Consider the following 42116-nt stretch of genomic DNA (forward strand, 5'->3'; position numbering starts at 1 on the left):
GGGGGGGGGGGGGGGGTTCGCTGGTCTCCCGGGGGCCTGGCGCTTAACAACACCGGGGCCGGCCGGGTACATGGGGCTGGCCACGCGGGGCGCTGTTTGGGGGGGGGGCCCACTCCCGCCCCACCCGGCGGCGCTCCGCAGGGGGTTGACCTGCGGAGCGCCGGGTTGACCCGACCGTGTCCCGGTGCGGGCGGGGCGCGTTGGGTGGGTGTGAGTGGATTCGGGTGGCTGCCGGTGCCGGAACGGCAGCCGAGTGAGGAAACGATCCTGCGCGGCATTCCGGACAGGCCGCCGGAACCGTCGTCGCCACCCGCGACGACGGAGCCGCGGGTGCCGACGGAACCGCCGGTGCGGGAGCAGTGGGTGACGGAACGGCCGGTGGCGGAACCCGGCCCGGAAGCGCCCATCTACGCCGAGCTGGCCCGGCGCTGGCAGGCCGAGGGGCGGGCCGTCCCCGGGCTGCCCGATCCCGTCTGGGAGTCGCTGGCCGCACCGGCGGCCCGGGACCGGCCGGCGGTGCCCGGCCCGGGCCGGAGCCCTGAGCGGAGCCCCGAGCGGGGCCCGGGGTGGAACCCGGCTGCGGGCCCGGAGTGGAGTCCGGGGCCGGGCCCGGGGCACTGATCCACTCGGCCGGATCGCCGACACGCGCGGATACCCCGACGGGGGGACCCGTGCGGTGGTCGGACTATCCCAGGAGAGTGGTCCTCAGCCAGGGGACGATCAGCGCCATCGCCTCGTCGAACCTCGAAATGGCGCAGTGCCCGGTGTCCGGGATCAGTTCGACCCGGGTGTCGCGGCGGCCGGCGAACACCAGGGTGTCGTGCTGCGGGACGTGGACGTCGTCGGCGCCGTTGAGCACCAGCATCGGCGCCTGGTCGTCCCGGTCCAGCAGCGGGCGCAGGCCGAAGGAGCCGAAGGCCCGGCCCAGGGCCGCCCGGTCCGGTGCCGCGTCGAAGCCCAGGGCGTTGCCCACGATGCCGTCCATGCCGAAGTCGAAGCCGCGGTCCGGGTCGAAGGAGTGCTCGACCGGGCCGCCGAGCACCACCGCCGCGTCCACGGCACCGGTCAGCCCGGTGCGTGCGGAGTAGTAGCCGCCCATCGAGATGCCGAAGTGGCCGACCCGGCCGTCGCCGAGCGTACGGGCGAAGGCGATCAGGCCCTCGATCACCTCGGTGCCGCCGTCCGGGGTCATCGGCAGGTGGGAGGTCTCGCCGGTGCCCGCGAGGTCGAACAGCAGCAGCCGGACCGGCAGGGCGAGCGCGAGCTGCTCCCACATGCCGTGCAGGTCGGTCTTCCAGGAGTCCACCCCGCCGCTGGCCAGCACCACCGGGGCGGCGGCGGGCAGGCCGGGCGCGGCCATCAGGTGGACCGGGACCGCGGCCTCGCCGCCGCGGTGGGGGACGGTGAGCGCGCGGCGCTCGACGTCGACCGGGAAGCCGGGCGAGGCGAGCAGGTACTGCTCGACCTGGCGGGCCAGCGCGGTGCGCTTCGGGGCGTCGGCGAGCGAGGGGAACTTGGCCCAGCCGTACGCCTGGGCGGCCTGGCGGTGGCGCCCGGCGCCGGCGTGCCGGGCGGCGAGGGCGGACCACTCGTACACCCAGCCGCCGGGCCGGTCGGCCCACATGTCGGTGACGGCCGCGCGGACCGCGTCCACCTCGGCGGCGGGCAGGCCGAGGGTCATCTGCGGGTAGCGCTCGACGAACAGGTCCTGCGGGTCCAGGGGCCAGGTGAAGGACATGGCGATGCCTCCTGTCGCTCTTAAAGCCGGAACTCTTGCATTAGTGACTATGCGCCGGGGGATCGCTTAATGCAAGTGCTCCTGCGTTAAGGTGGTGGCGAGGTGATCGACACATGACCGAGGAAGAGCCGGACCCGATCCGCCGCCGTCCGGGCGGCCGGGCCGCCCGGGTGCGCCGGGACGTCCTGGCGGCCGCCATGGAGGCGCTGGCCGAAGGGGGCGTCGCCCGGCTCACCATCGCCGATGTCGCGGCCCGGGCCGGCGTCAACGAGACCACCGTGTACCGGCGGTGGGGCAGCCGGGAGAAGCTGGTGCTGGACGCCATGCTGACCGCCAGCGACGAGGGCATCCCGGTCCCCGACACCGGGGCCGTCCGCACCGACCTGACCGCCTTCGCCCGCGCGCTCGCCGCGTACCTGGCCACCCCGCTCGGCCGGGCCGTGGCCCGCGCGGCCGCCCTCGGCTCCGAGGACCCGGCCCTCGCCGAGGCCTGGCAGGTCTTCTGGGACTCCCGCCTCGCCCAGGCCGGCGCCGTCGTCCGGCGCGCCGTCGACCGCGGCGAACTCCCGGCCGGCACGGACGCCGACCTCGCCCTGGAACTGCTCAGCGCACCCCTCCAGGCCCGCGCCCTGCTCGGCCACCGCGAGATCGGCCCCGAACTCCCGGAGCGCCTCGCGGACCTGATCCTGGACGGCCTGCGGGCCCGGGACCGGCACGCGCGGGACGACGGCTAGCGCGCACGGCACGGCGGCCGGCGTACACGTGACAGCCGGCTGGTGCACACGGCACGGCGGCGCCCCCGGCCGGGGAGGCGGGGGGCGCCGCGGAGGGTGCGGGGGTCGGCCGGGTCAGCCGACGTCCCGGGCGGTGGAGCCCGGCGACTCCAGGTTCCAGGTGATGATCCGCCGGGGGTGCACCCGGATGACGTCCCGGCTGAACCGGTCGGGCGCAACCGGCGGGACGTCCACGGCGAGCACCTCCGCCCGGCCGCGGATCTCCACGCCGCGCCCCCAGCCGCCCGCGACCGGATCGTCGGCGGGCGCCAGGTCGTCGATCAGGACGGAGACCTCGGGGCGGTCCCGGGCGTTGCGGTACTTGCGGCTGCGGGCGTTGTCCGGCCCGCCGATGTCGATGGTGCCGTCGTCGTTGAGCCGGAAGCCCACCGGCCGGACCTGCGGGGAGCCGTCCGGGCCGAGGGTGGCCGGACGGGCCAGCGGTTGGCCGGTGAGACAGCCGCGCTCGCGTTCGGTGAAGTAGCCCATGCGGCCGAGGCCAGGACCTCAAGCGCCCTTCAGGTCAAGGACGTTCGGCGGCACGCCCGCGCTCCTGCCAGGACCGCTTCAGCTCCGCCCAGCGGGCCGCCTGCTCGGGCGTCAGGGTGCCGCGGAGCTCGGCGAGCTTGAGGAGCTGGGCCTCGGCCTCGGCGCCCAGGGGCTGGGCCTCGGCCCGGTAGTGGTCGGTGAGCAGGGCGTCCAGTTCGGGGCGGGTGAGGGCGGGGTCGAGGCGCTGGGCGAGCTTGGCCATGTTGCGGTAGGAGCCCTGGAGCAGGAAGGGGGGCTCGGTGCGGGTCCGGTCGTCCTGGGCGGCGGAGGCCAGGTAGGCGCGGTTGACGGCCAGGACGGTGGAGCGCAGGTGGAGCAGACCGGCCAGGACGGCGGTCATCCGCTCGACCTCGGCGGCGGGCCAGGCACCGGCCAGGGTGCCGCCGGGCACGCCGCCGGCGCGGGCGAGCAGGGTGTCGAGGTCGGCGCGCTCGGCGGTGGCGAGCGGGGCCAGGTGGGGGCCGGCCGGCAGGGCGTTCTCGACGAAGCTGAGCGCGAAGAGGTCCTCGCGCCCGGCGACGGCGTCGCCGAGGTTCCACACGTCGGCGCGGTTGGCGAGCATGTCGGGCAGCCGGAAGAGGCGGCCCGACTCGGTGTACGGGTTGGCGGCCATGACCACGGCGAAGCGCTTGCCGCGCAGGTCCCACTCGCGGGCCTCGCCGTCCCACACGCCGTCGATCCGGCGCTGGGCGTCGCACAGCGGGATGAAGCGCTGGAGGAACTCGGGCGAGGTGTGCTGGACGTCGTCCAGGTAGAGCAGCACGTTGTCGCCCGCGTGCAGGGCGAAGTTGAGCTTCTCGACCTCGCGCCGGGAGGTGGCGTCGGGGGCCTCCGCCGGGTCCAGCGAGGTGACCCGGTGGCCGAGCGCGGGGCCGCTGACGGAGACCAGCAGCAGCCCGAGCCGCTCGGCGAGGTACTCGACCAGGGTGGTCTTGCCGTAGCCGGGCGGGGAGACCAGCAGCAGCAGGCCGCTGCGGTCGACCGGCCCGCCGGCGGCGGCCGTGCCGAGCTGCTTGGCGAGGTTGTCGCCGACCAGCGGCAGGTACACCTGGTCGATCAGCCGGTTGCGGACGAAGCCGTTGAGCGGGGCGGGCCGGTACTGGTCCAGCCGCAGCCGGGCGTGCTCGGCGGCCAGCAGTTCGCCCCGCAGTCGCTGGTAGGCCCGGTGGCCGGGCACCTCGACCTGCTCGAAATCCCTTACCCTGGCGAGCAGTTCGTCCAGCCGTAGGTCGAGCGCCCCGCCCGCGAGCCGCGGGTGGTCGCCGAGCAGTCCGGTGATCCGGGCGCCCACGGCCCCCTCGGCGGGCCGGCGCGGCAGCGACGGGCAGAGCAGGACGGCGGCCGCTTCGGCGAGGTCGCCCGGGTCGGCGTCGGCCGCTCCCGACTCCAGCCAGGCGGTGGCCAGTTGGCGCCGTACCGGCAGCAGCCCGGGCTCCTCGGGCAGCGCGGCCAGCGCCTCGGTGAGGCCGGCCGACTCGGGTGCCGCGCGGAACTTGTCGACCAGCGCGGAGGCGCCCGGGGAATGGGCGAAACTGGGTGCGGCGGCGGCCAGTTCGGCCACCAGGTAGGGGCCGGAGGGTTCCTCCCCCGGAACGAACTCCGAGACGGCCGCGGAGAGTTCGGCCTCCAGCGCGGTCAGCGCCGCCAGCGCGGCCGGTGCCGGGGCGCCGCCGAAGGCGTCCCGGGCGAGGCCCAGCGAGCGGGCCCGGGTGTGCCAGAGCAGCCGCTGCCGCTCGTCGGCGCCGTGCGCCCAGTACAGCTGGGCGGCCGCCCGGGCGCCCGCCGGGTGGCGCAACAGCCCGGCCCCGGTGCCGAGCCGGAGCAGGGCGCGGAGCAGCAGCGCGGCGTCGTGGTCGTGCACGCCGCGCTGGTAGCCCTCGTCCGGGCGCTGCTCGGCGGCCCGCCGGACGTACTCCAGCAGCTCGCCGTCGGTGCGCGGCGCCCCCGCCTCGGCGGCCGGCAGCAGGCTCGCCGCCAGGTACTCGGCGCGGTACAGCTGGGGGGTCTCCGAGGGCAGCGGGCGGTCCCAGTACCGCTCGGTGGCGGCGAAGGCCGGGTCGGTGACGGGGGAGCGGTAGTCGGTGCCGGTGAGCGTGAAGGCGGGGCGTCCGCGCCAGGGGACCAGGGCGAGTTCGGGCCGCCGGGTGGTGACGGCGAACAGGTGGCGGCCCAGCCGCAGGGTGCCGGGGCCGTCCCCGGCGAGTTCGGCGCGGTCGCGCAGGGCCCGCTGGGCGCGGCCGCGCGCCGCGCGCAGCCGTCCGGTCAGCTCCTCGGCCCGGACCCGGTCGCCGAGCTCGGTCAACTGCCCCGCCAGGTCGCGGAGTTTGACGGCGGTCGGGTCGGCGGCGAAGGCCGCCTCGATCTCCTCGGCGGTGTCCAGCGCGGCCAGCCGGCGGTGCAGGGTGTCGAGGATGCGCCCGGCGGAGGCGACCAGCCGGTCGGCGCGCCGGGCCCGCTCCTCCAGCAGGTGCTGGCGGCGGGCGGTGAGCGCGTCGTGGATCTCGGCGCGCCGGGCGGTGAGCTGCTCGCCGAGGGCCGGGTCGGCGTCGGCGAAACGGGTCTCCAACTGCTCGATCCGCAGCAGCAGCCGACCGAGCTGCTCGTCGCAGGCCTCGGGGGTGTCGGCGGCGGCGAGCGCGGCGGTGGTGGCCTGGCCGAGCAGGGCGGTCTCGGCGGCGAACTCGGCGGCGGCCTCGCGGGTGCGCAGCTCCCGGCGGCGCACGGTCAGCGCGGACCGGGCCCGGTTGAGCAGCCCGAGCACGTCGGCGAGCCGGTCGAGGATGGCGGTGCGGGTGGTGGCGTCGGCCAGGTCGAGGGTGCCGACCAGCTCCGAGACGGTCTGCAGGGCCTCGCTCTGGGCGGCCAGTTCGAGACCCAGCGGTTCGGCCCCGGCGGCGGTGGCGATCGCGGCGCAACGCTCGGCCAGCTCGCCGGCCCGCTGCCGGTGCGGCTCGAAGGCGGTCGGCTCGGCGAGCTGGACGACGGCGCGGTCGGCGGCCCGGGCCAAGCCCTCGGCGAGGTGCGCGGCGAGCGCGTCGATCCGCCCGGCGTCGGCGCGCGGCAGGTCGCGCAGCGCCTCGACGCGGCCCTGGGCGCGGCGCAGCCCGGCCAGCCGGTCGACCCACTCGGCGGCGTCGGCCAGGGTCTCGCCGCGAGCGGTGCGCAGCAGGCCCTCGATGTGCTCGGCGGTCTCGTCGGCCCGCCGGGCGGCGTGCGCGGTGAGCTGGGCGACGGCCTCGTACTCGGCGACGACCTGCCGGGCCGTGTCGCGGATCTCGGCGAGCGGCGCGGCGAGGTCGCCGAGGCCGCTCTGGCCGAGCCAGTGGTGCCGGTCGGCGGTGCGGGTGCAGGCGGCGAGGACGGCCCGGTGGCCGGCCGGGGTGTCGGCGCCGGCCGCGGCCAGCCGGGCCAGGGCCAGGCAGTCGGCCAGGCCGCGGACCAGGTCGGCGTTGCCGATCCGGGCCAACGGCCCGCTGCCGGGCGGCTGTTCGGCGGCGAAGCGCTCGCTGGTGAACGGGCTCTGCCAGAGCTGGACGGGGTGCAGCCGGGTCGGCCCGTCCTCGGCCGGGCGCAGCGCGATCAGAGTGCCGTCGGCGAGCAGCGCGTAGCCCTGACAGGGCAGCGGGGCAGCGGCCTCCTGGCGCACGCTGTTGTACGGCTGGAGCAGGGCGCGGCCGTCGGCGGGGGAGCGGAACTCGTACAGCACGTCCTCGCCGTTGGGCGACAGGACGGTGCGCTCGTGCACCAGGCCGTCGACCGGCTGGTCGAAGACGCGCACGGTGCCGTCCACCAGGTGGCAGCCGCCGGGGAAGGCCACGCCCTGGTCGGCGGGCAGCCGCAGGCAGGCCTGGCCGAGCGCGTCGATCCGGGTGACGGTGCCGGTGGGCAGGTGGACCACCAGGTGCCGGTCGGTCTCCTCCTGGTACGGGCGCACCCGCACCAGCAGCAGGGTGCCGAGCCGGGCGTGGGCGATCCGGGCGTCGGCGAGGGTCTGCAGGGCCTCGGCCAGCGGTTCGCGGTGCAGCTCCCGGCCGTCCGGGGCGGTGATGGTCAGCCGGCCGCCGTCGACGCCGATCAGCAGTTCGCCGGCCAGGTCCGCGCGGGGCGGGCGGCCGGGGCCGGCGGGCAGCTGGTCGTCCCGGGTGACGGCGGTCCAGGGCAGCTGCTGCCCGTCGGCGGGGACGTGGTCGCGCTCGCCCCGCCCGTCCAGGTAGGACGGCTGGGCGTCGTCGGCGGAGCCGCCGTCCAGGCGCCAGCGCAGCACCCGGACGTCGGTGGCGGCGGGGCCGGTGCGGAAGACGGCGAGCAGCCGGCCGTCGACCGCGCGCAGCCGCTCCAACCGGGCGTCGCGGAAGTAGCGCCGCAGATCGGCGAGGTCCTGGCGCAGTCGCGGGTCGTCCAGCAGGGTGCCCTCGGCGGGCGCGGGGGAGAGGTCGGGGTGGTGCAGGCCGAGGACGTCGGTGAAGTCCCCGGCGCCGTCGGCGGATTCGGTCGGCCGGGTGGCGAGCAGCAGCAGCCCGCCGGCGGTGGTGAGGTCCTGCGGCAGGCAGGCCCGGTCGGTGGTGAGCCGCCCGGTGCCGGCCAGCCGCAGCTCCCCGCCGCCGAACTCGTCGACCCGGCGGGCGTTCAACGCCTGGGCCCGGTCGGCGAGTTCGGCGGCGGCTCGGGCGAGCCGGTCGCGCAGGACCTCGTAGGTGCCGGCGTCGAGCCGGGCGTCGAGGGCGTCCACGGTCACGGTCACGTTCCTCGGTCTGGTCGGTCTGGTCGGTCTGATCGGTCTGATCGGGCGGTTCCGGCGGTTCCGGCGGTTCCGGCGGTTCGGGCGGGCCGGGCGGTCCGGCGGTTCGGGCGGCGGGCCGGAACGCCCGGTCGCTCAGCGGGTCACTTGGAGCCGTTGGCCGAGGCGAGGCCGCCGGCCAGGACCCCGAGCGGGGTCTCCGCGACGCCCAGCTGCCGCGCCGACTCCAGCAGCCGGCGCAGCTGCCCGGCCTGGTCGCCGGCGCCCGAACCGATCAGCTTCATCAACAGGGCGGAGACCGTCAGGTTCTGCACGTCCGCCGTGGAGACCGAGGAGAGCACCCGGGTGAGGTCCTCGGTGAAGCTGGCCCGCCCGTCCAGCCAGGGCCCGGCCAGGGTCTGCGCGGTCTGCGAGTGGCCGACGAAGGCGTCCAGGCTCTTGCCGGCCGACACCGACTGCACCAGCCTGTCGAAGAAGACCGAGTCCCCGCCGACGATGTCGATCTTCGCCTTCTCCAGCCCGGCCGCGACCAGCGCCGCCTGGGCCTCGGCGATCTGCCGCTGGGCGTCCAGCCCGGCCAGCCGGACGTCCTTCTCGGCGGCCAGCCGCAGACGGTACTCCTCGTGCCCGCGCGAGGCCTCGTCCAGCTTGGCCATCGCCGCCGCCTTCTCGGTCAGGCCCTCGGCCTCGGCCTTCAGCCTGCCCCCGACCTCCAGCGCGGCGGCCTTGGCCTTCTCGACCTGGACGACGGCCTCGGCACGGCCGACCTTCTCCACCGCCGCGGCCTCCTGCTCGCGGACCTGGACCCGGGCCAGGCCCTCGGCGGCGGCCTCCGCCCGGATGCCCTCGGCCATCCGGATCTTGGCGGCCGCGTCCAGCTCGGCGGCCCGCTGCCGGGCCTCGGCCAGCACCAGCGCCTCGCGGGCCTTGTGCGAGGCGGCCTGCTCGGCGGCCTCGGCGGCCTTGATGTCCTTGACGAGCTTCTCCTGCGCCTCGGCCTCGGCCTGGATCACGACGGCCTTGCGGACCCGCTCGGCCTCCTCGGTGGCGCGCAGCGTCTTGACGGCCTCCTCCTGCTCGGCGACGGTGCGGTCCACCGCGACCCGCTCGCGGACCACGTCGGCGACCTCGCGCTTGGCGGACTCGACCTCCTTCTCCTTGGCGATCGTGGCGAGCTGGGTCTCCCGCTCGCGGCCGACGACCTCCAGCAGGCGGTCCTTCTCGATCCGCTCGTTCTCCACCGCGATCACCCGCTCGCGGTTCTTCTGCGCCACCGCGACCTCGCGGGCCTGGTTCTCCCGCTGCACCCCGAGCAGCTCCTCGGTGCGCAGGAAGGCGGTCTGGGCGTTGAGCCGCTCCTCCTCCTGCACCCGGGCGATCACCGCGTCCTCCTTGGCCCGCAGGGTCTCGATCTCGCGGCGCTGGCGGATCTCGGCGTCGGCCTGCCGGCGCTCCAGCTCCAGGACGGCCTCCCGGGCGTCCACGTTCTGCCGGGTGATCTCCTTCTGCTCGTTGCGCTGGTACTCGTTGGTGCGCACGTGCTCGATCGCCGTCAGCTCGGTGATCTTGCGGATGCCCTGGGCGTCCAGGATGTTGTCGGAGTCCAGCTGGCTCATCGGGGTCTGTTCCAGGTGGTCGATGGCCGCGTCCTCAAGGGTGTAGCCGTTGAGGTCGGTGCCGATGACCGCGATGATCTGGTCCCGGAACTCGTGCCGGTGGGTGTACAGGTCGGTGAAGTCCAGCTGCTTGCCGACGGTCTTGAGCGCCTCGGCGAACTTGACGGCGAAGAACTCCTGGATCGCCTGCGGGTCGCTGGCCCGGGCGGTGCCGATCGACTGCGCGACCTTGATGACGTCCTCGACGGTCTTGTTGACCCGGACGAAGAACGAGATCCGGATGTCCGCGCGGATGTTGTCCCGGCAGATCAGGCCGTCCCGGCCGGCCCGGTGGATCTCCACCGTCTTCGCGGTGATGTCCATCAACTCGGCCTTGTGGAGCACCGGGAGGACGATCGCGCCGGTGAAGGTCACATCCACCTTCTTCGTCCGGGAGACGATCAGTGCCTTGCCCTGCTCGACCTTCTGGAACAGACGGCCCACGAACAGCAGCATGGCGAGCACGATGAGCAGCACGACGGCGACGAGCACGCCGAAACCCACGGCGATGGTGTCCATCACGGAGTCCTTTGACGATGGCGAGTTGGTGCGAAGGGAAGTGCGGTGGGGGTGGGCGAGAATGCGTGACGCAGCGTCAGTGGACAGGCGTCAGTGGGCAGGCGTCAGTGAACGGGCGGCGGGTCGAAGGGCGCCACCAGGAAGTGCTCGCCCTCGGCGTCGTAGTCGAAGATCAGGGCGGTCCGCCCGGCGGTCAGGGCCGGTTCGGGCGTCGCCGTACGGACCTGGACGGTCGCGGTGGAGCCGTCCTCCGCGGTGACCTCGGCCTGCCCGAAGTCGGCCGTCACCCGGCCGGTCCGGATCACGCAGACCCGGCCGACGAAGTCCCCCCGGGTGACCGGCCGGTCCTGCGGGAACAGCCGCGACAGCGGCCGGACGAGCACCCGGGTGCCCGCCCAGGAGGCGACCAGCGCGACGGCGAACACGCCGCCGCGCGCCGGTGCCCCCGACGTGAGGACGGTGCCGGCCAGGCTGACGAACCAGGCGAGCGCGACCAGCAGCGACACCGCCACCGTCACGGGCACCCCGCCCAGCCCCAGCGCGTCCAGCACGCCCGTGTGGTGGCCGGTGCCCTGCCGGCCGGACCCGTCGTCGGCGCCGTGCCCCCCGGCACTGTGCCCCCCGTGTCCGAGGTGCCCGGCGTGCCCCCCGTGCCCGGCACCCAGGTGGTGCCCCGCGTGTCCGACGTCCACCTGGTGCCCGCCGCCGTGCCCCCCGTGCACGGCGCCCGGAACCAGGCCGCCGAACAGCATCAGCAACCAGTACCCGACCACCACCACCAGCGCGAAGCTGAACAGCGCCGTCGGGAAGGCCAGCGCGGCCGCGAAGAATCCCCCCATCCCGGCCACGCCCCCCCGCCTTCCCGCCGGCGCCGCGCTTCGGCGCCGGGGAGATCATGACAGTGCCGCGGCCTCCCGCACATTGCCAGGATCCGGCAATCTTTACGCCCTCTTGACACCCTGGTACGCACGGCCCGCGTGACACTGCAACAGCTCGGCAACAGGACGGCCGCCGGACGGTTCCGGCGGCGCCCCGCGGGTTTGGGGCGGCGGGACTACCGTGGCGGGACTGTGGCGGTCGTATCGCGCACTACAGCTGTGGTTCCGCGTGCTGCAGCCGTCGTGCCGCGTACCGCAGCGGTGGCGCGGTGCACTGCAGCCGTGGTGCCGCGCACTACAGCCGTCGTACCGCGTACTACAGCGGTTGTTCCGGCCAGTTCAGCAGCCGCGCACCCATCGCCGCCGTTTCCAGGGTGAAGCGCTGGAGCGCGTCCGCCGGGTCGTACCCGGTGAGCACCTTGATCCGCTCCAGCCGGTAGCCCAACGTGCGCACGCTCAGGCCCAGCCGGCGCGCCGCCTCCGCGTTCACGTACGCGGCCTCCGCCTGCACCGCGATGGTGTCCAGCAGCGGACGGGCGCCGCCGCGCGCCTCGGTCAGCGGGCCGAGCACGCTGCGCACCAGGTCGGCCATGGCGGCCCGGTCGCGCATCAGCACCGGGAAGACCAACAGCTCCTCGGCCCGCAGCTGCCGGGCCGGCAGGTCCAGCCGCTGCGCGTAGTCCAGCGCGTCCAACGCCTCCTCGTAGCTGCGCAGCACCCCGCTCGGCCCCGAGTGCCGGCGGCCGGTGGCCACCCGCCGCACCGGGCGGTAGCCGGGGCCGGGGCGCAGCGTCAGCTCGGAGAAGGCCTCCAGCACGGCCCGTTCGGAGTCCGGGGCGATGCACACCAGCCGGCCGTCCTTGCTGGCCAGCAGCACGTCCCGCTCGCCGAACCGCCCGGCCAGCTCCCGCTCCACCCGGTGCACCAGCGGATGGACGTCCGCGAACGGCTCTTCGCCCACCGCGACCGCCACCGTGTACGAGCCCGCCAGCCGCAGCCCGAACCGCTCAGCGCGCTCGGCCAGCAGCCCGAGGTCGCTGCGGCCGAACAGCAGGTCGTCGATGAACTCCCGGCGGGCCGCCTCCTCCTGGCGGACGGCCAGGCGCTGGGCCCGCTCATGGCCCTCGCCCAGCGCGCCCAGCGCGGCGTCGGTGGCGGCGAGCACCGCGTCGCCCGTGCGGCGCAGCTCGGTGACGCTGCTCGCGGCGGCCGTCCCGGGCAGGGTCTGCCAGGCCCGCCGGGCCGCGGCCAGACACTGCGTCACCACCTCGCGCAGCCCGTACCCGGCCTCGGCGCAGTGCTCGCCGAGCTTGCGCAGGCGCTCCAGCTCCTCGCGGCGCGGCAGCCGGCCGGTGCGGGAGACGTCGGCGAGCAGGACGAGGTAGACCTCGGCCAGCTCGCCGGGTATGTCGTAGTCGATCTCCTCGATCACCGTGCTCTGCCCGCCCCCGTACGGCCTGGTGTTTCGGCGCTGAATTTATCAGGGGCGCTCCGGCCGGGGGCGGGCGAGGCGGCCCTCGCTACCGGTCGCGGAAGTGCAGGACGAAGCGCGCGCTGCTGCCGTCGATCCGCCGCCGCACGTACAGCACCGGGGCGCCGTCCGGGGTGCAGCTGACGCCCTCGCGCACCAGCAGCGCGGTGCCCGGCGGGACGCCCAGTAGCTCGGCGTCGGCGAGGTCCGCGCCGACGGCGCCGAAGGCCCGCCAGTCGTACTCCAGCTCCACCCCGGCGGCCCGCGCCAGGTCCGGCACCAGGTTCCCGGAGCGGCCCGGCCGGACCAGCTCGGCGGGCAGCGGGCCGAACGGCACCCAGTAGCTGCACGCCGCCCGGGCCCGCCCGCCCAGCCGGATCACCGAGTCCACCCGGGACAGCTCCGCCGGGCTGCGGCCCAGCTGCCGGGCCGCCTCCGCGTCCTGCGGCGAGCCCGTGACGGGCGGAGCGGCCACCACGAACTCGCCGTCGGTGCGCTCCTCGTTCGGCAGTGCGGTGGGCACGCTGCCGAGGTCGAAGCGCTGGCTGCGCGGGTCCACGGCGATCGACACCCGGACGGCCGGCGGGCGGACGAAGGTGCCCACGCCCCGGCGGATCTCCACCACGGCCGCCCGCTCCAGCTCCGCCACCGCCTGCCGCACGGTCAGCCGGTTCACGCCGAACTCGGCGCTCAGCTCGGACTCGCTGGGCAGCCGGGTGCCGGCCGGGTAGGCGCCGGCGTCGACGCGCTCCTGGATCCGGCGGGCCAGGCGGCGGTACACCGGGGTGTTCGGGGAGCTCGGGGGGTTCGTCGCCACGGGCCCGATCCTACGGAGCCCGCCCGCGCCGCCGGGGTCGGTCCGCGCCGCCCGCGCCCCGCCCGGGCTCGCTTCCGCCGCCCGTGCCCCGCCCGGGCTCGCTTCCGCCGCCCGTGCCCCGCCCGGGCTCGCTTCCGCCGCCCGTGCCCCGCCCGGGCCCGCTTCCGCCGCCCGAGTCGCCGTGGCCCACCGCCCGGGTCGCCGTGCCCCGCCGAGGGGAGTGGGATGGAGGGATGCACCGATCGAGGCTTGCCCGGCGACCCCGGAACGGGTTACACATCTAGACGTCTAGATGTCTCCGCTCCGGATCTTCCCCGTCCCGTCCCGGGTACGGCTCCACCGAAAGGCCTCCTGCATGTCCCTGGTGAACTTCCGTGACGCCGCCGTCCTCGGCGACCCCGAGGGCCGGCGGGTCCGTCCCGGTGTGCTGTACCGCTCCGCCCAGCCGTTCCCGGCCGCCGACGAGGCCACCGTCGCCCAGCTGCGCGCCTGCGACATCCGCACCATCGTGGATCTGCGGGACCCGCGCGAGACCGACCCCGAGGACTGGGCCGCCGCCGCGGCCGCTGGGATATCCGTCGTCGCCGCCCCGGTGAACCCCGCCACCGACGCCCTCACCGCGCGGATGAGCACCATGGCCACGGCCGCCGACCTGGGCGACTTCTACGTCCTGCTGGCCGAGTCCGCGCCCGAGGCGGTGGCCGCCGCCGTCGACGCCACCGTCCGCCCCGGCGCCGTCCTGCTGCACTGCGCCGCCGGCAAGGACCGCACCGGCCTGCTGACCGCCCTCCTGCTGGACCTCCTCGACGTCCCCGCCGAGCACATCGTCGCCGACTACACCCGCACCGCCGACGCCCTCCCGCAGATCTTCGCCGGCCTCGCCGAACGCCACCGCACCGCCCTCAACGACCGCACCACCTCCCGCGTCACCGACTCCCGGGGCCACAACCTCACGATTCCCGCGCCCCTCCTGGAGGCCCCGGCCGAGGCCATGTCCGTCTTCCTCGACCGCGTCCGCGCCCACCACGGCGGCGCGGCCTCCTTCCTCCCCGGCTGCGGCGTCCCGGCCGCCACCCTCGGCGCCTTCCGCGCCAAGGCCGCCGCGGCCTGAGGGAGGTCGCACGGCCCGAGCCGGGTGTCACGGGGCCACGGTCCGAGGAGGCCACGGTCCGAGGAGGCCGCGGCCCCGTCCGGTAATCCCGTTGCGCCGGACGGGCCCGCGCTGGCAGCGTGCCGGGGAGTGCCGGGGGCGAGGAGCGTGCCGGGGGCGGAGGGGACGCCGGGGGCGAAGGGGGTGCCGCGGGATGACCGCACTGCGCGAGATCCGCGCCGACCATGACGCGCGGACGATCGTGCTCTACCAGGCGTACCCGCCGGCCGTCGCCGACGCGGCGCTGGCGGCGGGCCGGTTCACGGCGCCCTTCGGCTTCCACCGGATGACGTGGATCAAGCCCTCGTTCCGCTGGCTGATGCACCGCAGCAACTGGGCGCAGAAGGCCGGACAGACCAGGGTGCTGGCGGTCCGGATCACCCGGGAGGGCTGGGAGGAGGCGCTCGCCCGCGCCGTCCTGACCACCGCGCACCCGGACGAGGTGGCCCGCGCCGAGGTCCACGTGCAGTGGGACCCGGAGCGGTCGCTGCGCGGGGCGGCGCTGAACCACTACAGCATCCAGGTGGGCATCGGCCGCTCGCTGATCCGCAGCTACGCCGAGGAGTGGGTCGTCGGACTCACCGACCTCACCCCGCAGGTGCGGCGGATCGCCGCGCTGGTCCGCGACGGGCAGCCGGCGAAGGCGCAGCGGCTGCTGCCGCCCGAGCGCCCGTACCGGCTGCCCGCCGCGACCGCGCGGCGCCTCGGCCTGGGATAGCGCGGGACCTCACACGTCCCGGCGTCGCACCACGAGCATCGTCGCCACCAGCGCGGCCAGGCCCCACAGCCCCATGGTGATCCACGAGTCGAGCACGCTCGGCGCGTACTTCCCCATCGTGGTCGTGGAGTGCGGGGTGATGGTGAGCCGCTGCACGGTGGCCAGGGGCAGGTGGGTGCCGATCTCCTTCAGCCACCGGTAGCGGTCCCCGCCGAACATCATCGGCAGGATGAACATCAGCATCACCAGCGAGACGATCGAGGCGGTGGCGTGCCGCAGCAGCGCGCCCAGCGCCATCCCGATCAGCGCGCAGACCGGCACGATCGCCGCGTAGCCGAGCACGGCCCGCAGGCAGCCCTCGTCGGTGAGGGAGAGCCCGACGTGCCGGGAGGCCAGCATCGCGTTGACGGTGCAGAAGGAGACCGCCGACACCACGAGCCCGGCGAGCGCGGTGATCCCGCCGATCAGCAGCACCTTGGCCGCGATCACGCCCCGGCGGTCCGGCACGGCGGCGAAGGTAGTGCGGATCAGTCCGGTGGTGTACTCGCCGAACACGGTGATCGCCCCGAGGCTGCCGGCCGCGACCGCCATCAGGTCGCTCGCGATGCTGCCGAGGCCGTGGAACAGCGGGTCGTAGGTGTACGGCGACTGGCCGGGCATCCGCGGCGGCGGGTGGTCGATGTACGGCAGGTCGGTGTGGACGGCGTTCACGTTGACCGCGATCGCCACCAGCGAGGCCAGCGCCAGCACCCAGTAGGTGGAGCGCAGCGAGCGCAGTTTGATCCACTCGGCGGCGAGCAGGTCCAGGAACCGGGGTGCGGGTTCGACGGTGGAACCCAGGGTCGCGGTGGTCATCGGGCCTCTCCAGCCGGGTACTCGACACTGTCGGCGGTCAGGGACATGAACGCCGACTCCAGCGACGACGTCCGGGCGGCCAGTTCGTGCAGCACCACGCCGTGGCGCAGCGCGAGTTCGCTGATCCGCGCGGCCGGCATCCCCGTGACGATCCCGAGCTGCGGCTCCGCCAGTCGCACCTCGGCCCCCTCGGCGCGCAGGGCCTCGGCCAGCGCGGAGAGTTCGGGCGCCCGGACGGCCACCGAGGAGACCGCGTTGCGGGCCGAGAACTCGGCGAGGCTCTCGTCCGCGATCAGCCGCCCGCGCCCGATCACCACCAGCCGGTCCGCGGTGTGCTCCATCTCCGCCATCATGTGGCTGGAGACGAACACCGTGCGGCCCTCGTCCGCGAGCCGCCGGAACAGCCCGCGCACCCAGAGCACGCCCTCCGGGTCCAGCCCGTTCAGCGGCTCGTCGAACAGCAGTACCGGCGGGTCGCCGAGCAGCGCGCCGGCGATGCCCAGACGCTGCTTCATGCCCAGCGAGTAGCCGCCGATCCGCCGCCCGGCCGCCTTGCCGAGGCCGACCTCCGCCAGCACCTCGTCCACCCGCCCGAGCGGGATGCGGTTGCTGCGGGCCAGCGCCGACAGGTGGGCCCGGGCGCTGCGCCCGCCGTGCACGTCGCCCGCGTCCAGCAGCGCGCCGACGTGCCGCAGTCCGCGCGGCCGGCCGGCGAAGGGCACGCCGGCCACGGTGGCGGTGCCCGCGGTGGGGGTGTTGAGGCCCAGGATCATCCGCAGCGTGGTGGACTTGCCCGCGCCGTTGGGCCCGAGGAAGCCGGTCACGGTGCCCGGCCGGACGGTGAAGGTCAGTTGGTCGACGGCCGTGGTGGCGCCGTACCGCTTGGTCAGTCGCTCGATCTCGATCACGGGGACAACGCTGCCGGTCGGCCCCCGTCCCGGGCATCGGGCGGCGGGCCACAACCGCGGGTCGCCGTACTGGCCCCGGGGATTACGCCCCCGGGCCAATGCGCCGCCGGCCGGGCCGCCGATACCATCGCGCCATGATCACCGAACCTCGTCCGCCGCTGCTCAGGCGTCTGCCCGCGGGCGTGTGGGTCGCGGCGCTGTGGACGGCCCTGGTGGGGTTCCGGTTCCTCACCCGCGAGGACGAGCTGCGCCACCTGTTGAACTACCACGGCAACCCCGAGGACATGCCGATGGTGGTCACCGCGGTGGTCACCACCCTGGTCGCGGCGCTGCTGGTCCGGTTGCCGCTGCTCGCCGTCGTGGTGGCGCTCGGGGGCGGGATGTTCGCGCTCGGGATGTGGGGCGTCCCGGAGGCGGCGCCGCTCCAGTTCCTGATCGCCGACGCGGTGGTCGGCTACTGTGCGGCCACCCGCTCCCGCCGGGTCTCGCTCACCGCGCTGGCGTTGCCGCTCGCCACGCTCGCCGGGCTGCTGATCTGGGGCGCCGTCAACGACTACCCCGTCAACCCGCTCGCCTACGGGGGCTTCGCCGCCACCGTGCTGATCGCCTGGCTGATCGGCAACACCGTGCACCAGGGCCGCGTCCACACCGAGGCGCTGCGCGGCCGGGCCTCCGAGCAGGCCATCACCGCCGAACGGCTGAGGATCGCCCGCGAGCTGCACGACATGGTCGCCCACAGCATCGGCATCATCGCGATCCAGGCCGGCATGGGCAGCCGGGTCATGGACACCCAGCCCGCCGAGACCCGCAAGGCGCTGGAGGCGATCGAGGCCACCAGCCGGGAGACCCTGGCCGGCCTGCGCCGGATGCTCGGCGCGCTGCGGCAGAGCGAGGGCGAGTCCGCCCCGCTCGAAGTGGCGCCCGGGCTGGGCGAGTTGGACCGACTGGTGGAGAAGGCGGCGGGCGCCGGGGTGCGGGTGGCGCTCACCCGACACGGTACGGTCGGTCCGCTGCAGCCCGAGGTCGACCTCGCCGCCTACCGGATCGTCCAGGAGGCGGTCACCAACGTGGTCAAGCACTCCGGCACCCGGGACTGCCACGTCACCGTCGCGTACGGTCCGCGGGAACTCGCCGTCACGGTGGTCGACCTGGGCGCCGGAGCGGCGGGCGGCGCCCCCGGCACCGGCTACGGCCTGGCCGGCATGCGGGAGCGGGTCGCCCTGCTGCACGGCGAGTTCAGCGCAGGCCCGCGCCCCGAGGGCGGCTTCCTGGTCGCCGCCCGACTGCCGCTCCCCGAGGAGCCCCCCGGCGAGACCCCTGTCGAGCCCGCCGTCGGGACGCCCGTCGGGACCCCTGCCGGGACCGCCGTCAGGACCGCCGTCGAGACCCCCGTGGAGGTGGGACCGTGATCCGCGTCGTCCTGGTCGACGACCAGCCGCTCATCCGCACCGGCCTGCGAGTGCTGATCGCCGACGCCCCCGACCTGGAGGTGGTCGGCGAGGCCGGCGACGGCGCCGAGGCCGTCGAGCTGGTCGCCCGGCTGCGCCCCGACGTCGCCGTGATGGACATCCGGATGCCCGGCACGGACGGCATCGAGGCCACCCGCCGGATCACCGCCGACCCGGACCTGCCCACCCACGTCCTCGTCCTCACCACCTTCGACGACGACGACTACGTCTACGGCGCGCTGCGGGCCGGGGCCAGCGGCTTCCTGGTCAAGGACCTCGCCCTGGAGACCATCCTGGACGGCATCCGGGTGGTCGCCGCCGGGGACGCCCTGCTCGCCCCCGGCATCACCCGCCGGCTGATCGGCGAGTTCGCCGCCCGCCCGGACGCGGAGGCCGCCGCGGCCCGGCCCCGCCGGCCCGTCGCCGAGGCCGTCACCGAGCGCGAGCGCGAGGTGCTCGTCCTGGTCGGCCGGGGCCTGTCCAACGCCGAGATCGCCGCGGAGCTCACCATCAGCGTGGCCACCGCCAAGGCGCACGTCGCCCGGCTGTTCACCAAGCTCGACGCCCGCGACCGGGTCCACCTGGTCATCCAGGCCTACGAGTTCGGGCTGGTCGCACCGTAGCCCCGCAGCCCTGTGACCCGCAGCCCCGTGAGCCCCGTGACCCCGTCCCCGTGGCCCCGGCACGCGGAAGTGCGCCGGAGCGGGCCCGCACGGCCCGCTCCGGCGCTGGGCGAGGTCCCACCCCCGCCCGGTCGTCAGTGCACGATCGCGTGCGAGACCTGGCAGCCGTTGACCCCGTTCGACCAGGTGCCCTGCATCGCGAAGGAACCCGTCGCGAAGCTCACGTTCTGCGCGCCGCCCGTACCGCCGACGCCGTTCCAGGAGCACTTGTCGGCGTTCTCGTACCCGGTCGAGTCGGTCCAGCCGCCCGCCGGGTTCTGGTCGGTGATGGTCTCCGAGTACTCGTGGCCGTAGACGATGGTCACGCCGTCCAGGGTGCCCGCGCTGCCGCTGTTGACGTAGTTCTGGCCGCAGGAGCTGCCCATGTCGGTCACGTACGGGTCGTTGGTGAACGCCACGTCACCGTAGGGGGAGGAGGCGGCGCCACCGGTCAGGGTGGTGTCGCCGTTCCAGTCGTGCCAGGCGCAGAAGCCTCCGTTCGGGGTGTTGAAGCCGTCCGGGTGGGTGCCGGTCGGCGACAGCACCACGTACTGCACGTTGCGGTTGGAGGCGGCGGTGGTGTTGCCGAAGTGGCCGGCGGCCTTGACCGCCTCGGCGGCCAGCTGGTGGCCGGTGGCCTGGCCGGGGGCGGCGGCGGACTCGTCGACCCAGACGCCGGCCAGCGCGCCGCCGGTCGGGTAGCCGACGTGCGCGGAGCCGGACGGGCAGCTGGTCGCGCCCGCGGCGACGCCCTCGCAGTACTGCGTCATGACGCCGGACCAGGTCTCGCTGTTGGTGCCGAGGCCCTTGAACAGCTGCTGCGCCCGGACGGCCTCGCCCTTCGGGTCGCCGGTCAGGGTGGTGTAGCCGCTGGAGTTGGTGCCCTGGGTGCCCCACTGGGTGCCCCAGAAGACCAGGTAGACCTTCGGCGCGCCGGTGGTGACGCCGATGCCGTCGACACCGCCGCCGTAGCTCAGGTTGTTGCTCGCCGGCTTGGCCGCGTTCCCGGCCTCCTTGGTCGGGTGCGCGCCGTGCCGGTAGGGGTGGGGCTGTCCGGCGAACTCGCCGGCCGGCCGGTTGTCCTGGGCGGCCTGGGCCGCCGGGGCGGCGGCGAAGCCGGCGGCGGCCAGCGCCAGGGCGCTGAGCCCGGTCAGGGCCCGCAGCCGCATCCGGCGGGAGGTGGGGGAGATGCCCATCGTGAGGGTTCCTCTCTGGTGCCGGGCGCGCCCGGGTACGGCGCGGCGGCACTGTGGGGGACAAATGGGGGCGGCGGCAGCGCGGAGGTGCCGACGGTTCGCCATGAACCGTCGGTGGTGCGGGGATCGGGATCCGGTTACCGCCGACGGCCGGAAGCAAAGCACCGCCGCCGAAACCGGGTCAACGACGGAGAAGGTAAGACCCGTCCCAAGGAAGGCCCCCACGGACGTAGCGAACGTCAAAAGCCCCCAGCGGACGGCCGGTCGATGCGCGTAGCACAGCCGAATGCCAACAGTTGAGAGCCGTTCTTACACCGTATGCGCGCGCCGGGCAGCCGCCGGGCAGCCGCCGGGCAGCTGCCGAGCGGACGTCAGCGGACGTCAGCGGACGTCAGCGAACGTCAGCGGACGTCAGGGGCCCGTCAGGGGCCGTCGACCTCGCCGATCCGCATGATCCGGCCGTGGGAGTCCAGCACCACGTCGTAGGCATTGCCGTGGCAGCCGTACGGGTCGGCCGGCTCGCGCTCGGCCAGGCAGTCGTCGATGTGGGCGATCAGCTCGTCGAGGGGGACGGTCCGGGTCGGGTCGTCGTGCGGGCCGTCGACCAGGGTCGCGGCCACGCCGGCGCCCGCGAAGCCGTAGTGGACGGGGCTGCCGGCCGGCTCGTAGCGGGCGGAGCCGCAGCTGAACCGGGCGGGCCGGGCGGTGAGTTCGGCCGGGCCGGCGGCGACGACGAGGAAGATCTCGTGACCGGGGCGCGCGATGGGGGTGGCGCACCCGGGGCCGGCCGAGGGCTCGGCGGGAGGCCCGGCGAAGGGCTCCACGGAAGGCTCGACGGAGGCGGAGGCGGAAGCCGCGGCGGAAACGGAGGCTTCGGCGGTGACGGAGGGCACGGACGGGTCGTCCGTGGCGGAGTAGGACTCCTCGTCCTCCTCGTAGAAGAGGTCGTCCTCCTCCAGCAGGTCGTCCGGGCCCTCGTCGGCCAGGGCGGCGGCCGAGGCGGCGGCCACCGTGGAGCCGGAGTCGGCGGGGGTGCAGCCGGTGAGGGCGGCGGCGGCGCCGCAGGCCAGCAAGGCGGCGGCGAGGAGCGTGCGGGGCGTGGCCATGGCACCAGTCTCCCCGGGAGGCGGCGGTGGTCGGTACCCGCTTGACACGAACGGAGCCCGGCCCATGGTTCCCGTCGACGCCGTCCGCCGGTTTCCCTCCCCCGCCGGACGTGCGGATCCGGCGGGGGAGGGGGCTGTTGAGCGACGGTCAGGCCGCGACCGGCCGGCCGGCCTCGTACGCCTCGCGCACCCGGGCCTGCGCCCGCTCGCCCGCCGCCAGGTGGTCGAGGCCGAGCAGCGCCGCGCCGAGCACCGGCGGGGCGACGACGACGCGCGGCTCGGCCAGCGGCGCGGCCGCGGCGAGCCGGGCGGTCAGGTTGTCCAGCAGCAGCGGGTGGCGGGAGGCGAGCACGCCGCCGCCCAGGACCACCGGGGTCGGGGTGTCCAGCAGGTCCAGGCGTCGGAGGGCGACCACCGCGAGCCGGACGATCTCGTCGGCCTGGCGGTCGATCAGCTCCAGCGCCACCGGGTCGCCCTCGGCCCCGACGGCGAACAGCACCCGGGCGATCTCGTGCAGCCGGTCGTTCGACAGGTGTCCGAGGTGGACGGCCTCGGCGACGGCTCCGGCGCTGGGCAGGCCGAAGTGCTCGGCGATGGCCCGGGCGAGCCCGGTCGGGCCGCCGCGTCCGTCCTCCGCGCGGACGGCGTGCCACATGCTGGCGACGGCCAGCCCGGAGCCGCCGCCCCAGTCGCCGGTGAGCTCGCCGAGGGCGGGGAAGCGGGCGGTGCGGCCGTCCGGCAGCAGGCCGACGCAGTTGATCCCGGCGCCGCAGACCACCGCGACGCCGCGCGGGCCGTCGGTGCCGGCCCGCAGCAGGCCGAAGGTGTCGTTGACGACGGTGTTGCCGGCCCCCCAGGGGTGGGACTCCAGCGCCACCCGCAGGGCCTCCTCCTCGACCGGCAGGTCGGCGTTGGCCAGGCAGGCGCTGACGTGGCTGGTGAGTACGCCGTTCCAGGACGGGTGCCCGGCCTCGGCGGCGGCCTGCTCGACCAGCGGGGCGAGGCCGGCGACCGCGGCCGCGCCGCCGATCTTCTGCGGCGCGAAGCCGCCGCCGCGTGCGGTCCCGAGGATGCTGCCGTCGGTGCCGATCAGGGCGACGTCGGTCTTGGAGTTCCCCGCGTCGATGGCGAGGACGCCGGGCAGGAGTGGTTCGGGCTGGTGGGTCATCAGGTCCCCGCGGCTCGTACGTGGCCCGGGCCGTGGTCGTCGGCCGGGTGCCCGGCCGTGGTCCCGGCCGGGGTGCCCGGCCGACAGGTCCCCGGCCGGGGGTGGACGGTCTCCTCGCGGAGCCCGCCCGGCGACCTCCTCCGGTCGCCGGGCGGGCGCGTCGCGGGCCGGATCAGGTCCAGGCGAGGTGCTCGCGGTTGTGGGCGAGCAGCCGGTCCGTGAGCTGGTCGGCGAGCTCGATCTGGCCGACCAGCGGGTGGGCGAGCAGGGCGTCGAAGACCCGGTCGCGGCCGCCGTGCAGGGCGGCGTCGAGGGCGAGGTGCTCGTACGAGGTGACGGCGGCGATCAGACCGGCGTACAGCGGCTCGACGGGCCGCTGCGGCAGCGGGCGCACGCCCCGCGCGTCCACCTCGGCCGGCACCTCGATGACGGCGTCGTCCGGCAGGAAGGGCAGCACGCCGTCGTTGCGGGTGTTCACCACCTGCACGGACGTCCCGCCGCCGGTGCCGAGCAGGGCGGCGATCAGCTGGACGGCCGCCTCCGAGTAGAAGGCGCCGCCGCGCTTGCCGAGCAGCTCGGGCTTGGTGTCCAGGGCCGGGTCGGCGTACAGCTCCAGCAGCTGCCGCTCGATCTCGGCCACCTGGGCGGCCCGCGAGCCCTGCTCCTTCAGTTCCGCCACCACCGCGTCGTGCTGGTAGAAGTACCGCAGGTAGTAGGACGGCACCACGCCGAGGCGCTCGATGACGGCCTGCGGCAGGTGGAGGTCCTCGGCGATCTCCTTGCCGTGCGAGGACAGCAGCTCCGGGAGCACCTCGCGCCCGGTCGCGGCGCCCGGGGCGTCGAGCAGGGTCACTCCGCGCTCCCAGCTCAGGTGGTTGAGCCCGACGTGGTCGAGCCGGACCAGTTCCGGGTCCACGCCCAGGTGTCCGGCGAACTTGCGCTGGAAGCCGATCGCGACGTTGCACAGCCCGACGGCCTTGTGGCCGGCGCCCTGCAGGGCCCGGGTGACGATGCCGACCGGGTTGGTGAAGTCCACGATCCAGGCGTCCGGGTTGGTCCGGCGCACCTGTTCGGCGATGTCCAGCACCACCGGGACGGTGCGCAGCGCCTTGGCGAGGCCGCCGGCGCCGGTGGTCTCCTGGCCGACGCAGCCGCACTCCAGCGGCCAGGTCTCGTCCCGGTCGCGCGCCGCCTGTCCGCCGACGCGCAGCTGGAGCAGGACGGCGTCGGCGTCCGCGACGCCCGCCACCAGGTCGGTGGTCACCGTGACGACCGCGGCGTGGCCCTGCCGGGCGAAGATCCGCCGGGCGAGGCCGCCGATCAGTTCCAGGCGTTCGGCGGCCGGGTCGATCAGCACCAGTTCGCCGATCGGCAGGGTGTCGCGCAGCCGGGCGAAGCCGTCGATCAGCTCCGGGGTGTACGTCGAACCGCCGCCGACGATTGCCAACTTCAGTGCGGACATCAGCCCTTGACCCCTGTCAGTGTCACGCCTTCGATGAAGGCCTTCTGAGCGAAGAAGAAGAGGACGATCACCGGGGCCATCACCAGCAGGGTGGCGGCCATGGTGAGGTTCCAGTTGGTGTGGTGGGCGGCCTTGAAGGACTCCAGTCCGTAACTGAGCGTCCAGGCGTCGTGGTTGTTGCTGGCGTAGATCTGCGGGCCGAAGTAGTCGTTCCAGCAGTAGAAGAACTGGAACAGCGCGACCGCCGCGATGGCCGGCTTGGCCATCGGCAGGACCACCCGCAGCAGGGTGCGCAGGTCTCCGCAGCCGTCGATCCGGGCGGCCTCGATGTACTCCTTGGGGATGGTCATCAGGAACTGGCGCAGCAGGAAGATGGAGAACGCGTCGCCGAAGGCCATCGGGATGATCAGTGGCCAGAGCGAGCTGCCCAGGCCCATCTGCTTGGTCCAGAACAGGTACATCGGGATGACGGTGACCTGCGGCGGCAGCATCATCATCGCGATGACGGCCATCAGGGCCAGGTTGCGGCCGCGGAAGCGGAACTTGGCGAGCGCGTAGGCCACCGGGAGGCTGGAGACGACGGTCAGCAGGGTGCCGAGCCCGGCGTACAGCAGGGTGTTGCGCCACCAGCTGAGGAAGCCGGGGACGGCCCAGACCTTGCCGAAGTTGCCCCATTCCCAGCTGGTCGGCCAGTAGTCGGTGGTGAGTGCCTGCCGGTCCGACATCACCGAGGTGAGGAGGACGAAGACGAAGGGCAGCAGGAAGAACAGCGCGGCGGCGATGGCCAGCGCGTGCACGGCCACCCAGTGGAGCACCGCGCGGCGCCGGGCGGCCCGGGCGGCGGGGCTGCCGGACCGGGAGGACCGGGAGCGGCGGGAGGGGCCGGTCGCGGCCGGCGCCTCGGTGAGTGTGGTGCCAAGAGTCATGATCGGGTCCTCACGGGCCGCTAGTCGTCGCTCGCCATGAAGCCGGACCGGCGGCGGAGCAGGATCGAGGTGACGGCCATCGAGATGGCGAACAGCACCACGGCGACGACGCAGGCCGCGCCGTAGTTGAAGCTCTGGAAGCCGAGCTTGTAGACCATCTGCGGCAGGGTCCAGGTGGAGCCGCCCGGGTAGCCGGGCTCGAAGGGCTGGCCGGAGCCGCCCGCGATGCCGCTGGCGACCTTCCCGGCGACGATCGCCTGGGTGTAGTACTGCATGGTCTGGATCACCCCGGTGACCACCGCGAACATGATGATCGGCGAGATGTTCGGCAGGGTGACGTACCGGAACCGCTGGAACGGGCCGGCGCCGTCCAGCTCGGCCGCCTCGTACTGGTCCCGGGGGACGTCCAGCAGCGCGGCCATGAAGATGACCATCAGGTCGCCGACGCCCCACATGGCGAGCAGGGTGAGCGCGGGCTTGGACCAGTCCTCGGAGGCGAACCAGCCGGGCTGCGGCAGGCCGAGCTCGCCGAGCAGGTGGTTGACCGGGCCGGTGCCGGGGTTGAACAGGAAGGCGAAGGCGACCGTGGCGGCCACCGGCGGGGCCAGGTACGGCAGGTAGAAGGCGGTGCGGAAGAAGCCGGCGCCGGTCTTGACCTTGGTGATGAGCATCCCGATGCCCAGGCCGAAGGCGACCCGAAGGCTCACCATGACGACGACCAGCCACAGGGTGTTGCGCAGGCCCTGCCAGAAGCTCGGCAGCTGGTTGAAGACGTAGTCCCAGTTCTTCAGGCCGCTGAAGGTCGGGCTGCCGAAGCCGTTGTAGGAGGTGAAGGAGAAGTAGACGGTGGAGATCAGCGGGTAGGCGAAGAAGACGCCGAAGCCGATCAGCCAGGGGGAGAGGAAGGCGAGGGTGCGGGCCGCCTCCCGGCGGCGCTTGCGACGCAGCAGGTGCTGCGTGCCGGGCGCCGCCGGGCCGGTCGGTCCCGCGTCGGCCTCGTCGTTCCCCTTGCGGGTGCCGAACGCGAGTGACATGGGAACTCCGTGGACCGTTCCCGGGCTACTTGGCCTGGGCGATGTCGGTGTCGATCTGCTTGGCCGTGGCGGCCAGGCCCGCCTGGAGGTCGGTCTGCTTGCCGGACTCGTAGTCGTAGCCGAGGTTCTGCAGGGTGGTGATGTAGCTGCCGCCGTTGACGGCCGGCGGGGTGGTGCCGGAGTGGGGGTTCTTGGCGACGTTCAGGAAGGTCTTGAAGTTGTCGTCGCTCACCAGCTTCGGCGAGTCGAGCGCCTCGATGGTGCTCGGCACGTTGTGGATCGCGTTGGCGAAGCCGACCACCGCGTCGGTGTCCGTGGTCAGGTACTTGACGAACTCCCAGGCGGCGGCCTGCTTCTTGCTGGTGCTGGCGATGCCGACGATGGTGCCGGTCTGGTAGCCGCGGCCGTAGGTGTCGGCCTGGTCGTCCGGGACGGGGAAGGCGGCGGTGGCCCACTCGAAGTCGGGCTTGTCCTTGGCGAGCGAGGCGGTGCGCCACTCGCCGTCGAGGATCATCGCGAGCTGACCGGTGTGGAAGGGGTTCTTGGCGCTGAACTCCTCGCCGAAGGTCGCACGGTACTTCTCCAGCTTGGCGTAGCCGCCGAGCTGGTCGACCAGGCCCTTCTGCCACTTGAGCATCGCGGCGACCTTCGGGTCGCCGGCGATGTTCGATTTGCCGTCGGCGCCGAAGTAGGTGGGGCCGTACTGGCCGAGGTAGTGCTCGGTGGTGGACTCGTAGCCGTGGTACAGCGGCATGAAGCCGAGCTGCTTGTACGAGTCGCCGTCGGGGAGGGTCAGCTTGGCCACGTCCTCGGCGAACTCGCTGAAGGTCTTCGGCGGGTTGGCGATGCCGGCGTCGGCGAAGGCCTTCTTGTTGTAGTAGAGGCCGTACGCGTCGCCGAGCAGCGGCAGCGAGCACTGGTTGCCCTGGAACTGGGTGTAGTTGAGCATCGTGGCCGGGAAGGTCTTGGCCGGGTCGATGCCGCTCTTCTGGAGCATCGGCTTGAGGTCGACGAAGGCCTTGGTCGAGCAGAACATGCCGACGTTGTTGGTGGTGAAGGAGGAGACCACGTCCGGCGCGTCGGCGCCGCCGGCCCGCAGGGCCTGGTTGACCTTGTCGTCCGCGAGGCTGTCCACGGCCTTCACGTGGATGGTGGGGTGGGTCTTCTCGAAGGCGGCGATGTTGTCGTTGATCGCCTTGATCTCGTTGTCCTGGCTCCAGCCGTGCCAGAAGGTGATGGTGACGTCCTTGCCGCCGGCCGATTCGTCGGAGCCGCCCGTGTCGCTGGAACCGGTGCAGGCGGAGGCGAGCAGCGCCAGGACGGCGCTGCCGGCGACGGCGGCGACGGTGCGGCGGCCTCTGCGGGAGGTGGTGGCGTGCACTTCGGGATCCTCCTGGGGGTGCGCGGGCAGGCCTCGTTGCCTCGGGTCCCGCGTTCGGGGGTTGGGGAGAGGTGGGTGCAGGTGGCGAGGTGACAGGGGGAGCGTCAGTGGGTGGAGAAGACCGCCTCGCGGGCGTCGGACAGGGCACGTTGCAGGGCGCCGAGCAGGACCGGTGAGCCGGACAGGGCACTGCTGCGGACCTCCGGCCGGGCGATGGAGATCCGCGCCAGTTCGTCCTCGACGAGAGCGCGCAGCCGCTCGCCGCCGGCGCTCGGCACCACGCCGGAGAGGACCACCAGTTGGGGGTCGACGACGGCGACGATCACCGCCAGCCCGACGGCGAGCCGCCCGGCCAGCGCGGCGAGGAAGGCGTCGCCGGCGCCCGGGAGGGCCAGCGCCTTGGCGATGGACTCCTGCGCGGTGGCCGCGCCGAGCCCGTGCTCACGGGCCAGGGCCCGGACGGCGGGAGTGCCGACCAGGGCCTGGAACCCGCCGAACTTGCGGCGGCGGGCGTCCCACTCGACCGGCGAGTCGGGCAGCGGCATGTAGCCGACCTCCCCGGCGCCGCCGGTGAAGCCGCGGTGCAGCCGCCCGGCGATCACGATCGCCGCGCCGACCCCCGCCCCGGCCCAGAGCAGGACGAAGTCCTCGAAACCGGCCGCGGCGCCCGAGGAGCGCTCGGCGACGGCGGCCAGGTTCACGTCGTTCTCGATCGACACCGGCGCGCCGATCGCCTCGGTCAGCTCCTCGACGAGTCTCGGCGAGTGCCAGCCCGGCAGGTGGGAGGCGTAGCGCAGCTTGCCGGTGACCGGGTCGGGGGCGCCGCCGACGCCGATCGCGGCGGTGCGCAGGACGCCCTCGGGCAGGCCGGCGGCCCGGACGGCCTCGGCCACCGCGGTGGCGACGGCCGGGACGGTCCCGGCGGCCGGGACGCCCTTGGTGGGCACGGTGTGCTCGGCCAGCGTGGTGCCGGTGATGTCGGCGACGGCGACCCGGATCTCGCTGTTGGTGACGTCCAGTCCGGCGACGTACCCGGCGGCCGGATTCACCTGGTACAGCCGGGCGTTGGGGCCGGGGCCGCCCGCCGTGGTGCCGACCGGCAGGACCAGTCCGGCCGCCTCCAGCCGGGCCAGCAGCTGGGAGGCGGTGGGCTTGGACAGCCCGGTGAGGGCGCCGATCTGGGTGCGCGAGAGCGGCCCGTTCTCCAGCAGGAGTTCGAGGGCGGCACGGTCGTTGATGGCGCGCAGCAGGCTGGGGGTGCCGGCGAGGGGGGCCCTGGCGGTGTTCTTGGTCATGCCCGGAATCCTCCCCTTTCGGCTGGTCGGGACGGTCCGCGGGTGTCCCCGGAGCGGGGAGCGGGCGGGCTTCGGACGAACTGTTAGGAAACTTTCCAGTCGCTTGGGAAGGACCGTAAGGGCCGTTTCGGCGGAGTGTCAATGGTGGGTGGAGCGGAGGATGCCGAAGCGTTACCGGACAGCACGAAGCCCCGCTCCCGGTACCTGCGCCGGGAGCGGGGCTTGCGTCGTGTCCGTACGGTCGCCGGGCTACGGCTTCGCCGGGTCGTCCGCCCCCTTCGCGGCCGGGATCGGCTCGGCCGCCCGGTAGCGCGGCGAGGCCGGGTCGGCCAGCGCGGACGGCGCGGCCTGCTCGGCGGCCGGTACCGGCGACGGCGCGATCACCACGCCGGTCGCCCCGGCGGCGGCCGCCGGGACCTCTTCCTTGACCTTGATCCCGGCCCGGTCGAAGGCCGCCTTCAGCCGCTGGCGCAGCGCCCGGGAGACGGCGGCCGCCTTGCCCGGGGCGGTCCGGGCCTCGATCCGCAGCACCACCGAGTCCGAGGCGACCGACTCCACGCCCAGGATCGACACCGGCGCCCAGACCAGCTCGTCGTACGGGGCCTCCTTGGCCATCTCCTCGGCCGTGGCCAGGATCAGGTCCTCGACCCGGAGCAGGTCCTCCTTGTACCCGACCTGCACGTCCACCGAGGCGGTCGCCCAGCCCTGGCTCATGTTGGCGATCCGCTTCACCTCGCCGTTGCGGATGTACCAGATCTCGCCGTTCGCCCCGCGCAGCTTGGTGACCCGCAGGCCGACCTCCAGCACGGTGCCGGTGGCCACCCCGGTGTCGATCTCGTCGCCGACGCCGTACTGGTCCTCCATGATCATGAAGACCCCGGAGAGGAAGTCCGTGACCAGGTTGCGGGCGCCGAAACCGATCGCCACACCGGCCACACCGGCGCTCGCCAGCAGCGGCGCCAGGTTGACCCCCAGCGCGGACAGCACCATCAGCGCCGCCGTGCCCAGGATCGTGAAGGAGGCGACGCTGCGCAGCACCGAGCCGATCGCCTCCGAACGCTGCTGGCGCCGCTCCGTGTTCACCACCCCGGTGTTGGCCAGCAGCCCGCCCAGCCGGCTCTCCTCCTGGTGCTCGGAGGTGCGCGCCATCCGCCCTATCAGCTGGGTGATGAGCTTGCGCACCACGGCCCGCAGCACCAGGGACAGCACGATGATGAAGACGATCCGCAGCCCGGAGGCCAGCCAGCCCTGCCAGTGGGTGTCGAACCAGCTGGCGGCCTGCCGGGTCGTCTCGGAGACCTCCTGCGCGCTGGTCGGGATCCGCAGGTCGAGCTCGGGCAGCTGCGCGGTGGGGCTTGGGGCCGGCGTCGGAGTGGTGAGCGTCGAGGACGCGTCGGACGGACCGGTGGCACCGGAGCTGAACACGTGCAGGCCTTCCTTGCCGGGTGAGTGGCGGGCCCGCACCGCCGAGGAGCGGCCCGCGGACCGTGAGCGTCAGCCTATCCGCCGCCGCATGCCCGCCCGGACCGGCCGGGAACCTCCCGCGAGCGTGCCCGAGGGCGTACGGAGCGTCCCGAACGCCCGGCCGACGCTCCTGCGCAACTCTTGCACGCCCCCCAGCTGCTTGAACTACCGTCTGTGTTGTGAAGATCGCTGTGCGTGTGAAGCTGGATCCGTCCGCCTATCAGGCGGACGTCCTCGCCGCCACGTTGCGTGCGTGCAACCGGGCGGCGAACCACGTCTCCCGAGTCGCCTTCCACTCGGGTGAGAAGCGACGCAACGGTCTCCAGCCGAAGGTGTACCGGCAGATCAAGGATGAATTCGACCTGTCGGCGCAGCCTGCCTGCAGAGTGGTGAAGAAGGTCTGCGACGCCTATGCGGCGCTGAATGCGGCCATCAAGGCAGGGAGTCTCGGTCCAAAGGGCGACAAGCGGAGAAACCGGGCGGGGTCAAAGCCGATCTCCTTTCGTGAGGATGCGGCCCAGGCATTCGATGACCGCTGCCTGTCGTGGAATACCGATCACCGCACCGTCAGCATCTGGACGGTGGCCGGTCGCCTGAGGGGGATTCGGTTCACCTGTTCGGACGGGGCGGCGAGAATGCTGGCCGAGCACCGACAGGGTGAGTCGGACCTGGTCCGCCGAGATGGCCGGTGGTATCTGGTCGCCACTTGTGAGGTTCCGGTTCCGGCCGCTTACCAGCCCTCGGATTGGCTCGGCGTGGACCTCGGAATAGTCAACGTCGCCACCACCTCGGACGGTGACGTCCTGTCCGGCAGGCGCCTGGAGCGCTACCGGAAGCGTATGGCTCACCTGCGTGCCAAACTTCAGCCCAAGAAGACCAAGAGTGCGAAACGTCGACTCAAGGCCCTGCGCCGACGTGAACAGCGTTTCGCCACGGATGTCAACCACGTCATCTCAAAAACCATCGTCACGACCGCTGAACGCACCTCGCGCGGAATTGCCCTGGAGGACCTCACAGGCATTCGCGAGAGGGTCAAGGCCAAGCACGACCAGCGGTATCGCCTGCACTCCTGGGCCTTCGCCCAGCTCGGGGCATTCGTGGACTACAAGGCCAAACGCGTCGGCGTGCCGGTGGTGCACGTCAGCCCGGCCTACACCTCCCGGCAGTGCTCCGCCTGCTGGCACACCCACAGACACAACCGAGTGAACCAGGCCACATTCGCGTGCCGCGCCTGCGGGACCACCATGCACGCGGACGTGAACGGCTCCCGCAACATTCGCCACCGTGCGGCTGATGCGTGGACGCGGGGCGCTGTCGACCGTCCCGCCGGCGCGTAGGGCGCCGGTCAGACGCGGACGCCACCGGCGGGGCGACTCGTCGGACGCAGGGTGAACCGCAAACCCGAACCCCTCGGGCCGGGTCGTCGACGTCAGGTCCGTTACACAGGAGTGGTGGCGCCGTACGAAGGCGTAAGGCGACACTGGGGGAGATCGCGCACGCCGTGGCGCGATCCAACCGCTCGTCCCGGCGCGAGCCACGCGCCGCAGGCGTCCAAGGAGGCATCCGTGCCGCATGTCCTGGTCCTCAACGCGTCCTACGAGCCACTCGGCGTCGTATCGATGCGCCGCGCACTCATCCTGGTCCTCAACCACAAGGCGGTCAGCCTGGAGGACTCGGGAGTCACTCTGCACAGCGCCACCAGCGCCCTTCCGGCGCCGTCCGTCGTCCGTCTGACCCGCTTCGTGCGGGTCCCCTTCTGCGGGCCCGTCCCGCTCACCCGCCGGGCGCTGTTCGCCCGCGACCACGGCCGCTGCGTCTACTGCGGGGCCGCCGCCACCAGCGTCGACCACGTCATCCCGCGCAGCCGCGGTGGCCAGCACCGGTGGGACAACGTCGTGGCGGCCTGCCGCCGCTGCAACCACACCAAGGCCGACCGCCACCTCACCGAACTCGGCTGGCGGATGAAACGACCACCCGCGCCGCCCAGCGGCCTGGCCTGGCGCATCATCGGCACCGGGATCAAGGACCCGCGGTGGCGGCCCTACCTGGAGCCCTACGGCGGCGGCGACCAACTGCGCGCCCCGCAGTGGGGCGAGCACGAGCACCGCGACCGTACCGAGCAGCCGGTCCACCCCGTCCCGCTCGGCCGGGCGCACCCCGGCCACCCCGCCCCCGTCCGCCGCGGCGAGCAGCCCGAACCGCTCTCCGCCTGACCCCAGCTCCACAAGGGCCCGCCCGTCACACCGTCGGTACGCGCCTCATGGGCCGCCGAGCCCCCCGCACCGGGGAGCCGGCGGCCCGCCGCGTTCCTGGGGCCGCCTCCTTCCGGGGCCGCTGATTCCGAGGCCCCTACCGCCGGGCCCGGCCCGGCCGCTACGGCTTGGTGGCCGCCGGGGGCGCCGCCGGGACGCCCGGCACGCCGCCGGGCTGGACGGGCTGGGCGGGCTGCCCCGCCGGGGGCTGCGGCGCGGCCGGCGGGGTCACGGCGTACAGCTCGACACCCCACAGCGAGTAGCCGTACTTGGTCGCCCGCGCCACGCCCTGCACCCGGACGTACCGGACCCCGGGCGCGTCGAAGCGCACCGTCTCGTCGCCGCCCTTGCCGTTGTCCACCGTCGCGGCGTCCGTCCAGGAGTTCCCGTCCGCCGAGACCTGGATCCGGTACGAGGCGGCGTACGCGGCCTGCCAGTGCAGCACCGCCGCGCCCAGCCGGGTCGCCTGCGGCAGCTCCAGCCGCACCCAGGCGTCGTCCTTGGGCGGCGAGGACCAGCGGGTCTTCGGATCGCCGTCGGTGACCGCCGAGGCCGGGAAGTTCGCCGTCTCGTCGCCCGAGGAGGTGGCCTTCGCGCCGGCCGCCAGGTCCGGACCGCCGGTGGGCGGCACCACGTGCACCTGGAGCACCTGCCGGACGGTGGTGGTGCCGGCCACGAACTGCACCGGCACCCGGTACGTCCCGGACGGCGTCTCCGCGGTGGCGCTCACCAGCAGCGGCACGCCCACCCGGCCGCCGCGCGGCACGGTCACCGGGCCGGCCGGGGTCACGGTCAGGCCCTTCGCGGCGGCCGGCACCTCGGTGCGCAGCTCGCCCGTGGTGCCCTCGGGGCGGCCGGCCTCCACGGTGGCCCGGGTCGTCACCGGCGCGGAGGCGCCGGTGACCACGTCCAGGGCCGGGTCGGAGAGGCTCAGCCGGGCCGCCGGGGCGTCCGAGTACCACGGGATCACCTGGTTGACCACCGGCGGGTCGCCGCCGGGCTTCCAGGTCAGCCGGAACGCGTCGGCCGGCTGCCCGCCGGCCGGCAGCTCGTTGTAGCCGGGCTGCACGGTGCCGATATCGGCCCAGGTGCCGTCGGCCCGGCGCACCGCGACGGTGGCGGTGGCGCGCACCGCCGGGTCGGTCAGCACGGTGAGCCGGTCCAGCGGGCGGGCCGCGCCGAGCTCGACGACCAGCGGCTCGTCCATCGCGGTCGGCGCCTTGGCGGCCCGGTACGCGGTGTCCGGGTTGCCGTCCAGCACGGCGGCGGCGGAGGAACCGGGCGCCGCGTCGGGACCGCCGCTGACGCTGGCCGGGGACTCGTCCGGGGCGGTGACGGTGAACTCGCGCACCGCGACGGCGGTCTTCTGCGCGGCGGTGGCCCGCAGCCGCACAGCCCGCACCACGGTGCCCGGCGGCAGTTGGGCGCTGACCGTCCTCTGGTTCCTGACGGTGGCGAGCTGCTTCCAGCCGCCCTCGCCGGTCGAGTACTCCAGCACGCCGTCGCGGATGTAGTCGTCCGCGGCGGACCGGGCGTCCGGGCCGGCGCCCCAGCCGCCCATCAGCACGGTCACGCCGCTGACCGGGCGGCCCGCGCCGAGGTCCAGGCCGACCGCGTCACCGGGCTGCGGGGGAGCGGAGCTCCAGTAGAACGTGTCGGCCACGCCGTCGGTCATCAGCGCGGGCAGGTGGTCCTGCGCGGTGCCCATGGTGGTGGTCGGGGTGAGCCCGCCGCCGCCCACGCCCGCCCAGTTGTCGGCGGCGCGCACGGCGCGGTCCAGGAACGGGCCGAGCACCCCGGCACCGACGGTGGCCGGGGCCCGGTCCAGCTGCTCGCGCAGCCGGTTGAGCTCGACCCGGGCCTTCCAGGCCGCGGCGCCGTCGCCGCCGTGCTGCGCCAGCACCATGTCGAGGGCGGCCTGCCCGGCCAGCCCGTAGTCGCGCAGCGGGCCCAGCCAGGGCGCGGCCTCGCCGGCCAGCTGGGCGGTGGCCGGGGTGCCGGCCAGGGTCTGCTGGGCGGTGGCCATGGCGGCGAGGGCCTCCCGCAGCGGGGCGGCGGCCTCGATCAGCCGGGCGAGGTCGGGAGTGGCGCCGGAGGTGGGCTCGGCGGCCGCCCAGAACCGGTCCAGCAGCGGCGTCAGATAGCCGGACTCCTGCTTGGACAGCGGCGAGGAAGTGCTGTTGCCGGCCAGCGCGAGGACCGCGGACAGCGCCGTCCCGGCGGGCGTCGGGGCGGCGCCGGTCGGCCCGGCCAGCGAGCGCACGGCGGCCTGCCAGGACTCCTCCGGCTTGTACCCGGCCGGATTCCAGGCGAAGTCGCCGGCCGTCGAGACGGCGATCCGGGAGGCCACCGGCTGCTGCATCGCGCCGGTCAGCAGCACCGCCGAGCGGGTGGCCACCTCCGGGTCGCGCCCGGTGTAGGCGCCGAGGAAGAGCCGGTCCGGGGTGGCGTCGTTGACCGGGTAGTTGTCCATGGTGAGCAGCGGGCGCCCGTACAGCCCGGCGGTGTCCGAGGCCTGGGCACCGGTGATCTTCTCCGGGATCACCCCGACCCCGCTCCAGGCCACCTGCACACCCTCCGGCAGCGCCGCCGCCAGCGCCTTGCGGTACGGGGTGGAGCCCTGCTGGTGGTACTCGGTGGGGACGACGGACAGCGGCGCCAGGCCCGGGTTCCGCGCGATCAGCCGGTCCTGCACCTTCCGCACCAGCGCGGCCTGCGCCTTGGCGGCCGCGGCGGGCCCGGTGCCGTACTCGTCGCGGTCGTCGTCGCAGTGCCACTCGTCGTAGCTGACGTCCAGGAACTGCAGCTGGAAGGCGGTGAAACCGAGCCCCCGCAGCCCGTCCAGCTTCTTCACCAGCGCGTCCACGTCCTTGCCGGAGCTGAAGCAGAAGGACTGCCCCGGGTCGATCGCGTAACCGAGTACCACGTGGTTCTGCCGCGCCCGGAAGCCCAGTTCGCGCAGCTCCTCGGCCTGGGCGGCGGAGTAGGCGTTGCGCCAGCGGGAAAGTCGGTACGGGTCGTCACCGGGGGCGTAGAGGTAGAAGTTCTGCTTGGAGCGGCCCAGGAAATCGACCTGCTCCAGGCGCTGCTGGGCGGTCCACGGGGTGCCGTAGAAGGCCTCCGCGGTGCCGCGCACCGGCGCGCCGGTCGGCCAGTCCCGCAGCGTGATCCCGGGCAGGCCGAGCCCGGCCGCACCGGGCGCCTGCCCCTGCCCGGCCGGTACGGCGGCGAGCAGCTGACGCAGGCTCTGCGCGGCGTAGAAGGTGCCGGTGGCGTCCACGCCGGCCAGCACCACGGCGCCGTACGTGCCGCCGCCCTGGGCGGGCAGCTGACCGGCCGACAGCACGTACCCGCCGGCCGGCATCCCCGCGGTCGTCGGCCCGGTGCCGTCCTTGCCGCCGGCCGCCGCGGACAGCTGCCGCAGCACCCGGTCCACCTCGCCGCCGGCGCCCTCGGCGGGCCCGCCGACGTACACCACCAGCGAACCGGCGGCCGGCGTCCCGCCGTCCGGCTGCGGCGTCACATCGCGCGCCCCGGCGACCTCCAGCACCTCGTGCACGGCCCGCACCGCACCCTGGTCCACCTTGGGCGCGGTCACCAGCGTCACGGCCGACGGCACCGTGACGGGCTTGCCCGCCACCGTCTGCTGCTGCGGCTTCGGGAACACCCTCGGGTCGGTCACGCTGCCCAGCGGCGTCTGCGGCGCGGCACTCACCACGTCCGGCGCCGAGACCGCCGAAGCCGCCGCGTACGCCGTCGACGGCAACGAACCGGCCAGCAGCCCGCCGACCACCGCCGCGGCCGCGACCCCGGCCGCGATCTGCATCGTCCGCCGCCCCGGCCGGCCCGTGGCCCGCCCGGCCCGCTCCTCGCGCACCGAGGCCAGCAGCGGCTCCGTGCCCTTGAGGTCGGCGATCAGCCGGTCCGCCGTCCGCGGCGCCAGCTGACGGCACGTCCGCGCCGTCGCCCGCCGCGCCACCACCGCCGCGGGGTGCTGCAGCACCTCCCGCAACGCCGGACTCTGCTCCAACTGCGACCGCAGCCGCCGCCCGGCCGCAACGGACACTCGGGCTTGCACAGGAGCCTCCTCGCCAGGCCGGAACCACATCCCGGCAACCCCACCAGCTGGCCAATCCGGTGTCAATGTCACCGACAGCTACGCCTGGATTGCCCTGCTTCATTCCCTTGTGGAGACCAGGGCCGACCCCTGGTGCGGAGCGGCCGCGACCAGCAGAATCGGCGTCACTGTACGACACCGTGTCAATCGTGGCCGGGGGGAAGGGAACAGCGGATGGTTCCACCATCACCGCGCCGGTGGCTGCCGGCCCTGATCGCGGTCGGCCTGCTTACGGCCACCGGCTGCTCCCGGCGCCCGAGCCGACCGGAACGAGCTACGGAACCGGCACCGCGATGGCCGCCGACACCAGGGGCACCGACTTCGGCTCCACACTCGCCGACCTGGAGAAGCTGAAGGGCGACGAGGTCCTCACCCTCAAGAAGGGCGGCGGCACGACCCGGCTGAAGGCCCACGAGTTCCGCGCCAACGCTCTCACGTTCTGCTGACCCGTCGCCGATCCCCCGGCCGTTCCGTCCGGTACCGTCGTGTCGCGCTGGGTGATCGTGGTGTCACGCGGGTAGGACTGTGGCTGTCCCGACCGGGCGTTGCCGAGACATCGCAGGAGCCGCGAGTGGCCGCTTACCACGACAGTGACGGAGCCGAGCAGGTGCCGGCGCAGGACGCTCCGCCGCCGCCCGCCGAACTGGTGGCGCTGGCGCAGGCGTACGGGGTGGACACCGGGTACCCGGGGGGCGGCGGGCAGACGGTGGGGGCGCGGACACTGGTCGCGGTGCTGGGGGCGATGGGGGTGGCGGCCGGGACGCCGCCGGAGGTGCGGGAGGCGCTGGAGCGTCACCGGGCCGGGCAGCGGGCCCGGTTGCTGCCGCCGTGCGTGGTGGTGCGGCAGGGGAGGCGGGCGGCGCTGGACGTGCCGGCGGACGCCCGGCTGCGGGTGGAGCTGGAGGACGGGGGCAGCTGGGAGCTGCCGCGGGGGCACTCGCACTGGGTGCCGGGGGACCTGCCGCTGGGGCGTCACGTGCTCACGGCGCGGAGCGGCGAACGGACGGCGAGGGCCGCGCTGATCGTCGTCCCCGAGCGGCTGCCGCAACTGCCCGGCCGCAGCTGGGGCTTCCTCGCCCAGCTGTACTCGGTGCTGTCCGAGCGCTCCTGGGGCATGGGCGACCTCGGCGACCTCGTCGAGCTGGCCCGGTGGGCGGGGGCGGGCCTCGGCGCGGGCTTCGTGCAGATCAATCCGCTGCACCAGGCGCTGCCCGGCGCCCCCTCCGACCCGTCCCCGTACCGCCCGTCCTCGCGCCGTTTCGCCGACCCGGTGCACCTGCGGGTCGAGGACGTCCCCGAGTACGCGTACCTGACCGCGGACCAACGACAAAGGGCCGAGGAGCCGGCCGGGCGCGCCGCCCGGCTGCGCGAGGAGGTCCTCGGCCACGACGCGCTGATCGACCGGGACGCCGTCTGGCAGCTCAAGCGCGAGGCCCTGGAGCTGCTGCACGAGGTGCCGCGCGGCCCCGGCCGCCAGGCCGAGTACGAGGCGTACCTGCGCCGTGAGGGCGAGTGGCTGCGCCGGCACGCCCTGTGGAACGCCCTCGCCGAGGAGCACGGCCCGGACCGGCAGCACTGGCCGAAGGGCCTGCGTCACCCGGACGGCCCACAGGTCGAGCAGGCGGAGAAGGAGCTCGCGGAGCGGGTCGAGTTCCACCGCTGGCTCGCCTGGCAGGTCGACCAGCAGCTCGCCCACGCCCAGCGGGCCGCCCGTGAGGCCGGCATGCCGGTCGGTCTGATCCACGACCTGGCCGTGGGCGTCCATCCGGACGGCGCGGACGCCTGGGCGCTGCAGGACGTGCTGGCCGACGGCATCTCGGTCGGCGCCCCGCCGGACGCCTTCAACGCCCACGGCCAGGACTGGGGCCTGCCGCCCTGGCGCCCGGACGCGCTCGCCGAGGCCGGCTACGCCCCGTTCGCGGAGCTGCTGCGGGCCACCGCCCGGCACGCCGGGGCGCTGCGGATCGACCATGTCATGGGCCTGTTCCGGCTCTGGTGGGTGCCGAAGGGCCATCCGCCGACCGAGGGCGCGTACGTGCGCTACGACGCGGAGGCGATGCTCGGGGTGCTGGCGCTGGAGGCGCACCGGGCCGGTACGGCGGTGATCGGCGAGGACCTCGGCACGGTGGAGCCGGGTGTGCGGGAGGAGCTGGCGGAGCGCGGGGTGCTGGGCACGTCCGTGCTCTGGTTCGAGCGGGACTGGCAGGCCGGCGGCGCGATCCTCGGCCCGGACCGCTGGCGGCCGGGCTGCCTGGCCACCCTCACCACCCACGACCTGCCCAGCACCGCGGCCCGGCTCTCCGGCGAGCACGTCGAGCTGCGGCACCGGCTGGGCCTGCTGGCCCGGCCGCTGGGGGAGGAGCAGGAGCAGGCGGCGGCGGAGCTGGCGGACTGGCGGGCCGAGCTGGCCGGGCTGGGGCTGCTGGGCCCGGACGAGCCGCTGACGATGCCCGTGCTGTACCGCTTCCTGCGGGCCACCCCGGCGGAGCTGGTCGGGGTCTGGCTGCCGGACCTGGTCGGCGACCCGCGCCCGCAGAACCTGCCCGGCACCTGGGACCAGTATCCGAACTGGCGCCTGCCGGTCGCCGACGGCTCCGGCGGGCCGGTCACCCTGGAACGCCTCGCCACCGCCCCCGCCGCCGGGCTGCTGGCCCAGCTCCTCGCCCTACCCGACTTCCTGCCCGACTTCCCGCCCGACTCCGTCAGGCGGACCCCGACGCGCGCCGTCCCGTAAGCGGCGGGTAAGTTGGAAACGTGGACAAGAGGAACGCTTTGCGAGCCGGCGCGGTCTGCGCAACGGTCACGCTGATGATGCTGCTGTCGTCGCCCGCCATGGCCTTCTCCAGGGACGACGGTGACGACCCGGGTACCGGCCTGAGTGTCGGTGAGACCATCGGCCTGTACGTGGTGGTCCCGCTCGTCGCCTTCGCGATCATCGCCGCTCTGGCCGGTATGCCGTACGGCAGCAAGGGCAAGAAGAAGTAGCTCCTCGTAGAGGCGAGCGCCGCGTCCACCAGGACCCGCACGACGTCCACCAGGACCCGCACGACCCCGAAGGGGCGCCGGACGATCCCGTCCGGCGCCCCTTCGGCTGTTCGCGCACCGTCAGCGGGCCCCCGCCGCACGGTCGGCGTCCTGGGCCCTGAGGGCGCGCTCGACGCCCGCCCGCGCCTCGACGACCTGGCGCCGCAGCGCCGGCGCCGGCTCGGCCGAGGCCAGCCACGCGTCCGTGGCCTCCAGGGTCGCGGCCGTCACCTGCAGGGCCGGGTACAGCCCGACGATGATCTGCTGCGAGATCTCGTGGCTGCGGGTCTCCCAGACGCCCTTGACCGCCGCGAAGTACTTCGCCGCGTACGGCGCGAGCAGCTCGCGCTGGTCGGACTGCTGGAAGCCGGCGATGACGGCCTCCTGCACATAGTTCGTCAGCTTGTCGGACTCCACCACCGACGCCCAGGCCTGCGCCTTGGCCTCGGCGGTCGGCCGGGCGGCGCGGCAGGTGGCCGCGTGCTCCTGGCCGGCCGCGGTGTTGTCCCGCTGCAGCTCGGCGGCGATGGCGGCCTCGTCGGCCCGGCCGGTGGCGGCGAGGCGCACCAGCAGGGTCCAGCGCAGCTCGGTGTCGACCGCGAGGCCCTTGATCTCGGCCGAGCCGTCCAGCAGCCCGGCGAGCAGGCCCAGCTGACCGTCCGTACGGGCGACCGAGGCGAGGGCGCGGGCCCAGGCCAGCTGGTGGTCGCTGCCGGGCTCGGCGGCGCGCAGGTGCTCCTCCGCGGCGGCGGCCCAGCGGTCGAGGCCCTGCTCGCGCCACTGCGGGTCGGCGTAGGCGTCGAGGGCGAGCTTGACCTGGCGGTGCACGGACTGCACCACGCCGATGTCGCTCTCGCGCCCGATGCCGGACAGCGCCAGCGCCAGGTAGTCGCGGGCGGCCAGCTCGCCGTCGCGGGTCATGTCCCAGGCGGAGGCCCAGCACAGCGCGCGCGGCAGCGAGTCGGCGAAGCCGCCGAGGTGCTCGGTGACGACGGCCAGCGAGTCCTCGTCGAGCCGGATCTTGGCGTACGAGAGGTCGTCGTCGTTCAGCAGCACGACGGCCGGGCGGTGGCGGCCGACCAGCTCCGGCACCTCGGTGCGCGGGCCGTCGACGTCCAGCTCGATCCGGTCGGTGCGCACCAGCGCGTCGCCGTTCAGCTCGTACAGGCCGATCGCGATGCGGTGCGGCCGCAGCACGGCCTCGCCCTTGGCGCCGGCGGGCAGCGCGGGGGCCTCCTGGAGCACCGCGAAGGACTCGATGTCGCCATCGGTGTTCACCGTGATCGAGGGCCGCAGCACGTTGATGCCGGCGGTCTCCAGCCAGGCCTTGGACCAGGCCTTGAGGTCGCGGCCGCTGGCCTCCTCCAGGGCGCCGAGCAGGTCGCTGAGCCGGGTGTTGCCCCAGGCGTGGCGCTTGAAGTACGCCCGCACGCCCTGGAAGAACGCGTCCTGGCCGACGTACGCCACCAGCTGCTTGAGCACCGAGGCGCCCTTGGCGTAGGTGATGCCGTCGAAGTTGACCTGGACGTCCTCCAGGTCGTTGATCTCCGCCATGATCGGGTGGGTGGACGGCAGCTGGTCCTGCCGGTACGCCCAGGTTTTCATCTGGTTGGCGAAGGTGGTCCAGGAGTGCGGCCACTTGGAGCCGGGGGCCTCGGCCTGGCAGACCGCCTCGGCGTAGGTCGCGAAGGACTCGTTCAGCCAGAGGTCGTTCCACCACTCCATGGTGACGAGGTCGCCGAACCACATGTGGGCGAGCTCGTGCAGGATCGTCGCGGCGCGGGCCTCGTAGGCGGCGTCGGTGACCTTGGAGCGGAACACGTACTGGTCGCGCAGGGTGACGGCGCCCGCGTTCTCCATCGCGCCGGCGTTGAACTCCGGGACGAAGAGCTGGTCGTACTTGGCGAACGGGTACGGGAAGTCGAACTTCTCCTGGAAGTAGTCGAAGCCCTGCTTGGTGACCTCGAAGACGGCCTCCGGGTCCAGGAACTCGCGCAGCGAGGGCCGGCAGTAGACGCCCAGCGGCACCTTCTGCTCGCCGTTCTCGTAGGTGTCGAAGACCCCGACGTACGGGCCGGCGACGAGCGCGGTGATGTAGCTGGAGATCCGGCCGGTGGGCTCGAAGGTCCAGACCCGGGTGTCGCCCTCGCCGACCGGTTCCGGGGTCGGCGAGTTGGAGACCACGACCCAGCCGTTCGGCGCGGTCACGGTGAACGCGAACGCGGCCTTCAGGTCGGGCTGCTCGAAGTTGGCGAAGACCCGGCGGGCGTCCGGCACCTCGAACTGGGTGTACAGGTAGGTCTCGCCGTCGACCGGGTCGACGAACCGGTGCAGGCCCTCACCGGTGTTGGTGTACTCGCAGGTCGCGACGACCCGCAGCTCGTTCTCGGCCGCCAGGCCCGGCAGCGGGATGCGGCTGTCGGCGAAGCTCGCCGGGTCGAGCCGCACGCCGTTGAGGACGACCTCCTCGACGCTCGGGGCGACGAGGTCGATGAAGGTCTCCGCGCCGGGGGTGGTGGCGGTGAACCGGACCACGGTGGTGGACCGGAAGGTACCGCCTTCACGGGCCGAACCGAGGTCGAGCTCGATGTCGTACGCGTCCACGTGGAGGAGGTCGGCCCGGGTGCGGGCCTCCTCACGGGTCAGGTTTGTGCCGGGCACTCGCTGCACTCCTTTGTCAGACTGATGCTCCGAATCCTCGCACGTCCAACGGACGGGGCGGCCGAAAAATCGCGGGCGGGGGGCGGGGCCGGGGCGGGGCCCCGACCGCCCCCCCCCCCCCGCGCGCCCCCGGCGGGGGGGGAGCGGCCCG

At 74.3% G+C, this 42116-nt stretch carries 30 protein-coding genes and 1 pseudogene; 11 read left to right on the plus strand and 20 right to left on the minus strand.

The genetic code is table 11. The annotated features are described in order from the left end of the window. Nucleotides 1–330 precede the first annotated feature (330 nt). A complete protein-coding gene (locus tag ACWGJO_RS25880; RefSeq protein ID WP_452187270.1) occupies nucleotides 331–621 on the plus strand; it encodes a hypothetical protein in 291 nt (96 codons plus the stop codon). 64 nt (nucleotides 622–685) lie between these two features. Here the strand turns inward: ACWGJO_RS25880 and ACWGJO_RS25885 are convergent, their stop codons facing one another. Then, nucleotides 686–1738 (minus strand): alpha/beta hydrolase, encoded by a 1053-nt coding sequence (locus ACWGJO_RS25885; RefSeq protein WP_452187272.1) that lies wholly within the window; start codon nucleotides 1736–1738, stop codon nucleotides 686–688. A 113-nt stretch (nucleotides 1739–1851) separates the two neighbouring features. Here ACWGJO_RS25885 and ACWGJO_RS25890 point away from each other — a divergent pair, with 113 nt between their 5' ends. Next, nucleotides 1852–2472 carry a TetR/AcrR family transcriptional regulator gene (locus ACWGJO_RS25890; protein ID WP_387685510.1) on the plus strand — a complete coding sequence of 207 codons (621 nt, stop codon included), beginning with the start codon at nucleotides 1852–1854 and terminating at the stop codon, nucleotides 2470–2472. A gap of 114 nt (nucleotides 2473–2586) precedes the next feature. Here the strand turns inward: ACWGJO_RS25890 and ACWGJO_RS25895 are convergent, their stop codons facing one another. The 6 genes from ACWGJO_RS25895 to ACWGJO_RS25920 form a co-directional block, all read right to left on the minus strand. After that, nucleotides 2587–3000, minus strand: a complete 414-nt coding sequence (locus tag ACWGJO_RS25895) for a PPOX class F420-dependent oxidoreductase (protein WP_452187275.1) — start codon at nucleotides 2998–3000, stop codon at nucleotides 2587–2589. A 34-nt stretch (nucleotides 3001–3034) separates the two neighbouring features. Next, nucleotides 3035–7795: a DNA repair ATPase gene (locus ACWGJO_RS25900; protein ID WP_452187277.1), complete on the minus strand. Its 4761-nt coding sequence runs from the start codon at nucleotides 7793–7795 to the stop codon at nucleotides 3035–3037. A gap of 146 nt (nucleotides 7796–7941) precedes the next feature. Further along, on the minus strand, nucleotides 7942–9972 hold the full coding sequence (locus tag ACWGJO_RS25905; protein WP_452187278.1) for a flotillin family protein: 2031 nt from the start codon (nucleotides 9970–9972) through the stop codon (nucleotides 7942–7944). A 104-nt stretch (nucleotides 9973–10076) separates the two neighbouring features. Beyond that, nucleotides 10077–10811 carry a hypothetical protein gene (locus tag ACWGJO_RS25910; protein WP_452187317.1) on the minus strand — a complete coding sequence of 245 codons (735 nt, stop codon included), beginning with the start codon at nucleotides 10809–10811 and terminating at the stop codon, nucleotides 10077–10079. Nucleotides 10812–11166: 355 nt separating this feature from the next. Then, nucleotides 11167–12282, minus strand: coding sequence for a PucR family transcriptional regulator (locus ACWGJO_RS25915; protein WP_452187280.1), 1116 nt, complete (start codon nucleotides 12280–12282; stop codon nucleotides 11167–11169). 88 nt (nucleotides 12283–12370) lie between these two features. Continuing rightward, nucleotides 12371–13138, minus strand: coding sequence for a GntR family transcriptional regulator (locus tag ACWGJO_RS25920; RefSeq protein ID WP_452187282.1), 768 nt, complete (start codon nucleotides 13136–13138; stop codon nucleotides 12371–12373). Nucleotides 13139–13493: 355 nt separating this feature from the next. On the opposite strand from ACWGJO_RS25920, the gene ACWGJO_RS25925 reads away from it, so the two are divergent. Further along, nucleotides 13494–14249, plus strand: coding sequence for a tyrosine-protein phosphatase (locus ACWGJO_RS25925; protein ID WP_452187284.1), 756 nt, complete (start codon nucleotides 13494–13496; stop codon nucleotides 14247–14249). Between the two features lie 193 nt (nucleotides 14250–14442). Then, complete coding sequence (locus tag ACWGJO_RS25930) at nucleotides 14443–15006, plus strand: DUF4291 domain-containing protein (RefSeq protein ID WP_359914773.1); 564 nt, start codon at nucleotides 14443–14445, stop codon at nucleotides 15004–15006. 9 nt (nucleotides 15007–15015) lie between these two features. Here ACWGJO_RS25930 and ACWGJO_RS25935 read toward each other — a convergent pair whose 3' ends face one another. Then, a complete protein-coding gene (locus ACWGJO_RS25935; RefSeq protein WP_452187287.1) occupies nucleotides 15016–15861 on the minus strand; it encodes an ABC transporter permease in 846 nt (281 codons plus the stop codon). Next, entirely contained in the window at nucleotides 15858–16769 is a 912-nt protein-coding gene (locus tag ACWGJO_RS25940) for an ABC transporter ATP-binding protein (protein ID WP_452187289.1), read from the minus strand. The genes ACWGJO_RS25935 and ACWGJO_RS25940 overlap by 4 nt, the downstream gene beginning before the upstream one ends. A 134-nt stretch (nucleotides 16770–16903) precedes the next feature. Here ACWGJO_RS25940 and ACWGJO_RS25945 point away from each other — a divergent pair, with 134 nt between their 5' ends. Beyond that, entirely contained in the window at nucleotides 16904–18178 is a 1275-nt protein-coding gene (locus ACWGJO_RS25945; protein WP_452187291.1) for a sensor histidine kinase, read from the plus strand. Continuing rightward, on the plus strand, nucleotides 18175–18840 hold the full coding sequence (locus tag ACWGJO_RS25950) for a response regulator transcription factor (RefSeq protein WP_359914785.1): 666 nt from the start codon (nucleotides 18175–18177) through the stop codon (nucleotides 18838–18840). The genes ACWGJO_RS25945 and ACWGJO_RS25950 overlap by 4 nt, the downstream gene beginning before the upstream one ends. 134 nt (nucleotides 18841–18974) lie before the next feature. On the opposite strand, the gene ACWGJO_RS25955 is transcribed toward ACWGJO_RS25950, so the two are convergent. From ACWGJO_RS25955 to ACWGJO_RS25995, 9 genes are all read right to left on the minus strand, one after another. Next, nucleotides 18975–20075 (minus strand): hypothetical protein, encoded by a 1101-nt coding sequence (locus ACWGJO_RS25955; protein WP_380356712.1) that lies wholly within the window; start codon nucleotides 20073–20075, stop codon nucleotides 18975–18977. A gap of 422 nt (nucleotides 20076–20497) precedes the next feature. Next, nucleotides 20498–21181 (minus strand): hypothetical protein, encoded by a 684-nt coding sequence (locus ACWGJO_RS25960; protein WP_452187294.1) that lies wholly within the window; start codon nucleotides 21179–21181, stop codon nucleotides 20498–20500. Between the two features lie 148 nt (nucleotides 21182–21329). Further along, the gene (locus ACWGJO_RS25965; RefSeq protein WP_452187296.1) at nucleotides 21330–22349 is read right to left on the minus strand and encodes an N-acetylglucosamine kinase; all 1020 of its coding nucleotides are present in this window, start codon (nucleotides 22347–22349) and stop codon (nucleotides 21330–21332) included. 172 nt (nucleotides 22350–22521) lie between these two features. Continuing rightward, entirely contained in the window at nucleotides 22522–23802 is a 1281-nt protein-coding gene (locus ACWGJO_RS25970) for a 6-phospho-beta-glucosidase (RefSeq protein ID WP_452187319.1), read from the minus strand. 8 nt (nucleotides 23803–23810) lie between these two features. Further along, complete coding sequence (locus ACWGJO_RS25975) at nucleotides 23811–24737, minus strand: carbohydrate ABC transporter permease (protein ID WP_387730955.1); 927 nt, start codon at nucleotides 24735–24737, stop codon at nucleotides 23811–23813. Nucleotides 24738–24757: 20 nt separating this feature from the next. Further along, entirely contained in the window at nucleotides 24758–25771 is a 1014-nt protein-coding gene (locus ACWGJO_RS25980) for a carbohydrate ABC transporter permease (RefSeq protein WP_452187298.1), read from the minus strand. Nucleotides 25772–25796: 25 nt separating this feature from the next. Next, a complete protein-coding gene (locus ACWGJO_RS25985) occupies nucleotides 25797–27152 on the minus strand; it encodes an ABC transporter substrate-binding protein (protein WP_452187300.1) in 1356 nt (451 codons plus the stop codon). Between the two features lie 104 nt (nucleotides 27153–27256). Continuing rightward, nucleotides 27257–28447, minus strand: a complete 1191-nt coding sequence (locus tag ACWGJO_RS25990) for an ROK family transcriptional regulator (protein WP_452187302.1) — start codon at nucleotides 28445–28447, stop codon at nucleotides 27257–27259. Between the two features lie 249 nt (nucleotides 28448–28696). Further along, nucleotides 28697–29872 carry a mechanosensitive ion channel family protein gene (locus tag ACWGJO_RS25995; RefSeq protein ID WP_452187304.1) on the minus strand — a complete coding sequence of 392 codons (1176 nt, stop codon included), beginning with the start codon at nucleotides 29870–29872 and terminating at the stop codon, nucleotides 28697–28699. A 218-nt stretch (nucleotides 29873–30090) separates the two neighbouring features. Between ACWGJO_RS25995 and ACWGJO_RS26000 the strand changes: the two genes are divergently transcribed. Continuing rightward, nucleotides 30091–31248, plus strand: a complete 1158-nt coding sequence (locus ACWGJO_RS26000; protein WP_452187306.1) for an RNA-guided endonuclease InsQ/TnpB family protein — start codon at nucleotides 30091–30093, stop codon at nucleotides 31246–31248. Between the two features lie 228 nt (nucleotides 31249–31476). Further along, nucleotides 31477–31980 (plus strand): annotated as a pseudogene (locus ACWGJO_RS26005) (HNH endonuclease); the annotation flags it as partial. 304 nt (nucleotides 31981–32284) lie between these two features. On the opposite strand, the gene ACWGJO_RS26010 reads toward ACWGJO_RS26005, so the two are convergent. Continuing rightward, nucleotides 32285–36241 (minus strand): beta-N-acetylglucosaminidase domain-containing protein, encoded by a 3957-nt coding sequence (locus tag ACWGJO_RS26010; protein ID WP_452187308.1) that lies wholly within the window; start codon nucleotides 36239–36241, stop codon nucleotides 32285–32287. 332 nt (nucleotides 36242–36573) lie between these two features. Between ACWGJO_RS26010 and ACWGJO_RS26015 the strand changes: the two genes are divergently transcribed. The 3 genes from ACWGJO_RS26015 (at nucleotide 36574) to ACWGJO_RS26025 (ending at nucleotide 39265) form a co-directional block, all read left to right on the plus strand. Next, nucleotides 36574–36726 carry a hypothetical protein gene (locus ACWGJO_RS26015; protein ID WP_452187309.1) on the plus strand — a complete coding sequence of 51 codons (153 nt, stop codon included), beginning with the start codon at nucleotides 36574–36576 and terminating at the stop codon, nucleotides 36724–36726. Nucleotides 36727–36851: 125 nt separating this feature from the next. Next, on the plus strand, nucleotides 36852–39014 hold the full coding sequence (gene malQ, locus ACWGJO_RS26020; RefSeq protein ID WP_452187311.1) for a 4-alpha-glucanotransferase: 2163 nt from the start codon (nucleotides 36852–36854) through the stop codon (nucleotides 39012–39014). Between the two features lie 20 nt (nucleotides 39015–39034). Next, a complete protein-coding gene (locus tag ACWGJO_RS26025; RefSeq protein WP_452187313.1) occupies nucleotides 39035–39265 on the plus strand; it encodes a hypothetical protein in 231 nt (76 codons plus the stop codon). Nucleotides 39266–39385: 120 nt separating this feature from the next. Here the strand turns inward: ACWGJO_RS26025 and pepN are convergent, their stop codons facing one another. Then, on the minus strand, nucleotides 39386–41965 hold the full coding sequence (gene pepN, locus ACWGJO_RS26030) for an aminopeptidase N (RefSeq protein WP_452187315.1): 2580 nt from the start codon (nucleotides 41963–41965) through the stop codon (nucleotides 39386–39388). Nucleotides 41966–42116: the final 151 nt, after the last annotated feature.

The sequence above is a fragment of the Kitasatospora sp. NPDC054795 genome (genome assembly GCF_053611565.1).

Bases quoted from the DNA above. Each gene is read 5' to 3' on its own strand.
- ACWGJO_RS25990 (WP_452187302.1), bottom strand. From the start codon at position 28,447: ATGACCAAGAACACCGCCAGGGCCCCCCTCGCCGGCACCCCCAGCCTG.
- ACWGJO_RS25980 (WP_452187298.1), bottom strand. From the start codon at position 25,771: ATGTCACTCGCGTTCGGCACCCGCAAGGGGAACGACGAGGCCGACGCG.
- ACWGJO_RS25960 (WP_452187294.1), bottom strand. From the start codon at position 21,181: ATGGCCACGCCCCGCACGCTCCTCGCCGCCGCCTTGCTGGCCTGCGGC.
- ACWGJO_RS25925 (WP_452187284.1), top strand. From the start codon at position 13,494: ATGTCCCTGGTGAACTTCCGTGACGCCGCCGTCCTCGGCGACCCCGAG.
- ACWGJO_RS25905 (WP_452187278.1), bottom strand. From the start codon at position 9,972: ATGGACACCATCGCCGTGGGTTTCGGCGTGCTCGTCGCCGTCGTGCTG.
- ACWGJO_RS25955 (WP_380356712.1), bottom strand. From the start codon at position 20,075: ATGGGCATCTCCCCCACCTCCCGCCGGATGCGGCTGCGGGCCCTGACC.
- ACWGJO_RS25885 (WP_452187272.1), bottom strand. From the start codon at position 1,738: ATGTCCTTCACCTGGCCCCTGGACCCGCAGGACCTGTTCGTCGAGCGC.
- ACWGJO_RS25975 (WP_387730955.1), bottom strand. From the start codon at position 24,737: ATGACTCTTGGCACCACACTCACCGAGGCGCCGGCCGCGACCGGCCCC.
- ACWGJO_RS25945 (WP_452187291.1), top strand. From the start codon at position 16,904: ATGATCACCGAACCTCGTCCGCCGCTGCTCAGGCGTCTGCCCGCGGGC.
- ACWGJO_RS26015 (WP_452187309.1), top strand. From the start codon at position 36,574: ATGGCCGCCGACACCAGGGGCACCGACTTCGGCTCCACACTCGCCGAC.
- ACWGJO_RS25890 (WP_387685510.1), top strand. From the start codon at position 1,852: ATGACCGAGGAAGAGCCGGACCCGATCCGCCGCCGTCCGGGCGGCCGG.
- ACWGJO_RS25965 (WP_452187296.1), bottom strand. From the start codon at position 22,349: ATGACCCACCAGCCCGAACCACTCCTGCCCGGCGTCCTCGCCATCGAC.
- ACWGJO_RS25930 (WP_359914773.1), top strand. From the start codon at position 14,443: ATGACCGCACTGCGCGAGATCCGCGCCGACCATGACGCGCGGACGATC.
- ACWGJO_RS25935 (WP_452187287.1), bottom strand. From the start codon at position 15,861: ATGACCACCGCGACCCTGGGTTCCACCGTCGAACCCGCACCCCGGTTC.
- ACWGJO_RS25895 (WP_452187275.1), bottom strand. From the start codon at position 3,000: ATGGGCTACTTCACCGAACGCGAGCGCGGCTGTCTCACCGGCCAACCG.
- ACWGJO_RS25910 (WP_452187317.1), bottom strand. From the start codon at position 10,811: ATGGGGGGATTCTTCGCGGCCGCGCTGGCCTTCCCGACGGCGCTGTTC.